We start from the raw sequence: 57671 nt of genomic DNA on the forward strand, positions 1-57671 counted from the left end.
GCTTAATGGGGTAATCACCTGTAGCTTCAATTAGATAATCTACGTGTCGTCGGCTAGACACAAAGAACAACTCACTTTTGTTATTACCTCTGAGCTCAAAGTAAAGCATCATTGCATCTGTAAGCTTTACCTGATGGACACTGTCTTTGAGAAGGAACTCACAGGGAATTTCCTGCTTGTCTATTCTAATATTCTGCCAGTAAGCCTCTAAACGCTGTGTAAGCAGCCTGGACAGTTTGCAGGCCTCTCGTGTTGAACGGGTTTTCAATGACTGTACTAGCCTTGCTGTTCTGTAGTGGTGCCGAAGATCAGAAGGAACAAGCCGAGAGTAATAATAAATTCCTCGCTTGGTAAATGTGTACTTAGGATTAGAAGTTGTCTTCCGTATTGTCTACCGTACCTATTGCTTATCAGTTGAAAAGACAAGCCAATCAGTACGTTATGCGCTTATAGCCTAAGAAGTTGGCGCACCCGAGAGGATTCGAACCTCTGACCTCTGCCTCCGGAGGGCAGCGCTCTATCCAGCTGAGCTACGGGTGCGTTATTGGTAATTTTCTGGCTTGTCGTCCCATCACACTTCTGTGTTAGTCGATAGGATCCCGCTATACTGTGTGACGATTTTGGCATGGATAAGATTATCTGAGCGGGCGCAATGATATAGCCTCACTGTCTGTTAGTCTATTTTTCTGGCAGTCATCGCTCATCTGTCAAAAATGGGCGGTGTCTGCAAGGTTGTTGTTACCGGGTGTTGTTTCGTGGTTTGTCTGTTCAAGGAGTGGAGTATCCGTGAGAGTTGGGTTACTGGTCAGTTTTTTTGGGTTGCTACTGGTGCTTGCCGGTTGTACGCAGGTGCAGTCACAGAGTGAGTCATCGCCTGGCGTGGTCGAAGAGCCGCCCAAAGTGGATTTGGCCCCTGTCGAACCGTTATGCCCTGCGCCGCCTCCCTGTCCGGTTTGTCAGGTGCCGGCGATTATGTGCCCCGAACTAAAAATCGTTGAAAAAATCGTGGTCAAGACGGTGCCCGCCACTGCCGGTGAGTTGAACTTGCCGATTATTGGGGAAATCGAGAATGTTTTTGTCGACCCCCCCGGTATCAAGCTGGAGGCCCGAATTGATAGTGGTGCTGAAACCTCGTCCATTCACGCGGAGAATATTCAAGTGGTTGAACGAGATGGTATTCGGTACGTCCGGTTTGTCGTACCCAACCCGGAAACCGGAGAGTCCATTGATCTGGTACAAAAACTGACCCGCACGGTATTGATCAAACGAAAAGTCGGCGAACCGGAACGTCGCTATGTGGTGAGGCTCTGGATAACCATGGGCGAGATCAAGGAAAACATCGAGGTGACCCTTTCCGATCGTGAAGACTTTGAATTTTCTTTTCTGGTTGGTCGTAACCTGTTGACGGATACCGCTATTGTCGACGTCAGTCGCAAACATACACTGAAGTAATTAGCCATAATGTCTTCGAAGCTGCAAATCTCGCTGGTAGCCGGCCTTTTGATCGCCGTCGGCCTGGGATTAACGTTGTATAAAACGATTGAACTGGGCTTTCCGCTGTTGCCCGGTGAAAAACAGGATGTCTGGACACTGGAGTCCAAGATCACCTTCAACCCCGGTGATGGTCCCGTGGAAATTACCCTGGCATTACCGGAAGCCCAGGCGGGCTGGGTGATGCTCGATGAGTATTTTGCCTCCTCTGGATTTGGTTTCTCGGTGGAGGATGATGAGGGAAAGCGGCAGGCCAGGTGGACGCGTCAGGCTCAGGAACATACCACGACACTTTATTACAAGTTGCAGGTGTATCGTGCAGATGCGTCAGATCTGGGTCCCAGTCCGGTGCCTTCGATGACAATTCCGGAGCTCAGCAGTGACCGGCGGGCTGCCATGGATCGAGTGGTTTCCAGTTTGCTGGAGCGGTCTTCCGGCCCGGTCAGCTTTACGGCGTTACTGTTGCAGCAGCTGGCCCAGGGTGGGATGAATCAGGATGCGGCTTTTCTGTTCGGTACGCGTGAGCCGACCGATCTGACTGTCGCCATGGATGTGCTCTCTTTCGCCGGGATTCCCTCCCAGCGTGTGCGGGGGGTGTATCTGGAAGATGGTCGCCGTCGCCAGCAGATGTCAACGCTGTTGGAGGTGTTTGATAACGGCAGTTGGTATCTGTTTGATCCGGCGACGGCAAAGCCCGGTTTGCCCGACAATTTTTTTGTCTGGCAGCGGGGAGAGCGGTTTGTGCTCGATGTAATCGGTGGCACCAGCTCGCAGCTGGAATTTGCCATCGTTAAAAATACCCTGCCCGTCAAAACCGTGCTGTCCATGGAGCAGCAGGCGGGTGACAAATTGATGCTGGATTTCTCGATTTATGCCTTGCCGGTGGAACAGCAGGGTATGTTCAAGGGGTTGTTGCTGTTGCCGGTGGGCGCTCTGGTGGTGGTCCTGCTCAGGGTGATGGTGGGGATTCGAACATCGGGAACCTTTATGCCGATTCTGATTGCCCTGGCATTTATCCAGACCTCGTTGATCACCGGGCTGGCGATCTTTCTCACTGTCGTGAGTGCCGGGTTGTGGATCCGCTCCTATCTTTCGCACCTCAATCTCCTGTTGGTGGCGAGGATCACCGCCGTGGTCATATTGGTAATTCTGATCATGGCTACCCTGAGTATCATTACTTACAAGCTGGGTTTCGAGCAGGCGCTGACGGTGACGTTCCTGCCAACGATTATTCTCTCCTGGACCATTGAGCGGATGTCGATTCTCTGGGAGGAGGAGGGCGCACACGAGGTCTTGATCCAGGGGGGCGGCAGTCTGCTGGCGGCGATTCTTGCCTACCTGCTGATGACCATGGAGTTGGTGGCACACCTGACATTCAATTTCCCGGAGTTGATGATCAGTTTGCTGGGCGTGGTATTGCTGCTGGGTAAATACACGGGTTACCGGTTGTCAGAGCTGTACCGCTTCCGTTATCTGAGAAAGGACTGGCAGTGAAATTCATTTCTCCGGGTGAATTGCGGCGGCTGGGTGTGCTGGGCATGAACAGCCGCAATGTCAACTACATTGGCGCCACCAACGAACGCCACCGGTTTCCGCTGGTGGATGACAAACTGAAAACCAAACGCCTTGCCCAGGACCACGGTATGCGGGTACCGAAATTGTTTGGTGTCCTCACTATTCAGCATGAAATACAGGATCTGGAAAAGACACTTGAGGGTCTGGAGCGTTTCGTGATCAAGCCTGCTCACGGCAGCGGTGGCAAGGGGATACTGGTGATTTTCGAGCGCCGTGATCATGAGTTCATCAAGTCCTCCGGTGCGGTGATTAACCTGCGTGATGTGAAACGGCATACCTCCAACATTCTCAGCGGTCTCTACAGTCTTGGTGGTCGCAGTGATGTGGCGATGATTGAAGATATGATTATCTTTGATCCCCTGCTCAGTGATTTCAGCTACGAAGGTGTTCCGGATATCCGGGTTATCGTGTATCGGGGATTTCCGGTCATGGCCATGATGCGCTGTGCGACCCATGCTTCGGACGGTAAAGCAAATCTCCATCAGGGTGCGGTAGGCGTCGGGCTGGATATTGAAACCGGCACCAGTGCCTGTGCGGTTCAGAACAACGCCAGAGTGGATCGGCATCCCGATACCGGCATTGGCTTTGACAACCTGCAGTTGCCTCGCTGGGAGGAGATTCTCAACCTGGCCTGTGGTTGCTACGAAATGACCGGGTTGGGTTATTTTGGTGCAGACATTGTGCTCGATAAATACCGGGGACCGATGATCCTGGAGTTGAATGCCAGGCCGGGTCTTGCCATCCAGATTGCCAATCAGGACGGGTTGGCCAAGCGCTTGCAGGCGATTGACCGGCTGGAGACTGTCGAGCGGTCGATTGAGGAGCGGACGCAGCTGGCGAGGACAATGTTTGGTCGGAAGTCCAACGCTGCATGACGTCCCCATGTCTGGAACTTTAGTCCTGAACAACATTCACCCCGGCGGTTTATGGGGTTATAATGGTGCACTGAATCTGGTCGTTAATACGCAAAAATGGAGACGAAAATGAACCAATTGAAAAAGCTGGCTGTGTTTGCTTCTGCTTTGTTGCTGGCCGCAGGTCTGGCCGGGTGCGGTTCTGAAAAGCAGGAAGTACAGCTGACTGCCCAGCAAGAGAAGGAGATGTCCGAGCGTCTCGCCCCTGCCGGTGAAGTGGTTCTGGCGGGAAGCGTACCTGAACCGACCAACGTTGCCTCAGCGGGACCTCGCTCCGGAGAAGAAATTTACAACAGCAAATGTGTTGCCTGCCACTCCAGTGGCGCAGGCGGTGCGCCAAAGATGGGTGTAGCCGGTGACTGGTCACCCCGTATTGATCAGGGCATGGACGTGCTCTATGCCAATGCCATCAATGGTATTCGCGGTATGCCGGCCAAAGGCCTGTGTATGGATTGTTCCGATGACGAGGTTAAAGCGTCCGTGGACTATATCCTGGAGAACAGTAAATAACCGACTTTTGAAGCATAAAAACCGCGCTTCCGGCGCGGTTTTTTTATGGCTGTGAGTTTATGGCGTGATTGACGATGGAGAGCGATTGGGCCTCTACGTTGGTTTTTACATGATCATAACCTTGGTGCTGATAATGGCTCGGCGAGTCATTCCTTTTTTTACCGAGCGGGGTGTCGGTTATTCGGTGACTTTGAAAAATTATCGTTGGATTGATCTCTCGATACCACCATTGATGGTTGCTTTTGTGGTTGCCGAGGTGGCGGATGCCGGTCATCTTTTGTCGGCTGTGCTGGCAGGAGCACTGTTACTATTGAATAGCATCAGATTGGTGGGCTGGTACACCAGCGGTATCTGGCGTAAACCGCTTTTGTGGGTTTTACACGTTGCCTATATGTTGTTGACCCTGGCGTTTGGTTTGAAAGTAGCCTCAGTACTGTGGGGTCTTTCCCCTTTTCTGGCAGTGCATACCTTTGCCCTGGCAGGTATAGGACTCATGACTCTGGGGATGATGGCGCGGGTTTCGCTCGGGCATACTGGTCGCGATCTCTCCGAGCCTCCGCCCCAAGTGCAATGGATGTTTCTCTTGCTGTGCATCGCGATTGTTTTGAGAGTTCTCCTGCCATTGTTGTTTCCCGCCCATTATCCGTTGTGGATTATTCTTTCCCAGTTGAGCTGGATTTTATCTTTTGCGCTGTTTGCACTTTGTTATATACCCATACTGGTTAGCTCCCGCATAGACGGCCGCCCGGGTTGAATCCGCTTTCGACCGCTTCGATACAGCCAGAGCAGCGGTGTGCTTTCCAGCGTTTCACGGGGCAACGGTTTTGCAGTGCACCGCCTCGGGGAAAGTGTTGAGGCCGGCGATGCCATACCGTTCCTGTTATTTTCCGACCTGCTTTTCTAGTCAATCAGGGGTTATTTGATCTGAATTCTTTGAAGCCGGGGGGGTGGCTTCTATAATCAAAAGAATGAAGTCCCGGCACATTGCAGGGGCAGGAAAACAAGGCAATGATGCTATGGGCAATCGGGTGACTTTAGCGTTTCTGGGTGCTGCCAATACGGTAACGGGTTCCCGCTATCTGATCGAGGTAGATGAGCGACGGGTACTGGTGGACTGCGGCCTGTTTCAGGGATACAAGCATCTGCGGGAACGCAACTGGAAACCCTTTCCGGTTGACCCCTCCACCATCGAGGCGGTTTTCCTGACCCATGCTCACCTGGATCATAGCGGCTACCTGCCCAAGTTGGTCAAAGACGGTTTCAAGGGACCGATCTATTGCGCCCAGGCTACCCGTGACCTCTGCAAGATACTGCTGGCCGATTCTGCGCATCTGCAGGAGGAGGAGGCGGAATACCGCAATCGCCATCAGTACAGCAAGCATCAGCCGGCATTGCCACTCTATACCCAGCAGGATGCAAAAAAAGCCATGGAGCAATTTGAAGTGGTGGGCTTCAGCTCAGCGGCGGATGCGCACTCGGGAATAGCGAGTGCGGCGGTGGCCATGGGTGATATCGAGGTCAGTTTTTATGCCAATGGCCATATTCTGGGTTCCGCCTTTCTGGATGTGCGTGCCGGCGGCCGACATATTCTTTTCAGCGGTGATGTGGGCCGCAGCAATGACCTGGTGATGCGGCCGCCGGAGCTGCCGGTTTCCTGTGATTATCTGGTGATTGAATCCACCTACGGCAATCGCCTCCACGATAACTGCGATGTCTGGGAGGTGGTCTCTGAAATCATTAATGATACGGTGTCTGCGGGTGGCTCTGTGTTGATTCCGACCTTTGCCGTGGGCCGTGCGCAGGCCGTGCTCTACCTGATTACCGAGCTGCGCAGGCAGGGGAAAATCCCTTACCTGCCGGTCTTTCTGGATAGCCCCATGGCAATCAGTGCCACAGAGGTCATGCTTCGGCACCATCGCTACCATCGACTGAACAAAGCCTCCTGCCAGCAGTTGTCACGGGATGTTACCTTTGCCCGAACGGTTGAGGATTCCATAGCCATCAATCAGGTACATGTCCCGGCCATTATTCTTTCCGCCAGCGGCATGGCAACCGGCGGCCGTGTCTTGCACCATTTGCAGCGGATGCTGGGCGACCATCGCAATACCGTATTGTTTGCCGGTTACCAGGCACCCGGTACCCGTGGTGCCCGCCTGGTGAGCGGTGAGAAAAAAATCAAGATTTTTAACCGCTATCACGAGGTCAAGGCGCGGGTGGAATGCCTGGATTTTCTCTCCGCCCACGCCGACCGGCTGGAGTTGTTGCACTGGTTGCAACAAATGCCCGCAGCGCCAAAACGCTGTTTCGTCACCCATGGTGATGAGGATGCAGCCGATCAGTTTCGTATCAGCCTCGGCGAGGAGCTGGGTTGGGATGCCTGTGTGCCGGATATGGGTGACAAGGTGAAATTGTGATCAGGTTTGGCTGGCAAGCACTTTTGTGGTGAATTGCTTTTCGCTCGACAGGGAGTTGCTGACAAAACAGTTTTCTTCTGCCTTGCGCAGCAGCTTTTCGGCTTTGTCCCGATCCTCCCCGGCAGCAATCGTCAATTGGGCGAGCGTGCTGATTCGGGTGAAGCGAACTTTCCTGTCCACCTTGTCTAGTACCCCTTCAGTCGTGCATTGAATCTCCAGCCAATTCATGTCGGCTGCCCTGGCGACGGCCCTGAAGGTCAGTGCCAGACAGTTGGCCACGGCCCCCAGCAACATTTCCTCCGGGGTCCAGGTGTTGCCGGGCCCCTCAAAATTCAGAGGAGCAGAGACTTCCAGCTCACAGCCATTGGTGAGCGTAGTGGAAAAGTTGCCCTCGGCCAGACCGTGGGTGGTTGCGTGGTACTGATGGGGTAGTGGTTGCATAAACTGCCTCTGATTTAGTAGTGCCGGTTCCAGCGCTCATTGCGCTGTTGGTCAGTATTTTTTGCTTCGATCCACTTTGTGCTGCCATCCCGGTAGTATTCTTTTTTCCAGAACGGCGCGTGGGTTTTCAGATGATCCATCATAAATTCACAGGCATTAAAAGCCGCTTCGCGGTGGGCGCTGCTTACACCGACGAAGACAATCTGATCGCCAGGCAACAGGTCGCCAATCCGGTGCACGATACGGATGTCGATCAATGGCCAGCGCTGCATTGCCTGTTCGGCGGTCTGTTGCAGGGAGGCCTCTGTCATGCCGGGATAATGCTCCAGGTGCATATACCCCAGCGGTTTGTCGCCGGTGTCGCGCACCTGCCCGGTAAATATTGCAATACCGCCCACATCGGTTCTATCGGCCTGTAACTGCGGAATCTCATGGCCGGGATCAAAGTCTGCGGCCTGCACCGTGATGGCAATCATCCGCCGGTGACCGGGGGGAACAGCGCCACTTCATCGCTGTCTTCCAGCAATGTGTCATGGGCTGCGATGATCTGGTTGACGGCATACAGTAATGAATCTGTACTGAGTGCCCGCTGCCACTCGGGTCCGCGCCGTTTGAGGGCTTCCAGTAAGTCGGCAACATTTTTTGTGCCGGGAGCCAATGGCAACTCAATCTCGCCGGTGCCCAATTGCTCACGCAGGCTGCCAAAAAAAAGAATCTTCATGGATTTGCTTTCCAGTCGCCGGATTTTCCGCCGGCCTTTTCCAGCAGGCGAGTGGATTCGATCACCATACCGCGGTCCACCGCCGCCACCGAAGCGGCGGTGAGGGCCTCCATTTCCACCCCGGTTTTGCCGTCCAGGCCGCAACTGGCGGTGATGCGCAGTTGGTTGCTGTCCTGTAGCAGCTCGAATTCCACCTTGATGGAAGTGAGCATCAGCGGATGGCAGAGGGGAATCAGATCGGCGCATTTCTTGGCGGCCTGAATGCCGGCGATGCGCGCCACCGCCAGTACATCGCCTTTCCTGTGGCCTCCGCTGCCGATCAATGCCAGGGTTTCCGGCTGCATTTTCAGTAGTGCCTCGGCAGTAGCCTCCCGGTGTGTAATGGCCTTGTCAGCCACATCCACCATATGGGCATTGCCCTGCTCATCGAGGTGGGTCAGTTTGCGCATGTCGCTCAATTGTGCACTCCAGAATGGTGGTTCAGTATAATCACAGTCTAGCGCAACCCGATCGGAAAACGCATTGCACCAGATCAATTTACTGTCGTCCTGAGCAGGATCAGTATGGCCCGGAAATCATTGGTGTGGGTGAGTGTCAGGGTGCGAGGATCCAGTTTAGTGATACTCATGCCCGGGCCTGAATGGGGACTCGATACCCGCCGATCATCCCACTGGCGTCCGGTCGGTGAAAGTGGATAATCAGGCGCTGCGTCGTGGATCGGAGAAACAGCTTGTCAGATAAACAGTACATCACTGCCCAGCAACTGCTGGATGATGCCTTCAGGCTCGGTTTGCAGGTACTCGACAGTGGTTTTCGGCCGCACTTTATCATTGGTATCTGGCGGGGAGGGGCCCCGGTGGGTATCGCGGTTCAGGAGCTGCTGGCCTATTTTGGTGTGGAGACGGATCACATCGCCGTCCGCACGTCTTTTTACACAGCGCCCGGCGAACGGGCCAGGGCGGTCCGGGTGCATGGCCTGGGCTATGTGATCGACCATATCCGCAAGGCCGATTCACTGCTGATTGTGGATGATGTTTACGATACCGGACTGAGCCTGCAACGGATTGTGTCGGATATCCGGCAGGACTGTGGCGAGAGCCCGCCGGAAATTCGTCTGGCGACCCCCTATTTCAAACCGGCCAATAACCGCACTGACCGGGTGCCGGATTATTACCTGCACGAGACGGACCGATGGCTGGTGTTCCCCCACGAACTGGCGGGGCTGTCAGCGCAGGAGTTGCTGAAACACAAACCCGGTATCGACGCTCTGCGGCAGAAACTCGAGGGCATGGAGGAGAGGAACTAGCGTTTCGCCAGTGCTCTGGCCACTTTCGAGCTGGTTTTCCGACCCAACTGGTCACTGATATACGAGCCTGCCGCGATGATTCTATCCAGATCGACCCCGTGCTCTATTCCGAGGCCGTCCAGCATGTAGACCAGGTCTTCTGTGGCCACATTGCCCGATGCCCCTCTGGCGTAGGGGCAACCACCCAGCCCCGCCACGGAACTGTCCACCACAGCCACACCCAGTTGCAACGCAACGAAGATATTGACCAGTGCCTGACCGTAGGTGTCATGGCAATGCACGGCCAATTGCGAGATCGGAACCACCTCGCTGACTGCTTCAATTACCCGGCTGATACTGGCGGCTGTGCCCACGCCCGTGGTGTCCCCGAGGGAAATTTCGTAACACCCCATCTGCGACAGCTTGTCGGCCACCTGCGTTACCCGCGTCACCGGTACCGCCCCCTCGTAGGGGCAGCCCGCGATACAGGAGATATAACCGCGCACCCTCAGGTTCGCAGCCCTGGCAGCATCCATGACCGGGGCAAACCGCTCCAGGCTCTCTGCGATCGAGCAGTTGATGTTCTTCTGGCTGAAGGTTTCCGAGGCGGCGGCAAAGATGGCCACCTCGCTGACTCCCGCAGCCAGGGCGCGTTCCAGACCGGCCAGATTAGGGGTCAGCGCCGCATAGACGGTGTCCGGTTGACGTTCGATTCCCTGAAACACCTGTACAGTGTCTGCCATCTGCGGCACCCAGCGCGGATTGACGAGGCTGCCTGCTTCAATATAGCGAAGCCCGGCCCCGGCAAGTTGCCGGATCAGTTCGATTTTGACCGCTGTGCTGACTGGCTGGGGTTCATTCTGCAAACCATCTCGCGGACCGACTTCGACTATGCGAACTTTTTTGGGCAGAGCCATGGGTTATCTGTGTCCTCTGTCTCAATGTTTGCCGCATATGCCAATGCCTGCGTTTGCCAACGGGTGAGGCTTTATATGGCGATATAACGGCGTGCCGGGCCATTGTACGACAACCACCGGGATAACACCGAGTCCTGTGGATTGACAGTGGTAGCTGCTGGGATTCGGATTGGATATGAGAGGGGTTGCCTGGTCGGTTGCTGAGAATATTTCTCCGATATCGCTATCGATAACAGTCGGGAATTTAATTTTGCAATTGCGAATCACTATCATTATGATTCTCTTTTTTAGTGTTCCAGCCGCAAAACAGAAAAAACTGGGGGAGAATGATGCGTATCACAGTGAACAGGTATTGGCAGCCATGTGTGCTTGCTGCCGCCATCGCCTTTGTCAATGGTGCCTATGGTGAAGAGACCACAGAGGCCCGGGAGGAGAACGAAACCCCCACCGTTGAGCTGGTGGAGGTGAGGGCGGTGCAACCCGGTACCGACTACAGTGTGCCCGCCATGAATACAGCCACCAAGTTCGGTCTGTCTGCTTTTGAAACCCCGCAATCGGTTTCGGTGATCACACGCGCCCAGATTGATGATTTCGAACTGGATAACATGAATGACGTGCTGTCGCTCACGACGGGTATCAATGTGGAGTCGGTGGAAACCGACCGCACCTACTACACTGCGCGGGGTTTTGACATTACCAATTTTCAATACGATGGCATGGGTCTCCAGGTGCCCGACGGCAATATCAGTGGGGATATCGACACGTATGCCTTCGAACGGGTTGAAGTGGTGCGCGGTCCCAATGGCCTGATGACCGGTGCGGGCAACCCCTCTGCCACGGTTAACATGATAAGAAAACGTCCCACCGATGACCTGCAGATCCGGACATCAATGAGCGCCGGCTCCCGTGATCACACCCGCGTTGAGAGCGATATCTCCGGACGCCTGGGCGAGCGGGTGAGGGGTCGTTTTGTCACTGCCTGGCAGGATAACGAGTCTCACCTAGACCGTTACGCCCACGAGAAGTCACTGGTCTATGGTGTGGTGAATGTGGAAATTACCGATGCCACTTTACTGACCCTTGGTTACACCTGGCAGAGAAACAACTAGGACAGCCCCATGTGGGGCGCACTGCCGCTGTTGTACAGTGATGGCTCGGAGGTCAGCGTCGATCGCAGTACCAGTACCGCCTCGGATTGGGCAGGCTGGATTTCCAAGGAAGCGCAGGCCTTTGCCGAAGTGGTCCACGACCTGGGCAATGGTTGGCAGCTTAAAGGCACTTATACCTACATCAAGCACAACGAGGATGCCGATCTGTTCTATGCCTTTGGCACGCCGGACCGTGAGACCGGACTCGGCCTGTATGGCTATGGCAGCGATTACACCGAACACAACACCATGGATCTGTTCGATGTCTATGTCAGTGGCCAGTACCCGTTGGCCGGCCGCGAACACGATCTGGTGCTGGGGTACAGTTGGTCCGAAAGTGTGGTGGACAACTTTTCCTTCATGGATGATGACTTTCCCGCTATGCCGGATTTCCGCACCTGGAACGGTTCCGGTATTAACATAAACCTGCGAGACATCGTGCGGGGCGGCGCTGATTACAAAGACCGACAACGGTCCATCTACGGTGCTACTCGCCTGTCTGTTACCGACAAGCTGAAGGTATTGCTGGGTGCGCGGGTTACTGATTGGGATACCACCGGCGAGTCATATGGTGTGTCCCAGGACTCGAAATACTCCGGTGTCACCACGCCCTACGCCGGCGTGGTCTACCAGCTTCTGGATCACGTCGCCCTTTACGCCAGTTACACGGACATCTTCACCCAGCAGACCGAAGAGGATATCAATGGCAGTCGCCTCGACCCACTGGAAGGTCGCAGTTACGAAGTGGGTGTGAAAAGCGAGCTGATGGATGGCCGTTTGTTGCTGTCGGTGGCGGCATTCGATATTGAACAGGAGAATCTGGCGGTATCTGGTGGGTTCAATCCGATGACCGGTGATGAATACTATGAAAGCTCGGATGGTATTTCCAGCCAGGGCTTCGAAATCGAACTGGTGGGCGAAGTCACGCGAGGTTGGGACGTCATGGTCGGCTATACCAATTTCGATATGGACGCCAGTCAGCAGGCTGATGAAAACGTGATTCGTTTTACCCCGGACAAAACCTTCAGGCTGGCCAGCAGCTACCGTCTGCTCTGGCTGCCCGCTCTAAAAATGGGGGTGAGTGTCAAATGGCAGGATGAGACATCACGAGTGGACGGTGGTGCCGAAGCGACTCAGGACAGCTACAAGCTGGTGGACCTGTTTGCCAACTACGACCTGAGAGACAACCTGAGTCTGAGTCTCAACGTCAAAAATGTCACCGATGAGAAATATTTCACCAGCTTGTATTGGGCGCAGAGTTACTACGGAGCCCCGGCTATGGCCACGGCCTCTATTAACTGGCGCTACTGATTGCGGGGACGGCTGGTGAATTCCTGGTTTATAGCCTCCGTATCGCCAATGGCACTGTTGTTGGCGGGACTGCTTTCCACGGCAGGGATGATCCTGCTGTATGGGTGTTGGCAGCGCAAAGTGCATCCCATCTGGCACTGGGTTGCCTGGGCAACAATCGCGCTGTCCATTTTGCCCTGGCAGCAGGCCCTCGGTTTCGACCGTGGCGTTGCGGTGGCACCTCTATGGTTGGTACTGGTGGCGTTCCTTCTCATTGCAGGTGGGGCGAGCTAGCGGGAAGCACTGCGGCCGGCTGTTATCCGCACCGGTAAAACCCGTCCGGGTAGACAGATATCCTGGGGCCGTCGATCGCTGCGCTGGTTGCTGGCCGGGCCATTGTCGCTGTTGGCGGTCACTGTGCTGGTGATGAGCTGGTTTGCCCATTCGCACTGGAATGACGCCAATCGCCTGGTGGGTGCTGCGCTATTGCTGGTAATTCTATGGCCGCTGGCCATGGTGTGGAGCATTGCCGACCCCCGGTTATGGCGACCACTATTGGTCAGTGTTGTAGCGCTGATATTGGGTGGTTGTCTGCTGCTATACAGAACAGGGGGTTGGTTATGGTAACGGAAAATCGAGCCCGTTCGAGGTTCGTAAAAATCGCTCTAAGTGGTCATTCTGGGTTAGGCTTGGCACTATCGGCACTGCTGTATATCGTGGTGTTCAGTGGCACCGTGGCGGTGTTTTATCCCGAGTTTGAACGCTGGGAACAGCCCGTTGTGGAGGAGTTTACCGAGTGGCAGCCGGGTGCCATCAGCCGTGCCGTCAACGCCATTATGGAGCGGGAGGCGTTGCGAACGGACGAACCGCCCGACCACCTGTTTATTGCCTTGCCCTATGCTGATATGCCGCGTTTTGCCGTGTATGCCGGCGAAACCGGGGCTTTTGCAGATCCATCCGGGCGGCTCGGTGAGCCAGTCAATCATGAGTGGACCCATTTTCTCACCAACCTGCACCTGCGACTGACTCTTCCCTCCGTGTGGGGGTTGACCCTGGTGGGCGTCCTCGGCGTGGGGCTGGCAGCGCTGGTGATAGGCAGCATCCTGGCTCACCCCAATTTGATAAAAGATGCCTTTTCCCTCCGCTGGTCCGGATCGGCCCGGTTGCGATTGGCAGATGTGCACAATCGTCTGGGTGTCTGGAGTAGCCCGTTTGCGTTGGCCCTGGCCATCACCGGCGCGGTGATCGGTTTGTCACAGGTGCTCGGTTTTGTCGTCGCCACTCTGTTCTTTGAGGGCGACACGGACGCTGCCACTGCATCGCTGTTTCTTCCTGATCCAAAACCGACCGGTGAAGCCGCGCCACTGGCGAATGTGTCGGTCGCCCTTGAGACCGTCCGGGCCATTAGCCCGGAGATGAAGCCCAATATGATTATTGTCCACGAACCGGGTACGACCGCCCAGCAGACAGAAGTGGGTGCCCTGGTGCCGGGTCGTCTGGTCTGGAGTGAATTTTATGCATTGGACGCCGAAGGCCAGCTGTTGGAGAGTGCTGGCTGGTCTGATGGGGAACCCGGTGTTCAGATCTATGCGTCGATATTTCGCCTGCATTTTGGCCACTTTGGCGGTTTGCCGGTGCAATTGCTCTACCTGTTGCTGGGGGCTGGTCTCTGTGTCTGTGTCGCCGCCGGCTGCAATATCTGGCTGTTGCGGCAACGGCAGAGAGGCATGCCATACCCCCGTCTGGAAGGAGTCTGGGTGGCGGTCGTGTGGGGGACTCCGCTGGTGTTGACCCTGTCGACTATCGGTTGGCTTGGTCTGGGTTGGGAGCCAATTTATATCTTCTGGGGCGGTTTGTTGCTGAGTCTGGTCGCGTCCGCAGCGGGTGGAGATAGAGCCTGCCTTGCAGTGGGTTTCAAGGCACTGCTGGCAGTGGCCTTGGTGCTGCTGTCGCTGCATGCTGCCCTGTTTGGTCTTGATTCCATTGGCCCCGCCGCTCGGCTGATTAACGGGTTGCTGTTGATTTCAGTGCTGTTGGTGTCCTTGCGAGTGTGGCTGGAGATACGATGGATTAGCCATGGTATGCCAACGCACCTGTCCGAAAGAAGTAGTCGTTAAACGATCGATTAATCGATCGGCCGGTGCTTCTGGTAGCACGGTTTCCGATAACTTCCCCACCATAAAAAACCGGATGGCTGGCTCAGTCAGCTTTTGTTGGTGATGGCAGCTACCAGCAAAGGTCGAAATTTTCAGAAGAACGAACTGGATTGAGTCATCCCTCCGTTCGAATCCGCTCTGGTTGAGGGGGCGTTGCATCGGGCATAGCCATTTGGCGTTTGACCTTCTGAAATACCTGCCCACTGTTTGTTATCCCGCGGACGGCCTCGACAATACCGACTTTTTTGGGCAGGATCACAGTGATTCAGCCAGCCTTTGTGAACACAGGGTTCCAGCCTTACTGACTGTGTCGGAACAGGGGGCGCTGCTACAGCAGGTATTTGCTAAAAATAGTGGAGAAATTCATGTCATCGGACAAGCTCGACAAGGCGGTAGCCGATGCCCGGATGGCACGAGACCAGCGGGAGAAGGGCTATCGCGAACAGGCCCTGAGGGTACGCCGATCACCTGTCCGGCCAGCATTTGCGGATCCAGATCGTAGAGCGTACGGCGGACAATTTCGATGCCGTTCAGCTCATCGCCATGAATCGCTCCGGTCAGACACAGGGATGGACCGGGCTTTGAACCGTTGACAACCAGTACGGGGGTGGATTGGGACAATCCGGCAATCTGCATGCCCGACGACCAGGAGAGCCGGGTCGAGGTGCCGGGCATGATTTCTGTGCCGAGCAGCGTAATCGCTCCGGCAACTTCGCCTGTGGGCTCCGTATCAGGTTCACTGGTGGCTTCAGTAGCAGATGCCTGGTCGTCGACGGTTTGAGTATCTTCATCGGACATTTCGGCTATATCGTCCGTCAGGGTTTGTGGCGCTGGCTCTGGCTCTTCGATCTCGCTGGCGGGTGTCTCCGGTGAAAAGGATTGAACACCCGGCGGGGGTGCCAGCTCTTTCAAGTCAATGTGGGGAGCAATTTTGGTTTTTTTTGGCGCGAGTACTGGCGTCGCCAGGGCGTCAGGCTTATCGGAGTGGGTTGCCTTTAAAGTGTTGTCGCTTTTTTTTCGCAGGGGCCTGGAGGATTCAATATCCTCAACATTTTCATCATCAGTAGTTTCTGTTTCGGGCTCTTCGAATTCCAGTTGGCTCTCTGCCAGAGCGAGCGTAGATGGCAGGCAATACAGTAGGCAGACCAGTACCATACGGGGTGCCAGTCTGGAGAAATGTTGAATCATGAGCATGGCGGTTCCGTTTCAGGTGTTTCAGTGGTCAGTGCCCCGCCAGATCGTGTCTGCAGGAAAGCCTCATTCAGTCTTGGCACGGCATCCAGCAGGGCTCTGGTGTGATGATTTTGCGGGTTTGCCATAACAGCTGCTGTGCGACCTGTCTCAACAAGACGTGCTTTATGCATCACCGCCATCCGGTCTGCCAGATAATCCACAACACCCATATTGTGGGTGATAAATAACATACCGATACCATCCTCATCCACCAGTTGTCTGAGTAAACGGAGTATGCCGGCCTGAACGGAGACATCGAGAGCCGAGGTGATCTCATCACACAGGATAAAGCGGGGCTCGAGCACCAGCGCTCTGGCGATAGCCAGCCGCTGACGCTGCCCGCCGGAAAACTCGTGGGGGTAACGCCACAGGCTGTCGGCTGGCATCTCCACGCGCTCAAGAAACCGGACAGCCCGTTGGGTGCGTTCCCTGTCATCCCGGCCAATGCCGTGAACCCGCATGGGCTCTATCAGTGATGTGTGAATCGGCAGCCTGGGATTGAGACTGGAGCCGGGGTCCTGAAACACCACCTGCATGCGCCGCCGCAGGGGCCGCATGTCAGCGCGACCGAGGTGAGTGATGTCCTGTCCCTCCAGGTGAATGCTGCCAGTGGTTGCTGCCTGCAAGCGCAGTAACGCCCGCCCCAGCGTCGTTTTACCGCAACCGGATTCGCCCACCAGCGCCAGTACTTCCCCGGCATTGACCTGGAGCGAGACCTGATCGACCGCATGAAAGTGATCGACAACCCGCCGCATCAGGCCCTGGCGTATCGGGAAGTAAACCGAGAGATTGTCCGCTGCCAGTAAAGTCTGTGCGGAGACTGGTGGCCGGGGCGTTCGGGGCAGTCGCTCCGGCAATGCGGCAATCAGGCTGCGGGTATAGGCATGTTGCGGATTGCTCAGCACATCAAAAGTTTTGCCGCTCTCGACCAGTTCGCCATGTCGCATGACCCCGACCGTGTCAGCTATCTGGGCCACCACTCCGAAATCGTGGGTGATAAATAACATGCCCATGCCATAGCGGGTCTGTAACTCACGCATCAGTTTGAGGATTTCTGCCTGTACTGTGACATCCAATGCGGTGGTGGGCTCATCGGCAATCAACAGGGCCGGTTCACAGATCAGTGCCATGGCAATCATCACCCTTTGCCGCTGGCCGCCGGACAGGCAATGGGGATACTCGAGAATGCGGTTGGCAGGATCGGGAATCAGCACTTCTTTCAGAGCCGTCAGAATCCGCTCATGTCTGGCCTCTGCGTTCAGGTCCGGCCGGTGTATCTGAAGCACTTCTTCAAGTTGGTCGCCAATGGTCAGCACTGGATTCAGCGAGGTCATGGGTTCCTGAAAAATCATGCCAATGCGTCGCCCGCGGATATTGCGTAGTTGTTCAGCACTGGCGTTGAGTGGTTCGAGGGTCTCTGCGCCCGGTTCGTGCAGACATACCTTGCCGGCAGGGTGACGAAAATGGCCATCGGGTAATAGCCCCATGATCGAGAGAGCAGTCACGGATTTACCACTGCCGGATTCGCCCACCAGACAATAGGTTTCACCGGCATTCACCGTCAGGCTGATGCCGTTGACGGCCCGCAGCCAGTTGTCGGCTTCGCCCAGTTCAGTGATCAGCGATTCGACCTCGAGCAACTTCACACGCGCTTGCTCCGGTTGGTGTGGGGGTCCACCGCGTCTCGCAGTGATTCGCCGAGCAGGTTGTAGGCAAACACCGTCAGGAAAATCGCCCCGCCGGGAAAAACCGCGAGCCACCAGTTGAAGGTAGAAGACTGTACTGCCTGATTCAGCAATTGCCCCCAGGACGGATCATCAATCAGTCCCAGTCCAAGAAAGCTCAGGGTTGCCTCGGCCAGAATCGCGGAAGCGACCCCGAAACTGGTGGCCACCAGCAGCGGTGCCAACCCGTTTGGCAGCATGTGGCGAAACAGAATGGAGCGCAGTGGCAGCCCACAGGCGACGGCGGCCTGCACGAAATCCTGCTGCCGCAGTTTCAGGAATTCCGCCCGCACATAGCGGGCATAACCCGACCAGGCCGTAATGCCGATAATGACCATCATCATGTAGATGGAGCGGCCGAAAAAGGCGACAAAGGACAGCAGTAGAAAAAGTGTTGGAATGGCCTCGAAGATTTCCACCAGCCGCATGCCAATAATATCCACGATGCCTGAAAAATAGCCCATCAGACCACCGATGATGGTACCGATCACCAGGGCAATACCGGTGGCGATAAAACCGATACCCAGTGCGATTCGGGAGGCATGGATCATTCGGGAGGCGACATCGGCGCCGTTTTCATCGGTACCCATCCAGTGGAGGCGCTGCTCCGAAGTAAGGAGTGGCGATTCGATGCCGGTGTCCGCATAGTCGCGCAGGTAATCCTTCGCCGAGTAGGGGATGGGTGCGCGGACAATGGTGTCAACTTTTCCGGCGGATTCCATCTCGCGATATTGCTCGTAGATCACCAGAGCCGGTGGCGAGACCACGGCATAGGCGATTATTGTGGTGAGTCCCAGGCCGATCAGTACCGAGAGAAACTTTTTCCACAACGGGATGGGCAACAGGGCAATCATTAGGATCATGGGAAGGCCGGTCAGCCACACCCAGTCCAGCGGGGTCATATGTTGCAGCAACGGGCTGCTGGCCTGTCCGTTCACTACGATGTAGAGCGGATGGCTGTTGGCCAGGAAAGGCGAGAATGTGGCGATAAGCACCAACAGGCCAATCCAGCTGAGACCAATCCGGGCGCTGGTGCGCCCCAGCAGAGACACCGCCACTTGCGTTGTCCAGGGCTGGGAGGGCTGTTGCATGGCAGTGTCCGCCGATGATGACTCAGTCATAACTGACCCTCGGATCGACGATGGCATAGGCAATGTCTGCCAGCAGATAGCCAAACAGTGTCAGCAGGCCGGAGATCAGGGTGATGGATAACACCAACTCCCGATCCCTGGTTTGCACGGCTTCCACAGCCAGTTTGCCCATGCCATCGATACTGAAAATACTTTCAACAATTACCGAACCTGCCAGCAGGCTGGGGAGCAGAGTGGCCGACACTGTAATCAGTGGCAGCAGGGAGTTGCGGAATACGTGTCGCCACAGCACGGTTTCCTCATCGACGCCTTTTGCCCTGGCGGTGCGCGCGTAGTCAGCAGCCAGATTCTCCAGCAGTGACGAACGTGTCAGTTTCGCAAGAAATGCCAACCCGCCGTAGGACAGTGCAATGATAGGCAAAATAAGATGCCAGAGTCGATCCAGTAGATAGCCACCGTGCATTACCTCGACGCCCATATATCGCGACAGTGCCAGACCTCCGCCAAGCCCGATTGCGCCCGCCAGAGCGATACGGAACCCCGGGTGTTGCATGCCGGCCAGCAGACTGGTCAGCAAACCCAGTGATGCCGCCAGCAACACATGCAAACCACTCACCCATTGGCCTCCGAGATCCCATGCCATGACATAACCGAGCAGTGCCCCAATGGCGAACCCGCCGCACTGGCGAGCAATTCTGGGCGCGGAGATGGCTGCGGCTATCAACAGCAGCGTGAGTACGACAACGGAGGCCACTGCGATCAGCAGGTCACTGGCATTGGCAAAAAGGGGCAGGAAGGTTTGGTCGACGGTTTCCCGTCGCATCAGACCACCAGTGGGAAACCAGCGCCAGTATTGCTCAGAAGCAAAAAAACCGATAAACAGTACCCCGGCCAACATGCTGGGCACCGACCACAGACCCAGCAGGAAAATATTCGAGGCCACATCGAAGCGCCCGCCGCGTTGCCTGGCGGCCTGCACGCCGACGCTGATGGCAATCGCATAAATAAGGGGAATGGAGATCAGATTGAGCAGCAAGGTAATCGGCAAGCGCTCTGCCAGCAGGTCCATCACCGGGCGGCCGTAGCGAAAGCTGGTGCCCAGGTCTGCACCTTTCCAGAGGGAGAATCCCCCCAGCGTGCCATCCGGTTCACGCTCGAAACCGATCGGCGAAATATTGTTCAGCCAGCGCAGATACTGCACCGGCGCTGGCTGATCCAGTCCATAGAGCTTGTTGTAGTACTCCTCCAGTGCCCGGCGGCTCTCCGGTTCCAGTTCCATGCCGTCCACCAGTGACTGGGCGGTAATGCCGCCCGGGGCCGATGCCATGACAACGAAGACGACCAGCGTAATACCGAGCAGAGTCGGTATCATCAGCAGTGTGCGGCGCAATAAATAATTCAGCATCGGCAGTTCAACGATTGCGCTGACGATCAGCCGGAACGTAGATCTCCACCGGCACACTCATCAGGTTCAGTCCCAGCCCGGTTTTTTCCAGGTTGCTAATTCGATCATCCACAAAGGCCAGAGTATTGCGGCGGAACAGAAACGTGTAGGGCTGGTCTTCCACCAGAATGCGTTCTGCCTTGTGCCACAGCTTCATTCGTTGCTCTTCATCGACTTCGCCGCGTGCGGCATCAATCGTCGCATCCAGTTCCGGGTTGCGGTAATTGATGAAGTTGTCGCCGTTTTCCATGGATTGACTGGAGTGGAACATCTGGTAGATATCGATTTCGATACCGGAGGTCCAGCCGAGTGTGATGGCATCAAAATTCTTTTGCCGCAGATCTTCTACCATCACGGACCACTCGGTGGGTTTCGGTTTCATCAGAATACCGGCGCGGGCATAGAGGTCCCGGAGGAACAGCACCATCTGTCGGGTGTCGTCATTGTCCTGGAAGAAAGTCAGTTCGAACTCAAAATTTGTGCCGTCCTCTGCCTGCAGAATGCCGTCGCCGTTGCGATCCACAAAGCCCGCCTCGGCAAGTAACCGTTTGGCTTTTTCCATATCACGCGGGAAGGGCTGATTTTCCGGGTTGTGCTGGGATGATCCCGGCATAAATGGGCTCACTGCGGGTTGGCCGTAGCCGAGGAAAATCTCCTCCAGCATACGCTCCACGTCGGTCAGCAGGGACATGGCCAGTCGAATCCGGGTATCGCTGAAGAGGCTGCCTTTGCCGCCGCGCTGCTGGTTCCAGGCAATGAAGCTGTAGCCGGCGGTGGGGCTCATGTACTCAAAATGCTTGCTGCGTTCACTGATACCGCGGTCGTCAAGCAGGCGTTGGTATTCCCTTGGGCGCGCTCCGTAAACGTCGATATCGCCATTGCGGAAGGTGGTGAGGCGGGCACTGTCATTTTCGATAATCCGCCACACAATCCGGTCGAAGGAACCGTCTACCGGACCCCAGTAGCGGGGATTGCGCTCCAGCTCAACACGGCCCTGGTCGGGCGTCCAGTTCTCCGGATTATTGAGACGGTAGGGACCTGAACCCAGCAGCAGCCCGCGGCTCTCATTAAAGGTGCGTGGCTCATCCAGAAAGCGTTTGTAGAAATGTTCCGGCATGATCGTCAATCCACCCGCCAGTTGGAGACTGTTGAAATAGGGCTCCTTGAAAACGAATTCCACGTGGTAATTGTCCAACGCGGTGACCCGTTCAATGCGTGACAGGTAGGCGCGACTGCGCGGTGCGGCAATGGCTTCGTTCATGATGAATTCAAACGTGAACTGCACATCCCTGGCGGTCAGGGCCACCCCGTCGGAAAAGCTGATATCGCGCCGCAGGGTAAAGTTGATGGTGAGTCCGTCATCGGATACCTGCCAGTCTTCTGCCAGTAGCCCGCTCCACTCCAGTGTGTCCGGGTCTCGCACCAGCAGGGGCTCGAGGACGTATTGTTGAACTTCCGAGGAGTAGGCGTCCCCTGAGACCAGTGGTGTCAGAGTGGTGAGGCCGCTGCCGAAGGCCAGCATCAACCAGTCCCCCTGGGCATAATTAGCCTGTTGCGTGGCCAGCCTGGCACGCTCGAAGGCATCGGCCCTGTTATCGGCATCGCTCAAGCGTTGATTTGCCTCGGACGTATTGAAGCGTGCGGTGCGGACCGTCTGCTCCAGGTTGCGTAAAATACCCCGGGTAGAGCGAATATCCTGAGCCTGCTCCTCCATCAGCCGGGTGATGTCGTTCATGCGGGTCCACTGCCGGTCAATCTGGATCATCAATAACAGTATCAGCAGGCCCAGAACGGCAATGCCCAGCCAAAAAGCAACCCGGCTGATAGCCACGTTTCCATTTTTCATGTTGATCCGCCCATGTCTATAGAGTTGGCCTGTCGACTGCCTTGTTGTATGAGTACTTCCAGCGCAGAGTGTTCAATGATTGTCAAAGTATCTTGCCGAACTTGTCGAATGAACGGGTGGATCATTACAGCGGTTAATCACCGTTATGCTGGCATGTTTTCCAATGCTCGACGGAGGTGGGTGACCGTGCGCTCGATATTGTGCAGTTTGTCGAGACCAAATAACCCGATTCTGAAGGTTCTGAAGCCGACAGGCTCGTCGCATTGCAGGGGCACCCCGGCGGCAATCTGCAGGCCTTGCTCCATAAATTTCCGGCCATTGTGGAGGTCCGGGTCATCGGTAAAGCAGACCACGACGCCGGGTGCCTGAAAGCCCTCGGCGGCAACGCTCTTGAAACCCCGGTCAGTGAGAAGTTGGCGAACCTGCTGTCCCAGCTCGAGCTGCTCCTGCTTTACCTTGTCGAAGCCGTAGGCTTCGGTTTCCTGCATGGTGTCACGGAATTGCAGCAGGGCGTCGGTGGGCATGGTGGCGTGGTAGGCGTGGCCGCCCTTTTCATAGGCTTCCATGATCTGTAGCCATTTGCGCAGGTCGCAGGCAAAGCTGCTGCTGATGGTGTGCTCAATGCGCTGTTGCGCCTCCTTGCCCAGCATGACCAGTGCACTGCAGGGCGATGCGCTCCAGCCCTTTTGCGGTGCACTGATCAGGATGTCGACGCCACAGGCCTGCATATCCATCCAGAGCGTGCCAGACGCAATACAGTCGAGTACAAACAGGCCCCCCACTGCGTGAACGGCGTCCGCTACCGCTCGAATGTAGTGATCCGGCAGCAGCATGCCAGCGGCGGTTTCCACGTGGGGTGCAAAGACTATCGCCGGTTTTTCTGTGTGAATCCACGCAGTCACTTCATCAATCGGGGCCGGTGCCAGAGACGGTTGCTGGGGATCATTGTCCACTGGCCGTGCTTTCATCACGGTAATGTCATTGCTGATCTTGCCCATTTCCAGAATCTGGCTCCAGCGATAGCTGAACCAGCCGTTGCGGATAACCAGGCATTTTTTGTCTGTGGCGAATTGACGGGCGACCGCTTCCATTCCGTAGGTGCCGCCACCGGGAACCACCACAACGGCCTCGGCATGATAAACCTGCTTCAATGTGTTTGAGATATCATTCATCACTGCCTGAAAGCGTTTGGACATGTGATTCAGGGAGCGATCGGTAAAGACTACTGAGTACTCCAGCAGACCATCGGGATCGGTATCGGGGAGTAAACCGGACATGGGGGCTCCTTCTTGCCAGTGCGTGATTCTTGAAGTGTGGCCGGTCAGTATATTTTAAGCCGGTGAAGATTCCCAAAGCTTGTCGTCGCATCGCTGCAACAGATTTGTCGCATAAGTGGTTAATTATGAATGTGCCATGCAGAGAACAGTTTTAGTCGGGTTATCCAAAAAACCGGCGGGCAAGTCAAAATTTTCTGCCTAAAGAACTGACCGAGGGCCAGCAAAATATCATCGAGTGGTGCGATTGAATTGTTGATAACTTGCTAAAAAATCGATAGTTTTAGTCATTCCGCAGTTGATTTCAGCTTCTGTTTCATTCGCGGCTAATGCTGTATTAATCACATGTTAATGCGGTGGGTGTTGACTAACAATAAGATGATGAAGAGAGCTATGGCTAGATATATTGTGACTAAAAAACCACAGGAAAATGGGAATCATGTTGTCCACAACCTCGGGACTTGGTGTCCGGACTTGCCAGACTCTGTGGATCAGAAATCTCTGGGTAATTTCCCCACCTGCCAGGGAGCAGTCAGGGAGGCGAAAAAACATTTTCAGCAGGTCAACGGCTGCTTTAAATGTTCACGACCATGCTTCGTAGGATAAACTGTCCGCCGAAGTACAACAGGGCCATTGAAAAATGGCCCTTTTTCTGGCCTGTCATTAGCGTTTAATGGCAGGAAAACAGCGTAGTCAGGTCAGCACAGGTCGCCCCGATCCGGGCGATCCATCAGTGGGTCTGTCGGCAAGTCCTTTTTACACAGGAAGTCGGAATGGAAAAGATCTTCGAAAATACCATGTATGCCGCCCGCTGGTTGCTGGCGCCCATTTATTTTGGGTTGAGTTTTGCCCTGTTGGCCCTTGGCATAAAGTTTTTTGTCGAAGTGGCGCACACTTTGCCCATGATTCTGACCATGTCCGAAATGGATCTTATTCTGGTGGTACTTTCACTGGTGGATATTGCCTTGGTGGGTGGCCTGATTGTCATGGTGATGTTTGCCGGCTATGAGAATTTTGTTTCGCAACTGGATCTGAATGAATCCACTGACAAACTGGTCTGGTTGGGCAAGCTTGATACCAGCTCACTGAAAAACAAAGTGGCGGCGTCCATTGTGGCCATTTCGTCGATCCACCTGCTGAAAATTTTCATGAATGCCCCGGAAATAGAGAACGACAAAATTCTCTGGTATGTCGTTTTACATATGACTTTTGTGATTTCTGCTTTTGCCATGGGGTTGCTGGACAGAATCATGACCCGCCACTAGTTCAAGTCCGCGTGTCAGCAGGATTGTCTGGGCAGATAAGGTACTGGACAAGGTAAGAAGGTCAGGAAAGGCAACGTGGTTTTCTTGACCTGTGTATATTATCGCCGATTAGCGCAATGGTTCATTGACGAATTCCAGCGCCGGTGGATAGCCCTTATCGGCTGATTTTTTGAACCACACCATACCCTTCTCTTCACTCTTCGTAGTACCCATACCGTTATAGTACAAGCCACCCAGTGCGTACATTGCCACAGGATGGCCTTTATTGGCGGCTTTCTCGTACCACTTTATGGCCTCGGCGTAATCCTGTGCCACATTCTCGCCAGACTGATAGAACCAGCCCATTTCAAAAAGCGCCCCGGGGTGGTCCTTCAGGGCAGCCTTTTGATAGTAGTCAAAGGCTGTTTTGATGTCCTTGTCGGTTCCCCAGCCTTCCTTGTAGAGGATGGCAACACCATACTGTGCGTCGGCATCACCTGTGGCGGCCAGCTCCGATAGAATCGCGTAACCCTCTTCCAGTTTGCCATTGCGGACCGCTTCGTAGCCCTGTTCAAGGGTTTCAGCCAGTGCTGAGACTGAAAAAATAATACCCATTATCAATGCGCTGATGTATTTCACAGATACTCCTGACATGATGATTCTGTTATTTCATCGCCGGTAAAACTTACTCTGGCCACCTGTTCGGGAAGCAGCCACTTTCATCGTACCTGAGTTTCCCTGGCTGAAACGTTTGATTGCATGTTTGGTTACGAGTTCACTTTGCCTAACGGATCAGTATTTAAAATGGGTCACCAATAGCCGCGTTGGTCATGCAGTGGTTGGCGCAGCCATTTGCAACGGTCATTGTCCCTGTCATTGCAGCAATCGGTGCCCCGCAGGCAACTGTCGCGCCATCCACAATGCCAGTTTATGTTTCATGTGGACGATGTCGTGCTGTTCATTGGCCAGTGGCTGAATCAGTTTGTCGTGCACCAGCAGTTTATAAATATATTCGATCTTTTCGTTGGCTGAGTCGCTGGCTTCAAATTTTGCTGCACCGCGTTTTTCCGCGTAGATCATTCCCACCCGCAGTGCTTCCTTGAGGAGTTCGGTCTCATTTTTCAGTTTGGACATGGATAATTTCCTGATTCAGTCACAGCAGCCGGTAAGTCCCTGATCCATCAATTCGGCCGGGGAGTCAATATCAATCGTGCCGACAACGGTCGCAGGCACTCCCGCAACTACGGAGTGGGCGGGGACATCGTTCAATACCACGCTGGCGGCTGTTATTTTGGAGCCGGCACCAACTTCGATATTGCCGAGAATTTTTGCGCCCGGGCCAATCATCACGCCCCGCCTTACTTTGGGATGGCGGTCGCCGGATTCCTTGCCGGTGCCACCGAGAGTCACTGATTGCAGGATGGATACACAGTCTTCGACGATGGCTGTTTCACCGATAACAATGCCGGTAGCGTGATCAAACATGATGCCGCGACCGATTTTGGCGGCGGGGTGAATGTCCACACCAAAGGTTACCGATATCCGGTTTTGCAGGATCAATGCCAGCGACTTCCTGTCCTGCAGCCACAGCCAATGGGCGGCGCGCCATGCCTGCAAGGCGTGGAACCCCTTGTAGTAGAGAAACGTGGAAAAGAGGTTCTGGCAGGCAGAATCCCGCTGATAAATAGCGAGAATATCGCAATTGATGGAGTCCTCGATATCCGGATCTGCTGCAAAAGCCTCTCCGAACACTTCATGCAGCGTGAGTGCCGACATGGCGCTGCAGCCCAGTTTTTCCGCCAGCAGAAAACCCAAAGCTGCCAGCATGGAGTCGTGTTTCAGAATAGTGACTTGCAGAAAGCTGGCCAGTACCGGCTCTTCCTCAGCTACTGCCGAGGCTTCCTGCTGAATTTTTTGCCAAAGGCTCGTACTCATAAGCAGAAATCTTGATGTTTAACAGTGGGGGCCATTATCAAGGTCAGCTGGTTAATTTTCCAGCGGCGTTCGCGCCAGACACCAAACATCGATTCTGGCTGCCCCTGCCCCCATCAGTAAATCACTCAGTTCCCCAACGGTGGTGCCGGTGGTCATCACATCATCCACCAGGGCAATGTGTTTGCCTTGCACCGGTGCATTGAGTTGAAAGGCGCCCCTGATGTTGGTCAGTCGCTCCTTGCGGGATTGCCCCTGCTGGTGTGGGGTGTGCCGGTGGCGGCTGAGTAGCCGCTGATCTGTCGGGATGGCAAGTCGCTTGCTCAAATAGCGGGACAGCCAGCCCGCCTGGTTGAAGCCGCGGCTAAATTGCCGTCGCCAGTGCAGTGGTACCGGCACCAGCAATTCCGGCAGCGTTGATTCCGAATCGTTCTGAGATGCCAGGATAGCGGATACCAATAGCTCAGCCAGTAAGGTGCCCCGGTTGAAGTGACCTCCGTGCTTGAAACTGTTGACCAGTCGATCGACGGGGAACCCATAGCGCAAAGGGGCGATACAGTGATCAAACGCGGGTGGATTGGCCAGACACTGACCGCAAATGGCCGGGGTGGGCAGTGGTAAGGCACACTGATAACAGGCTGGTTGATTAAAGGGCAATGCGTCCTGGCAATCGATGCACAGATCCCGTCTCCGCCCGGAGGCGATACCACACAGCAGACACTGTCCCGGCAGCAATCCATAACTTACTCTATCCAGCAACCGGCTCCATGGGTGGTTGCCCAGCAGGGCTTTTATAGCGAACAGGGTTTTTGCCGGTGGCAACATCACTTGTTAACCTCAAATCCATTTTTGGTTGACAGTCGCACTGGCTCACCTATCATGGCGAGCTGTCACTGCACTATATGAGAGATTGCCAATGCCCGCCAGCCACACCACAGATATCCGCCATGACTGGAGCCGCGATGAGGTTTTGGCGCTGTTCAGCCAGCCCTTCAATGACCTGATATTTCAGGCGCAGCTTGTGCATCGCCAGCATTTCAATCCCAATGAAGTACAGCTCAGTACCTTGCTTTCGATCAAAACGGGTGCCTGCCCGGAAGACTGTAAGTACTGTCCGCAAAGTGCCCGCTATGACACGGGCCTTGAAAAAGAGAAGCTGCTGGCGGTGGAGCAGGTGATCGAGGAGGCGAAAGCCGCCCGGGCGAGCGGTGCCACCCGTTTCTGCATAGGGGCTGCCTGGCGATCACCAAAAGACAAGGATATGCCCGTGGTGACCGAGATGGTTCGTCAGGTCAAGGCGCTCGGCCTGGAAACCTGCATGACTCTGGGGATGCTGGAGGCAGAACAGGCCCGGTTACTGGCCGATGCAGGTCTGGATTATTACAACCACAACCTTGATACATCTCCGGAGTATTACGGTGAAATCATCACCACGCGCACCTATGAGGATCGTCTTAACACCCTGGATAATGTGCGCCGGGCAGGGATGAAAGTCTGTGCGGGGGGCATCGTCGGTATGGGTGAGGGGGAAAAAGACCGGGCAGGACTATTAATGCAATTGGCCAATCTTCCCCACCATCCGGAGTCGGTGCCGATCAATATGCTGGTGAAAGTGGCGGGCACTCCTCTGGACAGCCAGGAGGATCTAGATCCCTTCGATTTTCTTCGCACGATTGCGGTAGCCCGTATCCTGATGCCCAAATCCCATGTGCGGCTGTCTGCCGGCCGCGAGGAGATGAATGACCAGATGCAGGCACTGGCTTTTATGGCGGGGGCCAATTCCATTTTCTACTGTGAAAAGTTGCTCACCACCCCCAATCCCAAGGCCAACAGCGACATGCAGCTGCTCAGCCGTCTCGGTATCCAGCCTGAAACACACCGGGTTGAACGGGACAGCCTTGAGGAAGAGCGGGCTTTACAGCGGGCGGTGGCCGAGGTGGAAACAGACCACCTGTTTTACAACGCCGTGAATTAGCCGCACGTTAACGAGTGCCATCTGCAAAAGCAGCCGTATTTTTATCAAAGATCGTCGCTGGGGCAGTGAATTTGCTCACCTGGAGGGAAGGGTCAGATGACATTATCCATGGACCAGGTGTTGCAGGCGCGATTGAATCAGCGCCTGGTCGACAACCTGTACCGCCGTCGACACCTGTTGCAGTCGGCCCAGAACAGCATTGTGCAGGTGGATGGCAAAACCTGCGTGGCCTTTTGCAGCAATGATTATCTGGGGTTGGCCAGTCACCCGGCGGTGATTGACAGTATGCGCCGCGGTGTCGAAACCTACGGCGTCGGCAGCGGTGCCTCGCACCTGGTTTATGGCCACTCCCAGGAGCACCATGCCCTGGAGGAAGAGCTGGCCACATTTACGGGTCATCCCCGGGCGCTGTTGTTTTCCACCGGCTACATGGCAAACCTGGGCGCTATCCGGGCACTTGTCGACAAGGGCGATCATGTCTATCAGGATCGCCTCAACCACGCATCTCTGCTGGATGGTGGGCTGGCCAGCAACGCTCCCTGTCAGCGCTATCGGCATGCCGATGTCGGTGATCTCGCCCGGCGGTTGGCAAAGTCGGAGCACGGTCGAAAACTGGTGGTCACGGATGGCGTATTCAGTATGGATGGCGACCTGGCCCCGTTGCCGGCACTGGCGCGGGCCTGTGCCGAACAGGCTGGCTGGCTGATGGTGGACGATGCCCACGGTTTCGGTGTGCTGGGTAAAAACGGTGCTGGACTGACAGAGCACTATGGTCTCCGTGTCACCGACGTGCCGGTGCTGGTGGGAACCCTGGGCAAGGCGTTTGGTACCTTCGGTGCCTTTGTGGCCGGTTCCGATGCCCTGATCGAAACCCTGATCCAGTATGCCCGCACCTACATTTATACCACGGCATTGCCACCTTCCGTGGCGGCTGCTACTCGTATCAGCCTGAAAATACTGCGCCGGGAAAGTTGGCGCAGGGAAAGACTGATCAGCCTGATTGAACGGTTCAGGGCGGGGATTGGCGCACTCGGGCTGGAGCTGTTGAATTCTGCCACGCCGATTCAGCCGGTCATGTTGCACGATGATGCACTCTGTTACCGGGTCGGTGAAGGCTTGCGTGCCAGAGGGTTTCTGGTGGGGGCAATCCGCTCGCCCACTGTCCCGGTGGGCAGTGCGAGATTGCGTATAACCCTTTGTGCCGAACATACCGATGACCAGGTAGATGGGCTGGTTGAGGCAATCGGCAAGACATTGGCGGAAGCCGGGCGAGGTTCTTAGTGAACAATCCACGTTCTCCGTCAAGCCGAGCTGCCACCTACGATATATTCTGCAATGACTAAACGATTTTTTGTCACAGGGACCAATACTGGTGTCGGTAAAACCCTGATCAGCACCGCGCTGTTGGCAGCGGGCCGTGACTGCGGATTGACTACCGTCGGCTTGAAACCGGTGGCTGCCGGGTGTGAGGCCACGGCTGAGGGTCTCCGCAACGCGGACGCCCTGGCGCTATTCGCCCAGTCGAGTCTGCCACTGTCCTACGAAGAGGTGAATCCGGTTGCCCTGGCGCCGGCGATCGCACCCCATATTGCCGCTGCGGAGGCCGGTCGTCGACTGAGCGCCGAACGGCTGGCAGGATTTTGCCGTGGTATTATGATGCAACCAGTGGACCTTTTACTGGTCGAAGGGGCGGGTGGTTGGCGCGTGCCCCTGAATGAGCGGGAAACATTTGCCGATCTGGCCAAAATTCTGCAGTTGCCGGTGATTCTGGTGGTGGCAATGGAATTGGGTTGTATCAACCATACGCTGCTCTCCGCAGAGGCGATTCAGCGGGATGGCCTGTCGCTGGCGGGTTGGGTGGCTAACCAACCTGGTTCTGTTGAAATGGACCGTTATCAAGAGACTCTGGCAAGCTTGCAAGCGCGATTGCCATGCCCCATGATCGGCGCAGTGCCATGGTTGCCGGATCCGATCCCGGAGCAGGCAGCGCCATACCTGAAAACCGATCTGTTGATGGCGAAAAAAGCAAATTAATCTGTGGTGAATGATTTATGGGCATGAGAAGCGAAGACGAGTATTCAGAGGAAGATCTGCAGCGAATTCGTGAGGTAGTTAACTCGGGCATTCATTCTGTGGAGCGAAAACCGTTTCGCTTCAGTCTGTTGTTCCTGTGGTGGATAGTGGTGGCGGCAATGGGCGGTGTCGCCTGGTTTTTCGCCAGAATAATTGGCGCGGTTTAACCAGCCGGAGATACAATAGTCTGCCATTCCTCGTCCGTGACAGGGACGATAGACAATCGCCCCTGTCTGAACAGCACCATGTCTTCCAGTGCCCTCTGCTGTTTCAATTCCGAGAGTGGTATCAGCTGCACAAATTTTCTGACCAGTTTTACATCCACACAAAACCAGCGGGGTTTGTTGACTGTGCTGACCGGGTCGTAGCCGTCGCTCGCCGCATCAAACTGGTCGGGGTCAGGATAACCTGCGCTGGTGACGTCCATAATCCCGGCAATCCCGACGGCTTTACAGCTTGAGTGATAGAACAACGCCTGATCCCCCGGTTTGACCCGGTCGCGCAGATGGTTGCGCGCCTGATAGTTGCGAATCCCACCCCATCGGCACTGCTGGCCCGGTTCGGCGGCCAGGTCGTCAATACCGTAAACATCGGGTTCGGATTTGAACAGCCAGTAAGACATGGTCAGTCGGGGGGGGAGGCAAGTTGAGGTGTCCGGGAATGCCGGGCTGCCGCAATTGCTGAGCCCGGCTGGTTTTTTCGGCAAAGCCAACGGGTTGTCAGACGTCTTTGACCCGAACCATCAGTTTGCCGGTATTGTCACCGGTATACAGCTTCTTGACCGCCTGCAGGGCCGTTTCCAGACCCTCTGACACATCCAGACGGGCTTTCAGTCTGCCTTCCTTCATCCAGCCAATCAGTGCCTCGGTCGCTTCCGGATAACGATCCATGTAATCCAGAATGATGAAACCCTGAATCTTCAGGCGATGCATCAGAATCAGGTCATAGTTGTAGGGGCCGGGCACCGGTTCAGTGGCATTGTACTGGGAGATCAGGCCGCAGGTTGGGATACGGCCATGCAGATTCATCTGCTTGAGACATTCGTCGAGAATCTTTCCACCGACGTTATCAAAATAGACGTCGATACCGTTTGGACAGGCTTTGGCGAGTGCCTCCGCGACATTTTCGGTTTTGTAGTTGACGGCCGCATCAAAGCCGAGTTCTCCGGTAATCCACTGACATTTCTCATCTGAGCCGGTCAGTCCAACCACATGGCATCCCTTGATCTTGGCGATCTGACCAACGAGGCATCCCACAGCGCCTGCTGCCGTGGAAACGACCACGGTTTCACCGGGTTGTGGGTCGCCGATTTCCAGCAGACAGAAATAGGCGGTGGGGCCAACCAGAGCCAGTGTGCCGAAGGCATCGATAACCGGGACGTCGCCAACCTCGCCCAACAGGCCAACGGTGGCCGGTGAGCCGATCTGGTAATCCGCCCAGCTGCCGATACCGCTGACAATATCACCGGCCTTGAACTCGGGGGTATTGCTTTTGATTACGGTGCCGCAGACCACACCACGCATCGGGGCGTTGATCGCCACCGGTTCCATGTATTGTTCCATGTCGCTCATCCAGATCCGGTTGGTGGGATCCAGAGACAGGTAGTTGAGGCGGAACAGGCACTCGCCTTCACCGGGTTCCGGTATGGTTTCCTGTTCCAGGCTTAATACATCATCGGTAATATCGCCGACCGGGCGCTTGCGCAAACGCCATACTCGATTAATGTCTGACATGGTGTTGTTCTCCTTTCTTTTTATCATCTTGAAATAGGGCGACTTTGTGTGCCTTGCGGCGGCGTTTTATGCCCGGTTGGTATTGCGATACAGACGGAACAAAACTTAGCTGACAAGAAAAACATCGTACTTGACGTACCCTTCGGGTCCAAACTGGATTTCCGTCATCTTGTTGATGCATTGAACATCGTTGAGCCAGGCGTATTTCTCCGCCGAGGTCTGAAATGTGGGCGCAGCGATAAAGTAGGGAATATCATTATCGGTCAGCAACTCGCCATTGCCGAGTCGTTCTGCGCTCTCGACCGAATTTTTGATGATACCGTTGTAGCTCATATAGATATGGGCACCGTCATCTGTCTCGATCAGTCCCCTCACATCAAGTCGGAAGGCGCCACTTGGCATGATACGCAGCCAGTCGGCACCTGGGGCAATGAATTGACCATTGATGTCGGGGCCTTTGGCCCAGCCACCGGGACGCACATTGACAACCATCATTCCCGAGTCAATCGATACGGGCGGATCCAGCGGTGCCAGATACGTCATGATGTACTGGGTGGTCAGTTGGGTGCTGGGTTGCAAATTGTTGCGCCTGGCCATCATTAAGCTCTCTCTAGTGGTGCGGTTTGTCGATGTCGCTCAAGGATCTGGCCTACAGTTTAGACCACTCTTTGTTGCAGTGATGATCGGTCGAGGTTAACGAACAGACAATGATCCAATGCTTGCAATAAAGTACGCTGTAGCGTTTTGTATCGTAGCGTTTTTTAAATGAGCAGTACAGTATGCCCTGCCGGGTGAAAAGGGCGCAGGGGGAGGGCTGCGGGAAAAGTCTAGAAAAAATCGAGATCACTGTTCAGGACGATTTTTTCCAGACAGGTGACGTGGTCATCAGTCCCCTCGTGGTCTACCGCTTCGCGACGGGATGCAGGGTCGCGACACATGAGTTCCGGTAACGGGATATGTTCAGGAATTGCTGTTTTTGGCATTGCTCGACAGGTTTCTCTGTGGATCGGGTTCATGGCTCACCTCCTGGATGACCGATCCAGTATGACGCATCAGTATGAACAGGGGATGGCAATACCATGACAATGCGTCTGTTTCAGGCCCTAGCGAATAATTTTTAGCCACTCGCCGGGTTCCGGTTCTCCCACCGGATAATGGTTATTGATGATACGCAACTCATCTTCGCCGTACTTGCCCAGTTTGAGGTGCTGTGCCAACAGGGCAAAGGTGCTGTTTTTGGTCGCTTTCACGTAGTCAATGGTTTTGGCTTCGGTGGGCTGGAAACTGTGCTTCGATACGGGCCGGAAGCTGCCAATGATCTCCATCAATTGCCGATTGCCCAGCGCCTGATCGGCGTTGTGCTGGAGCGCTCCCTTGAATACAAAGGCGCGGTAGCCATAGTAGATCACCGCCAGCCTTTGATCCGGTTGTCCCTGGGCACCGGGTATCAGCCCGGTGTGACCCTGCAGCTGAAATTGGACGAGGGATTCAGACTGTTTGAGCAGGGGGATACCCAGCTGTTGTTTGATGAACTGATCCGGACTGACCCTGGTGCGATTCATCGCTGTTAGGGCGATTTTTGTATCGCCTGCCTCGTTGCCGGCGTTCACCAGCGGCGGTTGTTCGCTGAATTGCCAGCCCTTGGGGAAATACACCATAAAGGCAAGCTCTTTATTCAGATAGGTGTTCTCCGGCAGTTCCCGTGTGGCAAAATTTTCGCCCCAGATCATGCCCTGGGTGGCAATGCGAAAGGCGGTGATGTTCTGTTCCGCGTTCATGTCATTCGGAATGGTTCCCGCTTTGCCGACAACTTCGCGCAGCCTCTGGTCATTCCGCGGGTGGGTGGCAAACAGACCGTGGTAGGTCTGGGGTTCACGACCGGCCTCCTGGGCGCGTTTTTTCTCCAGCCGTTCATGATCTTTCAACATGCTGATCACTTCGATCATGGCCTGGGGGTCATAGCCGGACTTATACAGATAACGGCTGCCGATCTCGTCGGCTTCAAGCTCCATATCCCGCCCGTAACCGCTGACCATGGAGGCGCCCCACAGTGCACTGGCCTGGCCCACCTCCATACTGCGGGTAAAAATGGCCAGTAGTCCCGAAACAACTTTTGAACCGGTCTGGGCTCGTTTCTGACGGGCGTGGTGTGCGGCGGTGACGTGGCCGATTTCATGGGCCAGTACCGCTGCCAGCTGAGCTTCAGAGTTGAGGTAGCCAATCAGGCCCCGGTGGATATAAATATAGCCGTCGGGCAATGCGAATGCATTGATATCCGGATGGTCGATCACCGTGAACGTGAATGGGTCCTGCGGCTTATCGGACTGGCGGACAATACGCTGGCCAACCTGATTGACGTAATCAGCCAGTTTGCCCTCCACCAGTGGCATGTTGGCGATGATTTCACGGTGCATTTCCTCGGGTGTTTCCGGGGGCTTGCCCGCAGCCATCGCAGTGCAACAGCAACTCACCAGAGCCATAAAAAGGAGGACGCTGCGTTGTGGTAAACCCTGTCGCATGGCAAATGTCACGGGCTGGAGCCGACCGAAGTAAAAAAGCTCTGAAGCCTGCTGCCGATCCCATCGCAGGCTTCACTCTGGACCCTGGCGACAAAGGGGATCGGCGCCCCCACTGCCAGCAAATACGAGGAACCCTTGCTGTCTACTTGAACCCGCCCTTTCTCGCCCAGTTTGTCGAGGTCCCAGATCACGGCTTCATAATTGGCGGCCTTGTCCCAGGATGAAAAACCGAAGCAGCCACCGCCACCGAGGGCGACTGCACAGCTGATGGCACCACTTTTTTCCGTCGTCTCGATATTGCCGTCCACCCAGATCATGTAGCGTATGCCCAGTTCTCGCACCCGCTTGCCGATCAGTGAATCTTCCAGCATGCCTCCCATGCGCCTGAGCCCGAGTGGTGCCATACGCGGTTCAAACCAGGGATAGAAACTGTCGAGAAACTGTTGCTCGGGCATCACTGTTAGCTGTCCCCGATTGGCGAGTCTGGTGCCGATACAATGGATGAAGTCCGGGTCGGTTTCATATTCCCCTCTGTGTCGCCGACCGACCACTACCACCTTTTCATTTCCATTCAACGGCAACAGGGTGCCGGACGGGCGATATTCATCGACCCGGGTGGACGTGCCACAGGCACTGACCGCGAGCATGGATAACAGTAGCCAGGGGATAGCACTTTTCAAGGGGCAGTGCTCCGGCTCAATTTGGCGGGGGGCTGGCGATTGACCAGCCACTGGCGAATTTCCGGTATTTGCTGAAAGCCGGTCAGCAGTCGTGCCCCTGCATCCCGCAGCGCTAACACTGTGGCCTGGTTCAGCGCTTCTTCATCCGATTTGAGAAAACGGCTCTGGGTTTTTCCGTAGGCACTCATCATCCAGTCTGCAATCGGCTGGCCGTTGCCATCGTAGACTTTCAGATTGTATTTCAGCCACACTTCGTAGACATTCAGCTGGGTTTCCATGGGTGTTGCCAGCTGAACTTCTGTGATCTCGGGTACGATCATCAAATCCAGCTTGCTCTGTCCGCCGGGCAGGGTTTGCAGGGTCGCGCTGTTCTGAAACATATCCGAGAATACCCGGTTGAAAAGCTTTACCTGGGATTCGCCCAATGCCATGGTAATCGTCTGTCGATTGTCCTTCTCGCTGGTAAAACGGTAACTGCTGAAGCTGTTATCGAGAACCAGGCCGACACTGATGGGCTGTCTGATAACCAGTGCGGTGGGGTAGTCGCTATTGACAACCACATTGGTGCTACAGCCAGCCAGCAGAGTGGCTGCAGCGGTTATTGGCAGCAAGCGTGCGGCTATCAGCCGCCACAGGGCCCGACAGCACACTTTAATTGACGCATGGGGGTTTGTCATAGATCACTCAGGTTTGAGGCCGTTCAGCCCGACGAAAGTTCCTCCGTTACGATAGCTCAGGTCGCGCATCAGTGCAGCAAATCTCGATGCTGTCTGCAAATTGCCACCCTTGACCATGAAATGTACCGGGAAACCGATCGTGTGGATACGAACCAGCTGCTGTCCACTGCGCCCCTCCCGATTGATTTTTTCGACACTGTTCAGCACCTCGGCTATGGACTGTCCGGTGAAATCGTCGCCGAGTACATAGAGACTGATTTTCCGGTCCGGTGCATAGAACCGGCGAATAGCGTGCTGAACGCCTTCCACCGGACTGGAGTTGCTGAACGGCGTCCAACTGGCCAGTCGGTCGATAATCGCCTTGCGCCGGGCCGGCGTATCGGGAATCCATTTGTCGCGATAGGTGGAGAACATATAGCCCCCCATGTCGTTCATCACCTGGATACCTTTTACCTTCGGATAGATATTGAGAATATTGAGCATTTCCTGGCGCAGTCGTGGCCAGGCAAAATTGAACATGCTGCCAGAGGTGTCGATGATGAATACGATGTATTCACTGTCCACCGGTATGCCGCCAATCAATGATTGTTTATCCGGCGTCTGTCGGGCCTTTAAGCGTGCCATCTCTTCAGTGAGCACCTGCAGGGCCAGGGTCAGCTTATCCTGCTCGGTGGTATCCGATTGCGCCACGGCATCCCGCTGTCGGCGGACGCTGGCCAGCTCGGATTGCAAGCGGGCGATGCGCTGGCGAATATCCGATAGCTGCTCTTCCTTCGACAGTAGGTCGCGGTTCAATATGCGCGCTTCCCCGTGTATTTCGAAGACCTGTTGTTGTAGTTCCGCCACGCTGCCTTCTGCCGGTTGCACCGAGTCCTCGAAAGCCGTCGAGTCGACGGTTTTGGCAATCAGCAATAGCAGCACGATGGCGCCGAAGCCGCAGCTGATGACGTCCAGAAACGAAATGCTGATTTCGGCCGTATTGCCCCGCTCTCTGCGCCGGCGGAGACTCATGGCCACTCTCTGGAGGGGCTCATGAAAGAGCCCTGGCTGGAGAGGCCAAGCTGCCAGAAACTGGCGGCCGCCATGGGATCGCCTTCCATCGGGAACAGCAGCACATTGACGGGTAGCCGACGGGGTAATATCTGTGTGGCCTCGGCAAACAGTTTCAGGCGATCCCGCCCGGTGATGGTTTTGAACCCCGAGGGTTTCCTGCCCTGGGTAGGCAGGCCATCGGTGATTAAAAACAGGTTATCCGGTGGGGTATCGAAACTGTTAATGGCCACAAACGCATTGATCAGACTGCTGCCCCCGGTGGGCACTAGCTGTGACAGTTTTTCGATGGCACTATCGAGGCCCCGGCGGTCGGCGGTATCTCGCCAGCGCCGGTCGTCGCCCGCGACCGCCTCGGCTGACGTATTGAACACGTAGATCTGGTAGCGGCTCTCCTGTGGTAATTGTGCCACCAGCCATTCGGTGGTACGGATGGCCCGTTGCCACTTCTCGGAATTTCGTTTGACGGAATCGCTCATGTTGCGACGTCGGATGACGTTGACGATGGAGTCCGACAGCATGCTGGCTGAGGCATCCACTAGGATCAGGATCTGTCTTCCGCCCAGTTTCAGGCCGGTCAGATACTGCCGTTCACCATCGCCGATAAACTGTCGAACATTGTCGGCACTGCCCTGTTCCCGGAGGTTGGCAGTTTCCCGCTCCAGGGTTTCGACCTGCTTGCGCAAGGTTTCGATTTGCTGTTCCGGGTCCGCCTGGGCGTTGAGTTCGCGACGGGTCTTTTCGATATCGGCGACTACCCTTGCCGATAACCCCTGCGCTTCCACCAGCGATTCATCGATCCGCGCCAGGCTGTTGCGCAACTCAACCAGCGCTTTCTCGCCGACCCGCAAATCCTCTTCAAGCAGATTCACCTCTGCATTCAGCAGGGGGTCAGCGGATTCCAGGGTGGTTACGTCATGTTTTAGAATCAGAAAAAGCAGGGTAACCGCGCCAAAACCACAGGCCATAATGTCAAGAAACGATAGGCTGAAGGCACTTATCCTGTGTTTCGAGCGGCGCAAATCAGGTCACCTCGATCAGGTCCAGCTGATCGCCGTCAATCTGGAGGCTGTCACCGGCCCGGAGATCGCTGTGGTCTCCCGCCACGGTCACGGTGGAACGTTGGGTTTTGAGTGCCAACTTGCCGTGCTCGTGAATCAGGCAACAGTCGCCATCGCTGCCCTGCGCAAAATGCAATTGATCAGCCTCCCGTGTAATCGCCAGACGATTGCCGATGGCATGGGCCCGGTGGCGGTAAAGTACGTGAGTGGCATCGGCGGCCCCGTTTGATCGCGTAACAACTGGCTGGTGATCCTGTTCGTTTATCGCTGCTACTGCGTTGGCGGCAACAAGCCTGGCTGGAAGCCGGGTAATAAAGTGCAGATTTTCAGGGTTACCGGTGATGACTTCGAGGTGATCCAGACAACCATTAATGGCGGCGTTCTGATCCAGGGTGGCCGATGGGGCAAGGTCCTCCCGCAGGCCTGGCAATTGCGCAGCACGGTGACTGAGCAGCAGGGTTTCACCGTGGGCTTTCAGGTCCGACAGTTTGTCCCGCAGCAACTGGAGTCGCGATGCGCCGCTGGCCAATAGTTCGTTGCGACTGAGTACCAGTCGGAAATGCCCTTGGGGGCTATCCAGCTCGGCGGTGATTTCTGCCTGCTTGTGAAGTGCCGATAACCAGGCGGGCAGACGGTTGTAAAGCTGTTGTTCACCGGCGGCGGTATGCAGCGGATCATAGCGATATTGCCGGATAAACTGATTGGCGATGTATTGTGTCCAGAGGTCATGGAAGGCTTTCAGGCCAACGTTGCTGACGACTTCCACAGCGGTGCGTTCAATCTGCTGCCTCACATCAAGTCGGGTGATCACGGCCTGGTGGAGCTGGATGTCCAGGTGGGCCACTGTACCGGTTGCGTCAATGCGGCTGGCGGCTGCGACAGCGGCATCCACCAAGCCGGTTGCCTCAAATGGCGAGGCTTTCACCAGCCCCAGCAGGAGAGACAACTGCCCCCGATCAAAACTGCCGGGCACAGCAAAGATCACCTGCTCCGGATGACCGCTGTCGCGGTGCAAGGCCAGCAGTTGTGCGTAGGCCAGGTCGGCGTAGTGACGCGCCTGTTTACTGGTGACGGGCAGGGGCGACAGATTGAGCTGCCACCAGTACTGGTTGAAACTCTGTTGTGGTTCCAGGTAGGCGCGTTGCAGAGCAGCGTCACCGGTGGCAACACCCTCAGGAGTGAGCAATGCATAGCCGGGACTGACTGTCAGGTCCCCCCGGTCATTCACACAGCAAATGCCTGCGTCGTTCAATTCGATGATGGCAACACTCATGATTCAGTCAGTTCCACTGGTCAGTCGGTTTTCAGGTGGCGCAGCAAGTTGCTGTCGCAGTAGCTGTGGGTATCCAGCACCAGCCGCTCCTGGAGCAGCTGCAGTTGATGCAGCATGAACATCACCACAATGCTGATAACCAACGCAATGAAGGTGGAGTTGAAGGCTACCCCCAGACTGGCTGTGACACCGGCAATGTCTCCTTCGACCGCTTTATGCGCCTGGCTGAGTGCTTCCCCGATACCACGAACCGTACCGATGAATCCGATGGAGGGGATGGCCCAGGCGATATAGCGCACCATGGATAATTCCGAGTCGAGTCGGTCGGATTCGGTATCCAGTACCTCGCCCACGGCACTGGAGACATCCTGAATATTGCGTGTGGAGCCGAAGCGTTGCAGTGCCGCCAACAGTGCCCGAGGTAGCAAAAAGCCTTGCTGCGCCGCGGGCAGGGCCTGAACGGGGCGGGACATCTGTCGTGCGTCCTCCGGTAGCACACGACTGCCTTCACTGACACCCAGCAGCTGCAGGGACAGCAGCTTCCGCTCATTGAGGGTGCGGCGGGCCTTGTAACCCATGATGGCAAAGGCCCACAGCATCAGAATAAAGCAGGCCTCCTGTTCGTAATCCTTTACCACAATGTAAAAAGAGCGCTCTGCCACATAGGCTTCGCCCGCCGCTTCTCGCGCCAACTGCTCCTGTAAAATGGCATTGGCATTGGGACGGATCAGCGTTACATAGAAACTGTGCACCAGAATCAGGGCCAGAATCAGGGCGAACAGTTGATAGAGAAACTCCGAGGAGGTGTTATTCCGCATGGGTGGCTACTCCGCAAATACCCGGGCCGGGTTGATGGTGGCTGTCAGGTTGGTGATGGCCGAGAGAGAGTGTCATATATCCACCGGAAAGGGGATGGCAACATCCTCGGAAATTTCTTCCGTTGGGGAAAAGTCCGGAGTTATCCGCTTTGGGGTGCCTGTCGGAGCCGGTGTTACCGACGGCTGCCCGGATATTTCTGTGGTGGGTTGCTGTTTTTTGCCCGGTTCTTTGCCTGACGCCTGTCCCGATTCCGGTTCATCGGCGCTGGCGATCAGGCCAACCGATAGCCAGCCTGCCAGTAGTGCCGCGAGGCACGTCCTGCGTGTCTTTAGCACCATAAGTTATCTCCCCACGCTGCGTGCGACCCTGAAGCCCAAATCGTCCCGGCCATCGAGACCGTAATCGCGGTAGGACAGGCGCAACTGAATGATGTTGCCATGACGCCAGCTGGCGCCGCGAATCACACGAAATTCACCTGATGCTGGGCCGCCGGGATCTTTTTCAGCCCCGGTGCCGAGGCTGAACTCAATACCATAATAATCATTGACCCACTCTGCCACGTTGCCCTCCAGATCGTACAGTCCCCGGTGATTGGGTGAAAAGCTACCCACCGGGGCAGAGACGGCAAAACCGTCGTTATAGCCGGTGATGACCTGGTCAGCCATTCTTGAGGCGCTGCTGTCGGCAAAATTTCCGGCGCCGTCGGCCGGTGGAAATTGCTGTCCCCAGCCAAAGCGTTTTGCCCCGCCGGAGGTGGCTCTGGCCGCCCAGGCCCATTCCGCTTCAGTGGGCAGGCGGTAGCCATTTGCGGTGGGGTTGGTACCGGTGATTTTGCCGCCCGATTCCGTGTAGAAGGGTGCCAGATTTTCCCTGGCACTCAGCCAGTTACAATAACGGGCAGTCTGATCCCAGCTGACATTGACCACCGGTTGTTCGGGTTGATCCAGTGTGGTGCCGCGCACATGCGATGAGCTGTGCTGCCGGGAAAACTGTTTGAACTGCTGGTTGGTCACTTCTTTGGTGGCGAGATAAAACGGGCGGGTCAGCCGAACTTCGCGCAACACCTCATTGGCGCGCCGACCGGTTTCGCGGCGCGGTGCGCCCATCGTGAAACTGTCCTCGGGCCGGAATAACGTCAATGACTGTCCCGCCTTGCTGGTAATGCTGGTGGGCGTGTTGGCCCACCTGGCTGCCTCCTCAGTGAGCAGCGTTACCTGTACCAGTTGATCGAGTCCCGGTTTCGGGGTAATGGTGCGCGTTTCAGTGGCGTAACCGGGCTTGCGAATTTCTATCCGGTGGGCGCGGGCAGGCAGGCTGAAGGTCTGGCCCGGTTTGCCTTTTGATACCCCGTCGATCCAGACAGTGGCATCTCCTGGCGTGGCGGCTACCTGGATCTTCCCCATGCTGGCATTTAGGGTGATCGACAGTTGCCTTTTCTCGCCAGCAGAGAGCGTCAGCGCCTGTTTGCGGGTGACATAGCCGTTGGCAAAAAAGGATAATTGGTGTGCCTGGTCCGGCGGCAATGCCAGATCCAGCGGTGTGACCCCCCGATAGGTGCCTTTTACCGTTACGGTGGCGCCGTTCGGTGAGCTGGTCACCGAGACGGTTGCATCAGCGGGCTCGAAAATGATCTCTGGCAGTGTCAGGGTTTCGCCCACGCCGACGCGCAGCTTTTTCTGCCAGGTTTTGAATCCTTCCAGCTGTACAAGAACGTCCTCGCCCGCCGCAAGCAATTCTGTGGTCAGAGGTGTGCGACCTCGCGATTCCCCGTCGACAATAACTTCGGCTCCACTGGGTCGAGAGCTCAGTTCAATTTGTCCCCAGGCCTGTTGCAGTGTCACTGCCAGTGACTGGGTGCGATCCAGGCCGACGATGGTCACCGTCTCTTCTACGGGAGAATAGCGCAGAGCCTGGACGACCAGTTGATGGTCGCCCGGCGGCAGGTCGCGAACCGTCAGGGGTGTTTTCCCCACAGACTCCCCGTTCACCAGCACCGCTGCACCAGTGGGGGTACTCGTGAGCTCCAGATGTCCCGGTTTTTTAGCCATCGCCAGTTCCAGCAGCTGATGCTTGTCGGGACCGACGGAAAAGGCCTGTTGGAAGGGCAGGTAGCCTTCAGCTGTGGCGTTTATCCGATAATCCCCCGGACGAATCAGATAGTGGTCAGCGAGTTTGAAAGTAATGCCACCGCTGATCGAGATGTCGGCGCTGGCGGGGTTGATTTGTACAACCACCGATTTGGCCGTGAACAGAAACCCCAGGGTCAGTCCGCTCACCAGTAGTCCTGCAGCGATGATGCCTGTCAGGGGTTTGATGGTGAAACGTCTGCTGGCAGCGGTCTCGCCCAGAGGCACAAACGTTGCCGGCTCGATAGCCTGAGGCTGTTGCCGATGATCGGTCACGAGATTGGATCCTCGCAGATCACTACCACCGGTTGACTGAGTCCCTCCGGACCAAGCTGGAACTCTATCCGCACATCCCGATAGCCGCGGCGGGTTCCCACAGCGACGTATTTTCCGGGAATCAGTGAGATCTGCTTGCGCTGAAATTTGCCCAGTTCGCCCTGTCGGTAGAGTGTGACCAGGGTATCCTCATCGGACACCAGCTCCACCTGAACCGGGGTGGTGGCCGTTGCAACGGTTTGATCCAGGCGACCGATCTGTTCCTGCAGCCTGGTGCCGGGGGACTTGATGACTCGTGCATCCGCCAGAATCCGTTGAGCCTCTTGCCGTACATTATCGGATGACAGGCGCAGCGGTTGATCAAGTATTTTGCGAATCTGGTCATCCAGTTGTGCGCGGGCAGCACTGCGAATCTGCCCCAGCCTGGCTTCCAACACAGAACTGTCGATTGCCATGACCCTGGCATAGGTATCCCGAGCCTGATGCCACTGCTCGCGGCTTTCCAGCGCTGTTGCCTCGCTCAGCAAGGATTGCAGGGTCTGTTTGGTGTCGGCACTGGATGCCTGCGTGAGACCGCTGCGGGCCGCCGGGAACCCCGGCTTTAGCTGCAGTGCCTGGTTGAAAGCCGCTTTTGCACTGTCCAGCTGGTTGCGTTCCAGCGCGGTGTAGCCACGACTCATGGCCTCATTGAATTGGTTATTGAGGATTTCGGCGTTAACGCTTTCCAGGCCGACAGCAGCAGGTGTGTGGTCAGCATCCAGTTCCAGCGCTTTCCGGTAGAGTGTTCTGGCCTGGGACAGGTCATTATTTTGTCGGGCGATGGCAGCTTCGGCCACCAGCTCGGCAACCTGATCCAGCACTTTGGCTCTGGCCAGGCCGCGTGCCGCCTCGGCATTGTCCGGGTCAATGGCCTGCGCCTGTTCAAACTGTCGAGTTGCTTTTTCTGCATCACCGTTATTGAGTGCGGCTTGTCCCGCCGCCAGTGCGTCGCTGACCCGCTGGGGAATGGCCGTTTCCAGTGCGGTGAGTTGATCGAGCGCTGTTTGATAAGCGTCATGAGCCTGATCAAAGGCGCGCTGGCGATAGTGGTTATCGCCGGTCGCAGCAATCGCAAGTGCCTTGTCAAAGGTTTCCTTGTCCCAGCGGTCTACATTTTTGCCATCGAGAAAGGCCTGTTTTTCCAGAATTTTGCTCAGTACATCCTGTGCCGCACGCCTTGCCGTGGCCAGCTGCGCATCGCGGAATGGCGATTCAGTCGTCACGGTAGTGGGGCCGTCGGATGAAATGGGCACCGGGGTGGTGTTCGGTGGCTGAATCATTGCCGGAAGAACAAAGATGACCAACAGTGCCAGTAACACACAGATGGCCAACGCAGCCCAGGTGGTGCGCTGTTGTTGCCAGGGCAGGCTATCCGCTTTTTTGCTATCCCCGGTGGTGATAGGGGTAAACGCTATATCGGTCGGTTTGATCGGGTCCTGGTCGTTACTCACAGTCATGAGGCTCAGATTCCACCGCGTTCCGCCTGATAGATCTCCCGCAGCAGGGTTTTCCATTGTGCGTACTGGGCAGCAGCATTTCCGGACAGGGTAATTGTGCGATCTTCCAGCTCGATCACCCGCGGTTCTATTTCGGCCTCAAGTGACTGGGCGAGCTCGGCGAGAGTGTCCTGGTGAATTTGTAGTTCGGCCCTTTTTGACAGACCACTTTTCACTAGTAATGCCCCGCCACCGATAGCCACTGCCCCGGCTGCGCGACCGGAGCCGTTGTTGCTGCCAGAGGCCAGAATACCACCGACAATTGCTGCCACCCCGGCAATGGTGCGATTGCGGGATTGGCGTTTCAGCTCCCTGAGCGCCACCAGCTCGTCATAACTAGCGGCCCGCCATTCCTGATAGGGGTTTTCCATACGGCGGGTGAAGGCATCGTAATGTTCCTGCATGGTGTCGATGAACAGGTAGTCGCGCTGCCGGATTTGCCGGATACGCTGCAGAATGGGGTCATCTTCCGCCGGCAAACGGCTGATTTCCAGCTGGCCGCCGGGTGGTTCCCGAATGTGATCGCTGAAGGCTTCCGGTGAGAAATCGCGAGCAAAACGCAGTTCTGCAATGGTGCGCAACTTTTTGACGTGTGCCGAATTCATCTGCTGGCGATATTCCAGCAGATCGTTGGCAATCCGGTTATAGAGGCCCTGAAACGGGTCGCGCTGTAACTGGTTTTGTCGGTTGTAGGCATAGTTGCCCACTGTTTCGGTGTAGGACTTGGTATACCAGTGGCGGTTGCTGGAATCGGTGACGGTAATGTCCAGTGCCAGCGTTTCGCCGTTGGAAGTGACAATTTTTCCGGCCACGTAGACCTCAGTGACCGTTTCCCTGCCGGGTACCAATCGCACCGCCCCCCAAGCGCCGGTTGACTGAATGGTCGCGGCCAGCTGGTTCGGCAGATACTGTGCCTCGGCCGTGCGTACAGTTGGCGAGACGCTGGTATCGTCCGATTCGATGTTGTCCAGTCCGGGGTCGAAGGGCAGCACAGCCAGGTCGAGTAACTGTGATTCCACCACAGGCGCAGTCTGCTGTTCCAGCGGCGTCACGACCGTACTGGTCACCCGGTTGGTACTGCAGGCTGCCAATAACAGTAGTGCAGACAAGACGAAAACCCGTTTTAACAGAAGCTCCCAGCTGACCAATCTTTTATCGCCCCTCTTTATATTTGCGGTATTCATCCCAGAGTTTTTCTCTCAACGCCGGGTCCTGTTCTTTCATGGCGGCTTCGCGGATTTGACGTGCGACAATATCGTCGTCGCTGCCATCGGGAACGTCGGCAGGAACTGGACTGCCGCCGCTGCGTCCGATGATTCCGCCATCTCCACCATAGGTCGTGGTTTGGCCTGACGGTGGTTGGCTGGCACTGCCCGGTCCGTTGGCCTCTTCATCCCCTGCCCCGCCCAATGGGCCACCTCCGAGTTCCTCAGTGATATCAGCCTCTTCAAACAGGGGCCCTCCCGCGCCGGCAGGCGCTCCTTCAGCATCACCCTCCTGCTCCCGTTCGGCAGCGGCAGCTCTTGCATCCATGATCATACCGTCGAATACAGCCATGAAGACATCCAACTGCTGATCGAGCACCGCGATTTCTTCCTCCGTGCTGAGCGCACCGCCCGGGGGAGGTGCCGCCTGATCGGCGGTACTGCTCTGGTCGGGATTGGCCTCACTCGCATCGCTGGCCTTAGCCGTATCGGTGGTTTTGCTCGCCGCATTGGTCTCAGTCGTCGAGGCTGCCTTCGCGGCGCTCTCCTGCTCGGTGGCCTCCTCCGTCGGTGTAGCCTGGTCTTGCGATTGCGGAGACTGCTGTGACTGAGAAGTGGATTGTGTCGGGTTTTGACAGCCCGTCGCGCTGAGCAGGGCCATGCCGAGTAAAGTTATGAGTATTGATCGATTCATCAGTGGTAGACTACTGTATCAGGACCTTGACCGGCAATGCTTCGGTTGGCACGGGTTGGCCATTGTCGAATCGCGGTCTGAATTTGGTATCAATAATGGTTTTTCTCGCCCGGCTTTCGAACCCCTGAGCGCCTTCCGGATGAATGCTGAGGGTAGTGATTTTACGGGGCTGCCCTTTTTCGGAGATATCAACCGATAGCATCACATAGGCCTCGGGTTTCGGTTGGTCAGTCGCGACTTCCACCAATTCATCCGTCGGGTTCTTTAGCTCTTGCGACGAGAATTCAGCAGAAGCATTTTCAGCGACCGCGAGAGACTCAGCTCCCTGTATTCCTGAATCAATAGGTCTCGGCAGCATTTTTGGTTCACCCAGTAATGCCGTGACCAGAGCGGCATCGTTGGTGTTCTGCAAGACGCTATAGGCCTTTTGGTAGGCTTCAATGGCCGGTCCGGTGAGATTGAATAACATCAGCCAATCGCCTGTTTTGACATAACCGGTGGCTTTATCTGCCGCTGATACCGAGGGGTCCTGTTCCAGAATATCGAGCATTTTGGCGTTCGCTCTGCGACCGTTCTGAAAATAGTTTTTGCTGAGAAACGGGTCGTCAGCCACCCAGCGCGTTTGCGAAAACCGTTCAGACAGCAGGTCGGTGTTGTCCCAACTGTTGGCATGCTTTCGCTCATGCGTGTGGAGGTAGTAGGCCGTCATTGCCGAGTTGTATAGCAGCCCGGTCATGCTGAGATGATCCGGCCCGTGTTGCTGCGCGGTAATTGCCAGAGCCTGATTATAAGCGTCGTGGGCAATATTGAGATGGTAGAGATCGTCTCTGCGCCCCCGGGCATTATAGACTCGCAAATGCCATTGTCCGATTTCGTCCAGCAGTGGGAGAATACGGGGATCATCGGCACCATAGGTTTTACGGTGCAGCCAGAGGAGTTTCTGATAGCTCTCGGCGGCATCACTGATATGTCCAAGTTGGATGTGGGTGTCGATCATGCCACGCAACATGGGTTCCTGCGACAGGCTGTAAACACCATCATTAACACGATTCACGTACATGGCATGCTGGAAGGCCTGAATGGCTTCGTCCAGACGGTTTTGGCGTTGCAGGGTTTTGCCCAGTGCGAAGGTCAATTCCGATAATTCTGGATCAAAGGGGCCAGCCAGAGCTTTGCGTTGATCAATGGCAGACTGGTAATCGGCAATAATCTGTGCTGCTTGTACTTGTGCTGCTGGTTGTGAAGCTGCTTCTTCAATGTGAAGCGCAGGCTGGTCGGATTTCGGGCTGGCCTCAGGACCCCCGCTGTTAGAGTCGTATCTTTCAGTACCCTGTTCGGGGGTGTTTGTTTGCGGTATGTCAGCATTTGCAGCGAGCAGGCTGCCGGAGATGAGCAGTGGCATCAGCACGCTGGCAATAAATTTTAGAGGATGCCCCATAGTGAAAAGCCCAGTGAACGCTAATGGTCTTAGAGATGGCTGGCAGGTGAAGGTTCCTTGCGGTATGTTCCATTCTCACGAGCTGCACAGATGCAGTATAACGCTCTGGGCAGATGAATCATCGGGGATCAAGAAATAATGTTTCTGGCGCTCTGGAATGTGATGGCTCCGGTACTGATTGCCATCGGTATTGGTTATTGTTGGGGGCGTTCCCGGGTGCCCTGCGCCGCGGAGTTCGTCACCCGTGCCGTGATGAATATCGGTGCGCCCTGTCTGGTGGTCTCCGCGATCAGCGGGTCGAAGATTTCAGGGTCGGAATTTTCCGAGGTTGCCGTTGCCGCAGCGATTGTCCTTGCGGGCACAGCATTGCTGGGTTGGGCGGCCATTCGTGCCGCGGGTGGAAATCTCAGGGCGCTGCTGCCATCGGTGACGTTTCCCAACAATGGCAATATGGGATTGCCGCTTTGCCTGTTTGCCTTTGGCCAGGAAGGGCTGGCACTAGCGGTGGGCTTTTTCATCGAACAGATGACTGCCATGATGGTATTTGGCATCCCGCTACTCGACAGGCAATCCGGCAATATCTGGTCAATCTTGAAAGGCTTTGCCTTTCAGCCGTTGATACTGACGGTGATTGTCGGGCTCATTCTGCTGGCAGGTAACGTCGTATTACCGCGATGGATTGATGCCGCTGTCGAACTGCTGGCCGGGTTCACCATTCCGCTGATGCTGATCACGCTGGGGGTTTCCCTCTCCACCCTGAGCACGTCGGGATAGTGGCGGAGTCTGGGATACTCGACTTTGCGCATCTGTGGCGGGTTGGTGATTGCCTGGCTGGCAGTCGAGTGGCTGGACATTACCGGTACTGCCCGGGGTGTGGTGCTGTTGCAGGTCATTATGCCGGCGGCGGTATTCAATTATCTGCTGGCCCTGAAGTATGATCGGGAGCCGACGGCCGTGGCGGGTGTTGTGGTGGCCTCCACAGTCATGGCGCTGGTTGCCGTACCATTGCTGTTGGCTGTGTTGCTATAAGCGGGAGAAAGCTGTGACTGAGATGAAGCCTTTGTCAGGATACCGGGTGATCGAACTCGGTCAATTATTGGCCGGACCCTTTGCCGGGGCGCTGCTGGCCTATTTCGGGGCCGAGGTGATCAAGATCGAACCCCCCGGGAAGGGCGACCCGCTGCGCAACTGGCGGGAGGTCAGGGATGGTACATCCCTGTGGTGGCGGAGCCTCGGGCGCAACAAGAAATGCATTACCCTGGATTTGAAGACGGCGCGGGGGCGGCAGTTGGCAAAGCAGCTGATCGACGGGGCCGACGTGGTGATCGAGAATTTCCGGCCGGGGGTCATGGAAGCCTGGGAGCTGGGACCGGAGCAATTCAAGCAATCCAACCCCGGTTTGGTCTACACCCGTATTTCCGGCTACGGCCAGACCGGCCCCTATGCAAACAGGCCCGGTTTTGCCTCGGTGTGTGAAGGGATCAGTGGCTTTCGTTACCTGAATGGCTTTCCCGGCGAGGCCCCGGTGCGACCCAATCTCAGCATTGGCGACAGTATCGCCGGGTTGCATGCGGCATTCGGTGTGGCGCTGGCGCTGCTGTCCAGGCAGTCCAGCGGGGTGGGGCAGGTGGTGGATGTGGCGCTCTACGAGGCGATGTTCAATCTCCTGGAGGCCGTGGTGCCGGAATACGATGGCGCCGGTATCATCCGGGAACCCTCCGGTACCACTGTGACCGGCATCGTACCCACCAACACCTACCGCTGCGCCGATGGCAAATACGTGGTGATCGGCGGCAATGGCGACTCCATCTTCAAACGATTGATGCTGGCGGCGTGCAGACCGGATCTGGCGAACGATCCCCGCTGTGCTGATAATGCCGGCAGGGTGGAGTGCGAACGGGAGATCGACAGTGCCCTGTCGGCCTGGTGTCGCGAGCTTTCCAGTGCAGAACTGCTGGTGTTGCTGACCGAGCAGCGGGTGCCTGCGGGGCCGATTTATCACGCCGGCGATATGCTGGCGGATCCCCACTTTAATGCGCGGGGTCTGTTCGAGCAGGTGGAAATCAATGGTGAGCCGCTGAAAATTCCGGCGATGATCCCCCGCCTCAGTGAGACCCCCGGCAGCACCCGTTGGCCCGGTTCCGGGGTGGGCAGCCACAACGCCGAGGTGTTGGGCGAGTTGCTGGGGCTGGATGAAACTGCCCTGCAGCAGCTGAAGGCAGAGGGTGTTATTTAAACTTGCCGGGTGTCGCTGGTTTTTCTCAGCTGCTTTTCTTCAAGTAATACGGGAGTGTATCGAGTATGGCTGAACACTGGCCGGTGGTGAGTATTCCCTGTGATGTGGTGATGCAGGGGCTGCATCCCTTTCATGGCAGCGGCGAAAAATATATCAATGCGCTGGCCCATGGTGCCGGCGTCAGACCGGTTTTGTTGCCTGCGGTGGCTGCCGGTCGGGATCTGTCTTCTCTTGCGGACTTCTGTGCTCCGGATGACGTGCTGGATTCGCTGGACGGGCTGTTTCTCACGGGCAATGTTTCCAATGTGGATCCGGATTATTATGGCCAGCCAAGCCGTTCCGGTAACCTACTGGATCGCCAGCGCGATGCTACGGCATTGCCGTTGATTCGCCGCGCCATTGCGCGGAATATTCCACTCTTTCCGGTCTGCCGTGGTATGCAGGAATTGAATGTGGCTCTGGGCGGCTCACTTTATCAGTATGTGCATGAAGTGCCGGGTATGCTGGATCACCGGGAAGACCGGAATCTTTCTAGGGAGGGCCAGTACGATTATGCTCACCGCATTGCGCTGACGCCGGGCGGGCTGCTGGCCACCCTCGCCGGGTCTCGGGAGGTACGGGTCAACTCAGTTCACAGCCAGGACATTCACCGGCTGGCGGAGGGCTTGGAAGTGGAAGCCGTCGCACCGGTCGGACTGGTGGAAGCAGTGCGGCTGACGGATCACAGCCGCTACGCCGTCGGCGTGCAATTTCACCCGGAGTGGCAATATCCGGAAGACGTTTTTTATACTGCGCTATTCAGGGCATTTGGCGATGCGATTCGCCAGAGAAGGACTGCTGGCAGCCAGAGAGACCGGTAAATAGTTAGAGCTGGTTTCAGAGCTACTCGAATCGATCAGCAATTTTTGTTAAACCCGACTTTTGGTGATCCGGGCTATATTGCAGCGATGCCTTCGAATCATTAAATTTGCCCTGTGTTCGGGATCATTATTTTGACAGTTCAATTATGAAGAGAATAACCGCCTCGCTGCTTTGCTGTCCTTCATGCCGATGCAGTTATCACCTAATAGACATGAATGCCGGTACCGCTGGCGCCGATCTTGATACAGGGGCATTGTGTTGCCCTTGCTGCTGGGTAGCTGTGCCGGTATGCAGAGGACTTCCCCTGTTTTCCGAGGCGAGACCACTGCCACCGGGATCGCTGGCATCATGGTTGTCTGGTCTGGAGGATATGTACTTCCTTGCTGATCAGGAGTACCGGGACTTTCTTAAGTTGAAAAAAACCCGAGGTCAGGTAGATCTTTATGCAGCTTTCCAGCCATTTAACGAGTCCACCCGTGCAATTTATCCGTTTATCCCGCTGTTGAAAAAAGTATTGCAGCCTGGGGATGTGATTCTGGATACCTGGTGCCGGACGGGTTGGAGTGGAGAGCTACTCGCCGGGCTGTTTCCCGAGCAGCAGGTGATCTCACTGTGGGAGGGAAACAGCAATGTTCTTGGTTATCGGGGGTTTGACTATTGGCTGGGTAGCCGGCGCCGTGCGCCAAATCTAGATATTGTGTTCTCCCATCCGGGCCGGGCACTGCCTATTCAGACGGGCGCAGTTTCGCTGGTTCATGGCCTCGATTCTTTGCACCGGTATAATCATCTGAGCTTCATCCCAGAGATCTTGCGTGTCTGCCGCAATGACGGTGTGTTGTTATTTCCCCATATACACCTGTCGAATACCGAGCCGGATCCGTTCTTTGAACGGGGTTGTCACCAATACCATGGCCGTGAGTGGAAGGCATGGCTGGATCAATTGTTGCGGGATAGCTCAAGATCTTCGTGGTTACTTCCGGAAGTCTCTCTGTTTGCGCTTGCTGAGCCGTTGCCGCTAAAAGATGACAGTGAGACGGCCCATTACAATGGCCTATTGATGATCGGACCACGGGAACTTGAAGGCAGTATGCTGCAGCCGGGTAATGAATGGGCTTTCATTTCACAGGCCCGGTTTATCAAAAATCCGTTGCTGGATATCAACCTGAGTACTTGTGAGGTGCGATTGTCTCCGACCACTTTGAGCGGCAGGTCACAGGAATTATTGCAACGGCACCCCTGTTATCTGCAAAGATTGGAGCATTGTGGCGCAACGCTGAGCACGGACGAATCCCTGTTTATCTGGTACGCGGCCCAAAATCTGAGCCTGTCACAAATCGCAGTGTCGATGGAACTCCCTTTGGGGGAGACCAGAGCACTGGCACGTCAGCTCTGTGGCAGAGAGATACTCCATCCGGCAGTCATTTCGCCGGCGATGTCGACCCTGCAGCATTACCACGGTTTTGGTTCGGTACCGGAATGGCGTCCCCAGTCGTTTGCCGAGCTTTGGGAGCATGCCAGGCAGCACTATGGTAGCCGCCGGCTTCTCAGGTGGCTGGCTGACGACAGTTGCCTTACGTTTGGTGAGGCTGATTTCATTATTGAGGGCATTCGCCGGCGCCTTCATACAGCAGGGATACGACCGGGAGACCGGGTGGCTATCCTCAGCCAGCATCATCCCGAGGCCCTGCTGGTAGTCTGGGCTGCGTGGCTGGGGGGCATGACGATCGTACCTCTGGATCCGGAGTTGCCCGGGGACGGTGTTGAGCAACTACTGGGCCAGTCTGAAGCAAAACTTCTATTTACTGATCGATCCGAGCTTCGCGTTTCCCCGGCTGTGCCCGTGGTCCTTCTGGATGATGCAGCTGCTGCCTTTGAAGCGACAGAGGAGTTTTCGGTGTGGGTCGCGGAAGCTCTGGACGGGTCCCCTCTGTCCTCTGAGTCAAATCCTGACATAACGGGGACAATTCTTTTCACTTCCGGCAGTACGGGTGAGCCGAAGGGCGTGATGCTATCCCAGAGAGCATTGTGCAATAGCGGTTGGGAAATGGCGGAACATTATGGATGGACTTCGTCTGATACCTTGTTGTCCCTGGGGCCGCTTTCCATGATGAGCGGTTTGCGCAATACCTGCCTTGCTGCATTGTTTGTCGGGTCAACCATCCTGGTGCCCGATCCACGAACAAACAGACATCCACTGATGACCTGGGCCCAGGGCGCAACTGCCGGTGTGTCTGTCATAACGACGGTGCCCGCCTGGTTGCAGGTGCTGATCTCGCGAGGGGATATACCCCCATCTGAGCAACTCAGGCAGATTCTGGTGACGGGTGCGACGCTTCATTCATCCCTCCAGGAACAGGCAGAGAAAATACTCGGGTACCCCATCGCCGACTATTACGGGCTGACGGAAACCGGTGGTATCTGTTGTGCTCCGGTGCCGGGCCAGACTGAGGCAATAGGTACTCTGGGGGTCCCGACCCGGAATGCCCTGGTACAGATTGTCGACAATTGCGGAAAGGTTGCCGGCCGGGAAACGGCAGGCACAATCCGGGTCCGCTCTACGCAACTGATGAGTGGCTACCTGAACAATGAAGCCGCCAGTCAGGCGGTATTCCATGATGGCTGGTTGTGGACCGGCGATCATGGGCGCTGGGATGCGTCGGGGCACCTGGTGTTGCTGGGTCGAGAGGATGACGCCATCAAGCTGCGTGATGGCAGTCGTTTCTATCCCCAGCACCTGGAGGAACTCCTGTCGTCTCTGGAGGACGTGAGTGATGCGGCTGTGAGCCTGGGTGGCAACCCCGGAAAACTGACTGCGCTGATTGTTGCTGCGCGACCTCTGGAGGCAGTTCGTCAGGAGTTTATGGCCCGACATGGCTTATCCCTGCCAGCCCGGCAGATTCCGGAGGTTTGGTGCCAGCCGGCTTCGTTGCCACGCAATAGCAATGGCAAGTTGCGGCGCGGCGGGCTTTCAGCACTGATTAACGATTTGATTTAAAGGAGAAGGGAAATTTCATGGAATCCACTTTGTCATCTATTGCCGAGTCACAACCACTGGATAAGCTCTGGTATCGGGACAAGGTTAGCAGTCTGACCTACGGCGAGCAGCGTCAGCGGCAGGCAGCGCTGTTGGCTTGGTGTGCCACGTCGGGTGTCGGGCAGGGTAACGTGGTGCTGGTAGCCGTTCGCAGCGAGAGGGAGGCCGCGTCGCTGTTGACTGCTCTTGTCTGCATCGGGCGGCCCCCGGTTATTGTCAATCCCGATTCGCCCCTCCCGGAAATGCAGCCGATCATTGAGCGCACCGGTATTTCGGCCGTAATTGCCGAAGACGCGCTGCTAGAGGCCTGGCAGTTGGCGGCTCTGGAGGTGCCGGTATTGAGAGTTGTGCCGGATCAGCCGAAAGGGTCTCTTTTTAACCGTTTGCTAAAAGGCCGTCAGCCTTCCGAAGCCTGTAACGATTGGCCTGCCATGGCGCAAGGCACAACACCGATGACCATCGATGGCTATGATGCCGGCCAACTGGCTTACCTGATTTTTACTTCCGGTACGACGTCCGAACCGAAGGGCGTCCGGATCAGTTGCCGGGCGTTACTGGCCCAGATGGCGGTTTTTATTTCCCGATATGGCCTGACGGCGGATGACCGGCTCCTTAATGGGCTGCCCCTCAGTCACGCCGATGGATTTATCCAGGGACCTTTGCTTGCCTGGGCTTCCGGAAGCATGGTTTGCCGACCGCCGGTTTTTTCAGCCAATACGGTACAGGCTGTGATGGACAGTATTTATCGCGAGCGGATCACACACATGATTGCCGTGCCCACCATGCTGTCATTGATGTTGCGCCTGGGGGCGGATTTTGCTGAAAACCTCCGAAGCCCAGAACTCCGCATGCTTGTCTGCACAGCAGGACATCTGGAACAGGCCCTTTGGGATAAGTTTGAAGCGGTGTTTGGTGTGGCTGTACTCAATATGTACGGTTTGTCCGAAACGGTCTCGTCAGCGCTGTTTTGCGGACCTGATCCGTTGAGCCGGAAAGTGGGCACCCTGGGCTTGCCGGTCAACTGCGCTGTCCGGATCACTGATCAGACAGGTGCCGCTGTGGCTGAGGGAGAAGCGGGGGAATTGCAACTCGCCAGTGATCAACTGATGGAGGGTTACCAATTTGACGAGCAGGCCACAGCAGCTGTCCTGCAGGATGGCTGGTTCCGGACCGGTGACCTGGTGCGCCAGCTTCCCGGCGGGCATATTGAGCTGGTGGGCCGTCTGAAAAATCTGATTGTGTCCGGCGGGCGCAACATCTCACCGGAAGCAGTTTCCGCCTGTCTTAACCAGTATGCCGGTGTCGTTGAGTCCATCGTGCTCGGTGTGGCTGATAAAGACTGGGGAGAGTGGGTGGCAGCGCTGGTGGTGGCTGAAGATGTCCTGTCTGAAAATACTCTAATCAATTGGTGTCGGGAGCATTTGTCCGAGTACAAAGTGCCCCGGCGGATCTTCCTTGTGGATGCCCTGGATAAAGGACCGGCCGGAAAAAATCTGCTGTACAGCGCCCGCGCACAGCTTGATCTGTTGCTCGCAGGAACAGGCAATGAGGGTACAGACGGGCGTCTCGACAAAACGGTTTTGTCCCTTGCTGCCAGTAGCTTCAAGCGTTCGGCGGCCGATCTGGAACTCACATCCGGCCCGGAAAACACTGTTGGCTGGGATTCGCTGGCCCACATGGAACTGGTGGTTGCTCTGGAGAAGCAGTTTGGTATCCGCCTTTCTCCCCGGGAGATCATGCAGATTGATTCTCTGGGAAAGGCAATTGAGCTCTGTCATCTGAAGGTTGGCCAGTGTCACTCCCCCGATACCTGAGGCCCTGGTGCTGGGCTTGCGGCTGGTTGTTACTGATGCTGCTGGCTGGCGGGGCTGTTCATTTTTTTCAATGGGAGTTGTTGCGTATGCTCACCGTCGTACCCGACTCCCACCGGCAACTGGGCAAGTGGGATACCCCTCCGGATATTCTGATATTAGGCGATTCGCTGCTTGCCCAGTCTCCCCCCGGCCACAATGATCAGCCGGATTTGTTTGGCGAGGGTTATACCTGGGCCAAATTCGGATTGCCGTGGGGGCGCTACAATGATTTCACAGCAATATCGTCTGACCAGACCCGGCGATTCAAGATCATAGTGATAAACCAGGGAGTTTTGACTGGCGATAATATTTGGGATCAGCCCGAAAAGAGTATTAAAAGTATTCTGAGGCTGGCAATTCATTACGGCAGGAGGCAGTTAGGGAAACTGGTGAAAACATCCGCACGGGCCACCCAGCAGGCTGGCCCTGTGGAACGACCGGAAAGCGACGGACCAGGACCTGTAGAAACGACAAACCAGAACTGTAAATTGCAAAATGCCCGACAAATTAGTAGGAAAGCCGATGCACTGAATTGGCGATATCGCTATGGAACTGTCTTGTCTGGTGAGGCATTGGCGTTTTTGCGTTCGTTAAATGCCTCCGCAGACGTTGTGGTGGTTCTGAGGTTGCCCAGAGCTATATCACTTGAAAAACTGGTTTCAGACAACCTGGAAAATTACCAGCGAGCATTGTCCTCGGTGTTGTCGGAGCAGAATATCCCGTTGATTGAGTTGGGATCAGTCATGCCCGACGATCACTACTGTGATGGCAGTCATCCTAATTCGTTGGGGCAGGCCGTTCGAACGCGTCAGTTGGTTCAGTTGATCGAAGAGAGGTTGCCATCGACACCGTGAGTCTCGCCATGTTGTCCTGGGTGGCTGTGACGGTGGCGGGTTCATGGCTGTTCAACCGTGCCTGGCAACCGGGTTGGATGGTTCTCTGCGCCTTTGTTTTCATGATGTTATATGCACCGTATTCAATGCTGGTGCTGATAGTGGTGACCATGCTTACGGGGCTTGCCGTTATCACCTGCAAGAATCGGCAAGGTGTTGTGCTGGCCGTCCTGTTTTTTAATATCCTGTTTTTTCTTTTGTACCGTTTTTTTGACCAGCAATATCGGCTGGAAAATGATCTGGTATTTCTCGGTTTGGCCTTTTACCTGCTGCGGGTCATTCACCTGTTGCTGGAAAGTATCAAGTGCAACACCCGTACTGTTCGCTGGCACGAGTTGATCACCTGGTTGTGGTTTTTGCCCACCCTGCAGGTAGGGCCTATCCACAGATTTACTCCCTTTCAACGGGATCTGGCCCGGCGTCGCTGGGATTCGGAAGTCTTTTTCACAGGGCTGCAAAGAATGCTGTTGGGTTATGCCAAACTGGTGATTCTCGGTACCTATCTGGTGGACAGGAAATGGATGAACTGGGTTGACTCGCTGAACCCCGAAAGCTGGATATATCACTATTGTTCGCTGCTGGGTTACGGTGCATCCCTGTACGTTAAATTCGCAGGCTATTCCGACATCGCCATTGGTTTTGCCCTGCTGTTGGGCTTCAGGGTGATGGAGAATTTCAATGCACCTTTTGTTGCCCGCGATATCATGGATTTTTGGCGTCGCTGGCATATTTCCCTTTCCAGCTGGTGTCGCGAGTATGTCTATATGCCGGTGATTTCCATGACCAGAAGCCCGTTTTTTGCCGCACTGGGCAGTATGTTGGTGCTGGGTATCTGGCATGAGCTGTCCTGGCGCTATCTGTTCTGGGGTGCCTGGCATGGAATCGGGATTGCCTGCTGCCATGCTTGGAAAAAAACCAGACTGCGAGGGGCAATTCTGGCATCCCCTGTTGCCGGTTGTTGGGCCTTGCTGTGCTGGTTGTTTACCCTGCACTTTGTGCTGGCCAGCTTT

Annotated in this window: 59 protein-coding genes and 1 tRNA gene (1 of these 60 running past the window's edge); 26 read left to right on the forward strand and 34 right to left on the reverse strand. The window is 55.8% G+C overall.

The features are described from left to right. On the reverse strand, positions 1-388 hold a 388-nt coding region (locus ACTF5G_RS03655), incomplete at its 3' end, for a DUF6538 domain-containing protein (protein ID WP_438951516.1). Between the two features lie 75 nt (positions 389-463). Continuing rightward, positions 464-540 (reverse strand) — tRNA-Arg (locus ACTF5G_RS03660). 246 nt (positions 541-786) lie between these two features. Between ACTF5G_RS03660 and ACTF5G_RS03665 the strand changes: the two genes are divergently transcribed. The 7 genes from ACTF5G_RS03665 to ACTF5G_RS03695 all read left to right on the forward strand — a co-directional run bounded on the left by ACTF5G_RS03665 (position 787) and on the right by ACTF5G_RS03695 (position 6904). Next, on the forward strand, positions 787-1452 hold the full coding sequence (locus ACTF5G_RS03665; protein WP_438951462.1) for an ATP-dependent zinc protease family protein: 666 nt from the start codon (positions 787-789) through the stop codon (positions 1450-1452). Between the two features lie 9 nt (positions 1453-1461). Next, on the forward strand, positions 1462-2985 hold the full coding sequence (locus tag ACTF5G_RS03670; RefSeq protein ID WP_438951463.1) for an inactive transglutaminase family protein: 1524 nt from the start codon (positions 1462-1464) through the stop codon (positions 2983-2985). Next, on the forward strand, positions 2982-3941 hold the full coding sequence (locus tag ACTF5G_RS03675; RefSeq protein WP_438951464.1) for an alpha-L-glutamate ligase-like protein: 960 nt from the start codon (positions 2982-2984) through the stop codon (positions 3939-3941). Before ACTF5G_RS03670 ends, ACTF5G_RS03675 begins: the two co-directional genes overlap by 4 nt. 108 nt (positions 3942-4049) lie before the next feature. Then, positions 4050-4490, forward strand: coding sequence for a c-type cytochrome (locus ACTF5G_RS03680; protein WP_438951465.1), 441 nt, complete (start codon positions 4050-4052; stop codon positions 4488-4490). A 64-nt stretch (positions 4491-4554) separates the two neighbouring features. Further along, the gene (locus tag ACTF5G_RS03685; RefSeq protein WP_438951466.1) at positions 4555-5244 is read left to right on the forward strand and encodes an NnrS family protein; all 690 of its coding nucleotides are present in this window, start codon (positions 4555-4557) and stop codon (positions 5242-5244) included. Further along, positions 5245-5394, forward strand: a complete 150-nt coding sequence (locus ACTF5G_RS03690) for a hypothetical protein (RefSeq protein ID WP_438951517.1) — start codon at positions 5245-5247, stop codon at positions 5392-5394. Positions 5395-5518: 124 nt separating this feature from the next. Then, the gene (locus ACTF5G_RS03695; protein WP_438951467.1) at positions 5519-6904 is read left to right on the forward strand and encodes an MBL fold metallo-hydrolase RNA specificity domain-containing protein; all 1386 of its coding nucleotides are present in this window, start codon (positions 5519-5521) and stop codon (positions 6902-6904) included. Here the strand turns inward: ACTF5G_RS03695 and ACTF5G_RS03700 are convergent, their stop codons facing one another. The 4 genes from ACTF5G_RS03700 to moaC are packed head-to-tail and all read right to left on the reverse strand — an operon-like array spanning position 6905 to position 8515. Next, positions 6905-7345 carry an OsmC family protein gene (locus ACTF5G_RS03700; protein ID WP_438951468.1) on the reverse strand — a complete coding sequence of 147 codons (441 nt, stop codon included), beginning with the start codon at positions 7343-7345 and terminating at the stop codon, positions 6905-6907. It abuts the gene before it with no gap. A gap of 14 nt (positions 7346-7359) precedes the next feature. Further along, positions 7360-7821: a molybdenum cofactor biosynthesis protein MoaE gene (locus ACTF5G_RS03705; protein WP_438951469.1), complete on the reverse strand. Its 462-nt coding sequence runs from the start codon at positions 7819-7821 to the stop codon at positions 7360-7362. Then, positions 7818-8066, reverse strand: a complete 249-nt coding sequence (moaD, locus tag ACTF5G_RS03710; RefSeq protein ID WP_438951470.1) for a molybdopterin converting factor subunit 1 — start codon at positions 8064-8066, stop codon at positions 7818-7820. The genes ACTF5G_RS03705 and moaD overlap by 4 nt, the downstream gene beginning before the upstream one ends. Then, positions 8063-8515, reverse strand: a complete 453-nt coding sequence (gene moaC / locus ACTF5G_RS03715) for a cyclic pyranopterin monophosphate synthase MoaC (RefSeq protein ID WP_438951518.1) — start codon at positions 8513-8515, stop codon at positions 8063-8065. Before moaC ends, moaD begins: the two co-directional genes overlap by 4 nt. Positions 8516-8796: 281 nt before the next feature. Between moaC and ACTF5G_RS03720 the strand changes: the two genes are divergently transcribed. After that, positions 8797-9372 (forward strand): phosphoribosyltransferase, encoded by a 576-nt coding sequence (locus ACTF5G_RS03720; protein WP_438951471.1) that lies wholly within the window; start codon positions 8797-8799, stop codon positions 9370-9372. On the opposite strand, the gene ACTF5G_RS03725 is transcribed toward ACTF5G_RS03720, so the two are convergent. Further along, positions 9369-10268: a hydroxymethylglutaryl-CoA lyase gene (locus ACTF5G_RS03725; RefSeq protein WP_438951472.1), complete on the reverse strand. Its 900-nt coding sequence runs from the start codon at positions 10266-10268 to the stop codon at positions 9369-9371. The genes ACTF5G_RS03720 and ACTF5G_RS03725 overlap by 4 nt on opposite strands. Positions 10269-10594: 326 nt before the next feature. Here ACTF5G_RS03725 and ACTF5G_RS03730 point away from each other — a divergent pair, with 326 nt between their 5' ends. The 5 genes from ACTF5G_RS03730 (at position 10595) to ACTF5G_RS03750 (ending at position 14823) form a co-directional block, all read left to right on the forward strand. Further along, on the forward strand, positions 10595-11377 hold the full coding sequence (locus ACTF5G_RS03730) for a TonB-dependent siderophore receptor (protein WP_438951473.1): 783 nt from the start codon (positions 10595-10597) through the stop codon (positions 11375-11377). Positions 11378-11386: 9 nt separating this feature from the next. Then, the gene (locus ACTF5G_RS03735; protein ID WP_438951474.1) at positions 11387-12727 is read left to right on the forward strand and encodes a TonB-dependent siderophore receptor; all 1341 of its coding nucleotides are present in this window, start codon (positions 11387-11389) and stop codon (positions 12725-12727) included. A 15-nt stretch (positions 12728-12742) separates the two neighbouring features. Then, a complete protein-coding gene (locus ACTF5G_RS03740) occupies positions 12743-13000 on the forward strand; it encodes a hypothetical protein (protein ID WP_438951475.1) in 258 nt (85 codons plus the stop codon). Between the two features lie 87 nt (positions 13001-13087). Then, positions 13088-13333 carry a hypothetical protein gene (locus tag ACTF5G_RS03745; RefSeq protein WP_438951476.1) on the forward strand — a complete coding sequence of 82 codons (246 nt, stop codon included), beginning with the start codon at positions 13088-13090 and terminating at the stop codon, positions 13331-13333. Then, positions 13327-14823 (forward strand): PepSY-associated TM helix domain-containing protein, encoded by a 1497-nt coding sequence (locus ACTF5G_RS03750; protein WP_438951477.1) that lies wholly within the window; start codon positions 13327-13329, stop codon positions 14821-14823. Before ACTF5G_RS03745 ends, ACTF5G_RS03750 begins: the two co-directional genes overlap by 7 nt. A gap of 402 nt (positions 14824-15225) precedes the next feature. Here ACTF5G_RS03750 and ACTF5G_RS03755 read toward each other — a convergent pair whose 3' ends face one another. The 6 genes from ACTF5G_RS03755 to ACTF5G_RS03780 all read right to left on the reverse strand — a co-directional run bounded on the left by ACTF5G_RS03755 (position 15226) and on the right by ACTF5G_RS03780 (position 23477). Continuing rightward, complete coding sequence (locus ACTF5G_RS03755; RefSeq protein ID WP_438951478.1) at positions 15226-16056, reverse strand: hypothetical protein; 831 nt, start codon at positions 16054-16056, stop codon at positions 15226-15228. Next, on the reverse strand, positions 16047-17741 hold the full coding sequence (locus ACTF5G_RS03760; protein WP_438951479.1) for an ABC transporter ATP-binding protein: 1695 nt from the start codon (positions 17739-17741) through the stop codon (positions 16047-16049). Before ACTF5G_RS03760 ends, ACTF5G_RS03755 begins: the two co-directional genes overlap by 10 nt. Next, complete coding sequence (locus tag ACTF5G_RS03765; RefSeq protein WP_438951480.1) at positions 17738-18940, reverse strand: ABC transporter permease; 1203 nt, start codon at positions 18938-18940, stop codon at positions 17738-17740. Before ACTF5G_RS03765 ends, ACTF5G_RS03760 begins: the two co-directional genes overlap by 4 nt. Next, a complete protein-coding gene (locus ACTF5G_RS03770; protein WP_438951481.1) occupies positions 18933-20315 on the reverse strand; it encodes an ABC transporter permease in 1383 nt (460 codons plus the stop codon). Before ACTF5G_RS03770 ends, ACTF5G_RS03765 begins: the two co-directional genes overlap by 8 nt. Positions 20316-20322: 7 nt before the next feature. Then, a complete protein-coding gene (locus tag ACTF5G_RS03775; RefSeq protein WP_438951482.1) occupies positions 20323-22200 on the reverse strand; it encodes a peptide-binding protein in 1878 nt (625 codons plus the stop codon). 143 nt (positions 22201-22343) lie between these two features. Then, a complete protein-coding gene (locus tag ACTF5G_RS03780; protein WP_438951483.1) occupies positions 22344-23477 on the reverse strand; it encodes an aminotransferase class V-fold PLP-dependent enzyme in 1134 nt (377 codons plus the stop codon). Between the two features lie 770 nt (positions 23478-24247). On the opposite strand from ACTF5G_RS03780, the gene ACTF5G_RS03785 reads away from it, so the two are divergent. Then, positions 24248-24739 (forward strand): TIGR00645 family protein, encoded by a 492-nt coding sequence (locus tag ACTF5G_RS03785; protein WP_438951484.1) that lies wholly within the window; start codon positions 24248-24250, stop codon positions 24737-24739. Between the two features lie 108 nt (positions 24740-24847). On the opposite strand, the gene ACTF5G_RS03790 is transcribed toward ACTF5G_RS03785, so the two are convergent. The 4 genes from ACTF5G_RS03790 to ACTF5G_RS03805 form a co-directional block, all read right to left on the reverse strand. Continuing rightward, the gene (locus ACTF5G_RS03790) at positions 24848-25357 is read right to left on the reverse strand and encodes a tetratricopeptide repeat protein (protein ID WP_438951485.1); all 510 of its coding nucleotides are present in this window, start codon (positions 25355-25357) and stop codon (positions 24848-24850) included. Between the two features lie 234 nt (positions 25358-25591). Beyond that, positions 25592-25852 (reverse strand): DUF5062 family protein, encoded by a 261-nt coding sequence (locus ACTF5G_RS03795; RefSeq protein ID WP_438951486.1) that lies wholly within the window; start codon positions 25850-25852, stop codon positions 25592-25594. 15 nt (positions 25853-25867) lie between these two features. Further along, positions 25868-26653: a serine O-acetyltransferase gene (cysE, locus tag ACTF5G_RS03800; protein ID WP_438951487.1), complete on the reverse strand. Its 786-nt coding sequence runs from the start codon at positions 26651-26653 to the stop codon at positions 25868-25870. Positions 26654-26704: 51 nt separating this feature from the next. Further along, entirely contained in the window at positions 26705-27475 is a 771-nt protein-coding gene (locus ACTF5G_RS03805; protein ID WP_438951519.1) for a ComF family protein, read from the reverse strand. A gap of 91 nt (positions 27476-27566) precedes the next feature. Here ACTF5G_RS03805 and bioB point away from each other — a divergent pair, with 91 nt between their 5' ends. From bioB to ACTF5G_RS03825, 4 genes are all read left to right on the forward strand, one after another. Next, positions 27567-28625 carry a biotin synthase BioB gene (bioB, locus tag ACTF5G_RS03810; protein ID WP_438951488.1) on the forward strand — a complete coding sequence of 353 codons (1059 nt, stop codon included), beginning with the start codon at positions 27567-27569 and terminating at the stop codon, positions 28623-28625. Between the two features lie 96 nt (positions 28626-28721). Further along, positions 28722-29906, forward strand: a complete 1185-nt coding sequence (bioF, locus tag ACTF5G_RS03815) for an 8-amino-7-oxononanoate synthase (RefSeq protein ID WP_438951489.1) — start codon at positions 28722-28724, stop codon at positions 29904-29906. A gap of 54 nt (positions 29907-29960) precedes the next feature. Continuing rightward, positions 29961-30659 carry a dethiobiotin synthase gene (bioD, locus tag ACTF5G_RS03820; protein ID WP_438951490.1) on the forward strand — a complete coding sequence of 233 codons (699 nt, stop codon included), beginning with the start codon at positions 29961-29963 and terminating at the stop codon, positions 30657-30659. A 17-nt stretch (positions 30660-30676) separates the two neighbouring features. Continuing rightward, the gene (locus ACTF5G_RS03825) at positions 30677-30865 is read left to right on the forward strand and encodes a DUF3094 family protein (protein ID WP_438951491.1); all 189 of its coding nucleotides are present in this window, start codon (positions 30677-30679) and stop codon (positions 30863-30865) included. Here ACTF5G_RS03825 and ACTF5G_RS03830 read toward each other — a convergent pair. The 17 genes from ACTF5G_RS03830 to ACTF5G_RS03910 all read right to left on the reverse strand — a co-directional run bounded on the left by ACTF5G_RS03830 (position 30862) and on the right by ACTF5G_RS03910 (position 47784). Further along, positions 30862-31320: an EVE domain-containing protein gene (locus tag ACTF5G_RS03830; protein WP_438951492.1), complete on the reverse strand. Its 459-nt coding sequence runs from the start codon at positions 31318-31320 to the stop codon at positions 30862-30864. The genes ACTF5G_RS03825 and ACTF5G_RS03830 overlap by 4 nt on opposite strands. A 97-nt stretch (positions 31321-31417) precedes the next feature. Continuing rightward, a complete protein-coding gene (locus tag ACTF5G_RS03835) occupies positions 31418-32431 on the reverse strand; it encodes an NADP-dependent oxidoreductase (RefSeq protein ID WP_438951493.1) in 1014 nt (337 codons plus the stop codon). A 105-nt stretch (positions 32432-32536) separates the two neighbouring features. Beyond that, positions 32537-33031 (reverse strand): DUF3237 domain-containing protein, encoded by a 495-nt coding sequence (locus ACTF5G_RS03840; protein WP_438951494.1) that lies wholly within the window; start codon positions 33029-33031, stop codon positions 32537-32539. A gap of 227 nt (positions 33032-33258) precedes the next feature. Continuing rightward, positions 33259-33447, reverse strand: coding sequence for a hypothetical protein (locus ACTF5G_RS03845; RefSeq protein ID WP_438951495.1), 189 nt, complete (start codon positions 33445-33447; stop codon positions 33259-33261). Positions 33448-33534: 87 nt separating this feature from the next. Beyond that, positions 33535-34962 carry a M48 family metalloprotease gene (locus tag ACTF5G_RS03850; RefSeq protein ID WP_438951496.1) on the reverse strand — a complete coding sequence of 476 codons (1428 nt, stop codon included), beginning with the start codon at positions 34960-34962 and terminating at the stop codon, positions 33535-33537. Then, complete coding sequence (locus ACTF5G_RS03855) at positions 34959-35630, reverse strand: hypothetical protein (protein WP_438951497.1); 672 nt, start codon at positions 35628-35630, stop codon at positions 34959-34961. Before ACTF5G_RS03855 ends, ACTF5G_RS03850 begins: the two co-directional genes overlap by 4 nt. Continuing rightward, positions 35627-36307: a hypothetical protein gene (locus ACTF5G_RS03860; RefSeq protein ID WP_438951498.1), complete on the reverse strand. Its 681-nt coding sequence runs from the start codon at positions 36305-36307 to the stop codon at positions 35627-35629. The genes ACTF5G_RS03855 and ACTF5G_RS03860 overlap by 4 nt, the downstream gene beginning before the upstream one ends. A gap of 3 nt (positions 36308-36310) precedes the next feature. Further along, positions 36311-37318: a VWA domain-containing protein gene (locus ACTF5G_RS03865; protein ID WP_438951499.1), complete on the reverse strand. Its 1008-nt coding sequence runs from the start codon at positions 37316-37318 to the stop codon at positions 36311-36313. After that, positions 37315-38379, reverse strand: a complete 1065-nt coding sequence (locus ACTF5G_RS03870) for a VWA domain-containing protein (protein WP_438951500.1) — start codon at positions 38377-38379, stop codon at positions 37315-37317. The genes ACTF5G_RS03865 and ACTF5G_RS03870 overlap by 4 nt, the downstream gene beginning before the upstream one ends. A 1-nt stretch (position 38380) precedes the next feature. Then, the gene (locus ACTF5G_RS03875; RefSeq protein ID WP_438951501.1) at positions 38381-39691 is read right to left on the reverse strand and encodes a hypothetical protein; all 1311 of its coding nucleotides are present in this window, start codon (positions 39689-39691) and stop codon (positions 38381-38383) included. Between the two features lie 20 nt (positions 39692-39711). After that, on the reverse strand, positions 39712-40509 hold the full coding sequence (locus tag ACTF5G_RS03880; RefSeq protein ID WP_438951502.1) for a MotA/TolQ/ExbB proton channel family protein: 798 nt from the start codon (positions 40507-40509) through the stop codon (positions 39712-39714). Positions 40510-40581: 72 nt separating this feature from the next. Continuing rightward, positions 40582-40848, reverse strand: a complete 267-nt coding sequence (locus ACTF5G_RS03885) for a hypothetical protein (RefSeq protein WP_438951503.1) — start codon at positions 40846-40848, stop codon at positions 40582-40584. 3 nt (positions 40849-40851) lie between these two features. Then, positions 40852-42912: a PEGA domain-containing protein gene (locus tag ACTF5G_RS03890; protein ID WP_438951504.1), complete on the reverse strand. Its 2061-nt coding sequence runs from the start codon at positions 42910-42912 to the stop codon at positions 40852-40854. Next, a complete protein-coding gene (locus ACTF5G_RS03895; RefSeq protein ID WP_438951505.1) occupies positions 42909-44408 on the reverse strand; it encodes a hypothetical protein in 1500 nt (499 codons plus the stop codon). The genes ACTF5G_RS03890 and ACTF5G_RS03895 overlap by 4 nt, the downstream gene beginning before the upstream one ends. 5 nt (positions 44409-44413) lie before the next feature. After that, positions 44414-45556, reverse strand: coding sequence for a hypothetical protein (locus ACTF5G_RS03900; RefSeq protein WP_438951506.1), 1143 nt, complete (start codon positions 45554-45556; stop codon positions 44414-44416). Between the two features lie 43 nt (positions 45557-45599). Next, a complete protein-coding gene (locus ACTF5G_RS03905) occupies positions 45600-46346 on the reverse strand; it encodes a hypothetical protein (RefSeq protein ID WP_438951507.1) in 747 nt (248 codons plus the stop codon). A 10-nt stretch (positions 46347-46356) separates the two neighbouring features. Beyond that, the gene (locus ACTF5G_RS03910; protein WP_438951508.1) at positions 46357-47784 is read right to left on the reverse strand and encodes a hypothetical protein; all 1428 of its coding nucleotides are present in this window, start codon (positions 47782-47784) and stop codon (positions 46357-46359) included. Between the two features lie 138 nt (positions 47785-47922). Between ACTF5G_RS03910 and ACTF5G_RS03915 the strand changes: the two genes are divergently transcribed. The 8 genes from ACTF5G_RS03915 to ACTF5G_RS03950 all read left to right on the forward strand — a co-directional run. Further along, positions 47923-48558 (forward strand): AEC family transporter, encoded by a 636-nt coding sequence (locus tag ACTF5G_RS03915; RefSeq protein WP_438951509.1) that lies wholly within the window; start codon positions 47923-47925, stop codon positions 48556-48558. Between the two features lie 24 nt (positions 48559-48582). Further along, a complete protein-coding gene (locus tag ACTF5G_RS03920) occupies positions 48583-48813 on the forward strand; it encodes a hypothetical protein (protein WP_438951510.1) in 231 nt (76 codons plus the stop codon). Between the two features lie 22 nt (positions 48814-48835). Further along, on the forward strand, positions 48836-50020 hold the full coding sequence (locus tag ACTF5G_RS03925) for a CaiB/BaiF CoA transferase family protein (RefSeq protein WP_438951520.1): 1185 nt from the start codon (positions 48836-48838) through the stop codon (positions 50018-50020). A gap of 65 nt (positions 50021-50085) precedes the next feature. Continuing rightward, positions 50086-50880 carry a gamma-glutamyl-gamma-aminobutyrate hydrolase family protein gene (locus ACTF5G_RS03930; protein ID WP_438951511.1) on the forward strand — a complete coding sequence of 265 codons (795 nt, stop codon included), beginning with the start codon at positions 50086-50088 and terminating at the stop codon, positions 50878-50880. Between the two features lie 281 nt (positions 50881-51161). Continuing rightward, entirely contained in the window at positions 51162-53876 is a 2715-nt protein-coding gene (locus ACTF5G_RS03935) for a class I adenylate-forming enzyme family protein (RefSeq protein WP_438951512.1), read from the forward strand. 17 nt (positions 53877-53893) lie between these two features. Beyond that, positions 53894-55729: an AMP-binding protein gene (locus ACTF5G_RS03940; RefSeq protein WP_438951513.1), complete on the forward strand. Its 1836-nt coding sequence runs from the start codon at positions 53894-53896 to the stop codon at positions 55727-55729. Then, entirely contained in the window at positions 55708-56622 is a 915-nt protein-coding gene (locus ACTF5G_RS03945) for a hypothetical protein (RefSeq protein WP_438951514.1), read from the forward strand. Before ACTF5G_RS03940 ends, ACTF5G_RS03945 begins: the two co-directional genes overlap by 22 nt. Beyond that, on the forward strand, positions 56619-57671 hold the 5' portion of the coding sequence (locus tag ACTF5G_RS03950; protein ID WP_438951515.1) for an MBOAT family O-acyltransferase. The gene runs 69 nt beyond the window's last position; 1053 of the gene's 1122 nt are visible here — the first part of the coding sequence; it begins with the start codon at positions 56619-56621; its stop codon lies off the right edge, out of view. The genes ACTF5G_RS03945 and ACTF5G_RS03950 overlap by 4 nt, the downstream gene beginning before the upstream one ends.

This window comes from Porticoccus sp. (assembly GCF_965660005.1).
Classification (GTDB): Bacteria; Pseudomonadota; Gammaproteobacteria; order Pseudomonadales; family Porticoccaceae; genus Porticoccus.

Bases quoted from the DNA above. Each gene is read 5' to 3' on its own strand.
- ACTF5G_RS03670 (WP_438951463.1), top strand. From the start codon at position 1,462: ATGTCTTCGAAGCTGCAAATCTCGCTGGTAGCCGGCCTTTTGATCGCC.
- ACTF5G_RS03680 (WP_438951465.1), top strand. From the start codon at position 4,050: ATGAACCAATTGAAAAAGCTGGCTGTGTTTGCTTCTGCTTTGTTGCTG.
- ACTF5G_RS03700 (WP_438951468.1), bottom strand. From the start codon at position 7,345: ATGCAACCACTACCCCATCAGTACCACGCAACCACCCACGGTCTGGCC.
- ACTF5G_RS03705 (WP_438951469.1), bottom strand. From the start codon at position 7,821: ATGATTGCCATCACGGTGCAGGCCGCAGACTTTGATCCCGGCCATGAG.
- moaD (WP_438951470.1), bottom strand. From the start codon at position 8,066: ATGAAGATTCTTTTTTTTGGCAGCCTGCGTGAGCAATTGGGCACCGGC.
- moaC (WP_438951518.1), bottom strand. From the start codon at position 8,515: ATGCGCAAACTGACCCACCTCGATGAGCAGGGCAATGCCCATATGGTG.
- ACTF5G_RS03725 (WP_438951472.1), bottom strand. From the start codon at position 10,268: ATGGCTCTGCCCAAAAAAGTTCGCATAGTCGAAGTCGGTCCGCGAGAT.
- ACTF5G_RS03730 (WP_438951473.1), top strand. From the start codon at position 10,595: ATGATGCGTATCACAGTGAACAGGTATTGGCAGCCATGTGTGCTTGCT.
- ACTF5G_RS03735 (WP_438951474.1), top strand. From the start codon at position 11,387: ATGTGGGGCGCACTGCCGCTGTTGTACAGTGATGGCTCGGAGGTCAGC.
- ACTF5G_RS03750 (WP_438951477.1), top strand. From the start codon at position 13,327: ATGGTAACGGAAAATCGAGCCCGTTCGAGGTTCGTAAAAATCGCTCTA.
- ACTF5G_RS03755 (WP_438951478.1), bottom strand. From the start codon at position 16,056: ATGCTCATGATTCAACATTTCTCCAGACTGGCACCCCGTATGGTACTG.
- ACTF5G_RS03765 (WP_438951480.1), bottom strand. From the start codon at position 18,940: ATGACTGAGTCATCATCGGCGGACACTGCCATGCAACAGCCCTCCCAG.
- ACTF5G_RS03770 (WP_438951481.1), bottom strand. From the start codon at position 20,315: ATGCTGAATTATTTATTGCGCCGCACACTGCTGATGATACCGACTCTG.
- ACTF5G_RS03775 (WP_438951482.1), bottom strand. From the start codon at position 22,200: ATGAAAAATGGAAACGTGGCTATCAGCCGGGTTGCTTTTTGGCTGGGC.
- ACTF5G_RS03780 (WP_438951483.1), bottom strand. From the start codon at position 23,477: ATGTCCGGTTTACTCCCCGATACCGATCCCGATGGTCTGCTGGAGTAC.
- ACTF5G_RS03785 (WP_438951484.1), top strand. From the start codon at position 24,248: ATGGAAAAGATCTTCGAAAATACCATGTATGCCGCCCGCTGGTTGCTG.
- ACTF5G_RS03795 (WP_438951486.1), bottom strand. From the start codon at position 25,852: ATGTCCAAACTGAAAAATGAGACCGAACTCCTCAAGGAAGCACTGCGG.
- cysE (WP_438951487.1), bottom strand. From the start codon at position 26,653: ATGAGTACGAGCCTTTGGCAAAAAATTCAGCAGGAAGCCTCGGCAGTA.
- ACTF5G_RS03805 (WP_438951519.1), bottom strand. From the start codon at position 27,475: ATGTTGCCACCGGCAAAAACCCTGTTCGCTATAAAAGCCCTGCTGGGC.
- bioB (WP_438951488.1), top strand. From the start codon at position 27,567: ATGCCCGCCAGCCACACCACAGATATCCGCCATGACTGGAGCCGCGAT.
- bioF (WP_438951489.1), top strand. From the start codon at position 28,722: ATGACATTATCCATGGACCAGGTGTTGCAGGCGCGATTGAATCAGCGC.
- bioD (WP_438951490.1), top strand. From the start codon at position 29,961: ATGACTAAACGATTTTTTGTCACAGGGACCAATACTGGTGTCGGTAAA.
- ACTF5G_RS03825 (WP_438951491.1), top strand. From the start codon at position 30,677: ATGGGCATGAGAAGCGAAGACGAGTATTCAGAGGAAGATCTGCAGCGA.
- ACTF5G_RS03830 (WP_438951492.1), bottom strand. From the start codon at position 31,320: ATGTCTTACTGGCTGTTCAAATCCGAACCCGATGTTTACGGTATTGAC.
- ACTF5G_RS03835 (WP_438951493.1), bottom strand. From the start codon at position 32,431: ATGTCAGACATTAATCGAGTATGGCGTTTGCGCAAGCGCCCGGTCGGC.
- ACTF5G_RS03840 (WP_438951494.1), bottom strand. From the start codon at position 33,031: ATGATGGCCAGGCGCAACAATTTGCAACCCAGCACCCAACTGACCACC.
- ACTF5G_RS03845 (WP_438951495.1), bottom strand. From the start codon at position 33,447: ATGAACCCGATCCACAGAGAAACCTGTCGAGCAATGCCAAAAACAGCA.
- ACTF5G_RS03860 (WP_438951498.1), bottom strand. From the start codon at position 36,307: ATGACAAACCCCCATGCGTCAATTAAAGTGTGCTGTCGGGCCCTGTGG.
- ACTF5G_RS03865 (WP_438951499.1), bottom strand. From the start codon at position 37,318: ATGAGTCTCCGCCGGCGCAGAGAGCGGGGCAATACGGCCGAAATCAGC.
- ACTF5G_RS03875 (WP_438951501.1), bottom strand. From the start codon at position 39,691: ATGAGTGTTGCCATCATCGAATTGAACGACGCAGGCATTTGCTGTGTG.
- ACTF5G_RS03880 (WP_438951502.1), bottom strand. From the start codon at position 40,509: ATGCGGAATAACACCTCCTCGGAGTTTCTCTATCAACTGTTCGCCCTG.
- ACTF5G_RS03885 (WP_438951503.1), bottom strand. From the start codon at position 40,848: ATGGTGCTAAAGACACGCAGGACGTGCCTCGCGGCACTACTGGCAGGC.
- ACTF5G_RS03895 (WP_438951505.1), bottom strand. From the start codon at position 44,408: ATGACTGTGAGTAACGACCAGGACCCGATCAAACCGACCGATATAGCG.
- ACTF5G_RS03905 (WP_438951507.1), bottom strand. From the start codon at position 46,346: ATGAATCGATCAATACTCATAACTTTACTCGGCATGGCCCTGCTCAGC.
- ACTF5G_RS03910 (WP_438951508.1), bottom strand. From the start codon at position 47,784: ATGGGGCATCCTCTAAAATTTATTGCCAGCGTGCTGATGCCACTGCTC.
- ACTF5G_RS03915 (WP_438951509.1), top strand. From the start codon at position 47,923: ATGTTTCTGGCGCTCTGGAATGTGATGGCTCCGGTACTGATTGCCATC.
- ACTF5G_RS03925 (WP_438951520.1), top strand. From the start codon at position 48,836: ATGAAGCCTTTGTCAGGATACCGGGTGATCGAACTCGGTCAATTATTG.
- ACTF5G_RS03930 (WP_438951511.1), top strand. From the start codon at position 50,086: ATGGCTGAACACTGGCCGGTGGTGAGTATTCCCTGTGATGTGGTGATG.
- ACTF5G_RS03940 (WP_438951513.1), top strand. From the start codon at position 53,894: ATGGAATCCACTTTGTCATCTATTGCCGAGTCACAACCACTGGATAAG.